At 35.2% G+C, this 57671-nt stretch carries 56 protein-coding genes (2 of these 56 running past the window's edge); 24 read left to right on the top strand and 32 right to left on the bottom strand.

What is annotated here, in order from left to right; translation table 11 throughout:
• A protein-coding gene (locus AAA926_RS05120) for a hypothetical protein (RefSeq protein ID WP_045928807.1) crosses the window boundary here: on the top strand, positions 1–259 show its 3' portion. 227 nt of this gene lie to the left of the window's left edge; only the last 259 of its 486 coding nucleotides appear in the window; its start codon lies off the left edge, out of view; it ends in the stop codon at positions 257–259.
• A 405-nt stretch (positions 260–664) separates the two neighbouring features.
• On the opposite strand, the gene AAA926_RS05115 is transcribed toward AAA926_RS05120, so the two are convergent.
• Entirely contained in the window at positions 665–1831 is a 1167-nt protein-coding gene (locus tag AAA926_RS05115) for a MalY/PatB family protein (protein WP_198180638.1), read from the bottom strand.
• 5 nt (positions 1832–1836) lie between these two features.
• Positions 1837–2727, bottom strand: coding sequence for a DUF3737 family protein (locus tag AAA926_RS05110; RefSeq protein ID WP_198180639.1), 891 nt, complete (start codon positions 2725–2727; stop codon positions 1837–1839).
• A 298-nt stretch (positions 2728–3025) separates the two neighbouring features.
• On the opposite strand from AAA926_RS05110, the gene AAA926_RS05105 reads away from it, so the two are divergent.
• On the top strand, positions 3026–4489 hold the full coding sequence (locus AAA926_RS05105) for a glycoside hydrolase family 1 protein (RefSeq protein ID WP_338212006.1): 1464 nt from the start codon (positions 3026–3028) through the stop codon (positions 4487–4489).
• A 30-nt stretch (positions 4490–4519) separates the two neighbouring features.
• Entirely contained in the window at positions 4520–6370 is a 1851-nt protein-coding gene (locus AAA926_RS05100; protein ID WP_198180641.1) for a glucose PTS transporter subunit IIA, read from the top strand.
• Positions 6371–6463: 93 nt separating this feature from the next.
• Here the strand turns inward: AAA926_RS05100 and AAA926_RS05095 are convergent, their stop codons facing one another.
• From AAA926_RS05095 to AAA926_RS05060, 8 genes are all read right to left on the bottom strand, one after another.
• Positions 6464–7369: a Nif3-like dinuclear metal center hexameric protein gene (locus AAA926_RS05095; RefSeq protein WP_198180642.1), complete on the bottom strand. Its 906-nt coding sequence runs from the start codon at positions 7367–7369 to the stop codon at positions 6464–6466.
• An 18-nt stretch (positions 7370–7387) separates the two neighbouring features.
• Positions 7388–8245, bottom strand: a complete 858-nt coding sequence (locus tag AAA926_RS05090; RefSeq protein WP_198180643.1) for a PRD domain-containing protein — start codon at positions 8243–8245, stop codon at positions 7388–7390.
• Between the two features lie 11 nt (positions 8246–8256).
• A complete protein-coding gene (locus AAA926_RS05085) occupies positions 8257–8673 on the bottom strand; it encodes a PTS sugar transporter subunit IIA (protein ID WP_198180644.1) in 417 nt (138 codons plus the stop codon).
• 1 nt (position 8674) lies between these two features.
• Positions 8675–9496: a PTS system mannose/fructose/sorbose family transporter subunit IID gene (locus tag AAA926_RS05080; protein WP_198180645.1), complete on the bottom strand. Its 822-nt coding sequence runs from the start codon at positions 9494–9496 to the stop codon at positions 8675–8677.
• Positions 9489–10286, bottom strand: coding sequence for a PTS mannose/fructose/sorbose/N-acetylgalactosamine transporter subunit IIC (locus tag AAA926_RS05075; protein WP_198180646.1), 798 nt, complete (start codon positions 10284–10286; stop codon positions 9489–9491). Before AAA926_RS05075 ends, AAA926_RS05080 begins: the two co-directional genes overlap by 8 nt.
• Before the next feature lie 2 nt (positions 10287–10288).
• Positions 10289–10783 (bottom strand): PTS sugar transporter subunit IIB, encoded by a 495-nt coding sequence (locus AAA926_RS05070; protein ID WP_198180647.1) that lies wholly within the window; start codon positions 10781–10783, stop codon positions 10289–10291.
• 145 nt (positions 10784–10928) lie between these two features.
• The gene (locus AAA926_RS05065) at positions 10929–12011 is read right to left on the bottom strand and encodes an alpha/beta hydrolase (protein ID WP_198180648.1); all 1083 of its coding nucleotides are present in this window, start codon (positions 12009–12011) and stop codon (positions 10929–10931) included.
• Positions 12012–12168: 157 nt separating this feature from the next.
• A complete protein-coding gene (locus AAA926_RS05060) occupies positions 12169–12918 on the bottom strand; it encodes a sulfite exporter TauE/SafE family protein (RefSeq protein WP_198180649.1) in 750 nt (249 codons plus the stop codon).
• A 100-nt stretch (positions 12919–13018) separates the two neighbouring features.
• Between AAA926_RS05060 and AAA926_RS05055 the strand changes: the two genes are divergently transcribed.
• On the top strand, positions 13019–13576 hold the full coding sequence (locus AAA926_RS05055; RefSeq protein ID WP_198180650.1) for a TetR/AcrR family transcriptional regulator: 558 nt from the start codon (positions 13019–13021) through the stop codon (positions 13574–13576).
• A gap of 102 nt (positions 13577–13678) precedes the next feature.
• On the opposite strand, the gene AAA926_RS05050 is transcribed toward AAA926_RS05055, so the two are convergent.
• From AAA926_RS05050 to AAA926_RS05030, 5 genes are all read right to left on the bottom strand, one after another.
• Positions 13679–14701, bottom strand: coding sequence for a branched-chain amino acid aminotransferase (locus AAA926_RS05050; RefSeq protein ID WP_198180651.1), 1023 nt, complete (start codon positions 14699–14701; stop codon positions 13679–13681).
• Positions 14702–14953: 252 nt separating this feature from the next.
• Positions 14954–17050, bottom strand: coding sequence for an ATP-dependent Clp protease ATP-binding subunit (locus tag AAA926_RS05045; protein ID WP_198180652.1), 2097 nt, complete (start codon positions 17048–17050; stop codon positions 14954–14956).
• 206 nt (positions 17051–17256) lie between these two features.
• On the bottom strand, positions 17257–19788 hold the full coding sequence (locus AAA926_RS05040) for an AAA family ATPase (protein ID WP_198180653.1): 2532 nt from the start codon (positions 19786–19788) through the stop codon (positions 17257–17259).
• Positions 19788–20654: an alpha/beta hydrolase gene (locus AAA926_RS05035; RefSeq protein ID WP_198180654.1), complete on the bottom strand. Its 867-nt coding sequence runs from the start codon at positions 20652–20654 to the stop codon at positions 19788–19790. The genes AAA926_RS05040 and AAA926_RS05035 overlap by 1 nt, the downstream gene beginning before the upstream one ends.
• A gap of 4 nt (positions 20655–20658) precedes the next feature.
• The gene (locus tag AAA926_RS05030; RefSeq protein WP_198180655.1) at positions 20659–21954 is read right to left on the bottom strand and encodes a PTS sugar transporter subunit IIC; all 1296 of its coding nucleotides are present in this window, start codon (positions 21952–21954) and stop codon (positions 20659–20661) included.
• A gap of 149 nt (positions 21955–22103) precedes the next feature.
• On the opposite strand from AAA926_RS05030, the gene AAA926_RS05025 reads away from it, so the two are divergent.
• Positions 22104–22337 (top strand): hypothetical protein, encoded by a 234-nt coding sequence (locus tag AAA926_RS05025; protein WP_046332832.1) that lies wholly within the window; start codon positions 22104–22106, stop codon positions 22335–22337.
• Positions 22338–22402: 65 nt separating this feature from the next.
• On the opposite strand, the gene AAA926_RS05020 is transcribed toward AAA926_RS05025, so the two are convergent.
• From AAA926_RS05020 to AAA926_RS04985, 8 genes are all read right to left on the bottom strand, one after another.
• A complete protein-coding gene (locus AAA926_RS05020) occupies positions 22403–23110 on the bottom strand; it encodes a DUF975 family protein (protein WP_198180656.1) in 708 nt (235 codons plus the stop codon).
• 238 nt (positions 23111–23348) lie between these two features.
• On the bottom strand, positions 23349–24323 hold the full coding sequence (locus AAA926_RS05015; protein ID WP_198180657.1) for a serine hydrolase: 975 nt from the start codon (positions 24321–24323) through the stop codon (positions 23349–23351).
• Positions 24323–25630 carry a D-alanyl-lipoteichoic acid biosynthesis protein DltD gene (gene dltD, locus AAA926_RS05010; RefSeq protein ID WP_198180658.1) on the bottom strand — a complete coding sequence of 436 codons (1308 nt, stop codon included), beginning with the start codon at positions 25628–25630 and terminating at the stop codon, positions 24323–24325. Before dltD ends, AAA926_RS05015 begins: the two co-directional genes overlap by 1 nt.
• The gene (gene dltC, locus AAA926_RS05005) at positions 25623–25862 is read right to left on the bottom strand and encodes a D-alanine--poly(phosphoribitol) ligase subunit DltC (RefSeq protein ID WP_198180659.1); all 240 of its coding nucleotides are present in this window, start codon (positions 25860–25862) and stop codon (positions 25623–25625) included. The genes dltD and dltC overlap by 8 nt, the downstream gene beginning before the upstream one ends.
• A 28-nt stretch (positions 25863–25890) precedes the next feature.
• A complete protein-coding gene (gene dltB / locus AAA926_RS05000; protein WP_198180660.1) occupies positions 25891–27135 on the bottom strand; it encodes a D-alanyl-lipoteichoic acid biosynthesis protein DltB in 1245 nt (414 codons plus the stop codon).
• The gene (dltA, locus tag AAA926_RS04995; RefSeq protein ID WP_198180661.1) at positions 27135–28649 is read right to left on the bottom strand and encodes a D-alanine--poly(phosphoribitol) ligase subunit DltA; all 1515 of its coding nucleotides are present in this window, start codon (positions 28647–28649) and stop codon (positions 27135–27137) included. Before dltA ends, dltB begins: the two co-directional genes overlap by 1 nt.
• 15 nt (positions 28650–28664) lie before the next feature.
• Complete coding sequence (locus tag AAA926_RS04990) at positions 28665–28817, bottom strand: teichoic acid D-Ala incorporation-associated protein DltX (RefSeq protein ID WP_198180662.1); 153 nt, start codon at positions 28815–28817, stop codon at positions 28665–28667.
• A 114-nt stretch (positions 28818–28931) separates the two neighbouring features.
• Positions 28932–29249, bottom strand: a complete 318-nt coding sequence (locus AAA926_RS04985) for a hypothetical protein (RefSeq protein ID WP_198180663.1) — start codon at positions 29247–29249, stop codon at positions 28932–28934.
• Between the two features lie 559 nt (positions 29250–29808).
• Here AAA926_RS04985 and cbpB point away from each other — a divergent pair.
• From cbpB to AAA926_RS04970, 3 genes are all read left to right on the top strand, one after another.
• A complete protein-coding gene (gene cbpB / locus AAA926_RS04980) occupies positions 29809–30294 on the top strand; it encodes a cyclic-di-AMP-binding protein CbpB (protein WP_198180664.1) in 486 nt (161 codons plus the stop codon).
• A 284-nt stretch (positions 30295–30578) separates the two neighbouring features.
• Positions 30579–31151, top strand: coding sequence for a hypothetical protein (locus AAA926_RS04975; RefSeq protein ID WP_198180665.1), 573 nt, complete (start codon positions 30579–30581; stop codon positions 31149–31151).
• Positions 31152–31337: 186 nt separating this feature from the next.
• A complete protein-coding gene (locus AAA926_RS04970) occupies positions 31338–33206 on the top strand; it encodes a heavy metal translocating P-type ATPase (RefSeq protein WP_198180666.1) in 1869 nt (622 codons plus the stop codon).
• Between the two features lie 70 nt (positions 33207–33276).
• On the opposite strand, the gene AAA926_RS04965 is transcribed toward AAA926_RS04970, so the two are convergent.
• The gene (locus tag AAA926_RS04965) at positions 33277–33954 is read right to left on the bottom strand and encodes a CPBP family intramembrane glutamic endopeptidase (RefSeq protein ID WP_198180667.1); all 678 of its coding nucleotides are present in this window, start codon (positions 33952–33954) and stop codon (positions 33277–33279) included.
• Between the two features lie 209 nt (positions 33955–34163).
• Between AAA926_RS04965 and AAA926_RS04960 the strand changes: the two genes are divergently transcribed.
• The 6 genes from AAA926_RS04960 to AAA926_RS04935 all read left to right on the top strand — a co-directional run bounded on the left by AAA926_RS04960 (position 34164) and on the right by AAA926_RS04935 (position 40034).
• Positions 34164–35255, top strand: coding sequence for a YdcF family protein (locus AAA926_RS04960; RefSeq protein WP_370466811.1), 1092 nt, complete (start codon positions 34164–34166; stop codon positions 35253–35255).
• A gap of 98 nt (positions 35256–35353) precedes the next feature.
• Entirely contained in the window at positions 35354–37699 is a 2346-nt protein-coding gene (locus AAA926_RS04955) for an ABC transporter ATP-binding protein/permease (RefSeq protein ID WP_338207254.1), read from the top strand.
• 159 nt (positions 37700–37858) lie between these two features.
• On the top strand, positions 37859–38584 hold the full coding sequence (locus AAA926_RS04950) for a glucosamine-6-phosphate deaminase (protein ID WP_198180670.1): 726 nt from the start codon (positions 37859–37861) through the stop codon (positions 38582–38584).
• A 156-nt stretch (positions 38585–38740) separates the two neighbouring features.
• On the top strand, positions 38741–39295 hold the full coding sequence (gene amaP / locus AAA926_RS04945; protein ID WP_198180671.1) for an alkaline shock response membrane anchor protein AmaP: 555 nt from the start codon (positions 38741–38743) through the stop codon (positions 39293–39295).
• An 11-nt stretch (positions 39296–39306) separates the two neighbouring features.
• The gene (locus tag AAA926_RS04940) at positions 39307–39489 is read left to right on the top strand and encodes a DUF2273 domain-containing protein (RefSeq protein WP_045928847.1); all 183 of its coding nucleotides are present in this window, start codon (positions 39307–39309) and stop codon (positions 39487–39489) included.
• A 14-nt stretch (positions 39490–39503) separates the two neighbouring features.
• Positions 39504–40034 carry an Asp23/Gls24 family envelope stress response protein gene (locus AAA926_RS04935; RefSeq protein ID WP_370466810.1) on the top strand — a complete coding sequence of 177 codons (531 nt, stop codon included), beginning with the start codon at positions 39504–39506 and terminating at the stop codon, positions 40032–40034.
• Positions 40035–40421: 387 nt separating this feature from the next.
• Here AAA926_RS04935 and AAA926_RS09790 read toward each other — a convergent pair whose 3' ends face one another.
• The 3 genes from AAA926_RS09790 to AAA926_RS04925 all read right to left on the bottom strand — a co-directional run bounded on the left by AAA926_RS09790 (position 40422) and on the right by AAA926_RS04925 (position 43123).
• Positions 40422–40508: a putative holin-like toxin gene (locus AAA926_RS09790; protein ID WP_366938454.1), complete on the bottom strand. Its 87-nt coding sequence runs from the start codon at positions 40506–40508 to the stop codon at positions 40422–40424.
• Between the two features lie 366 nt (positions 40509–40874).
• On the bottom strand, positions 40875–41291 hold the full coding sequence (locus tag AAA926_RS04930; RefSeq protein ID WP_338212005.1) for a hypothetical protein: 417 nt from the start codon (positions 41289–41291) through the stop codon (positions 40875–40877).
• A 203-nt stretch (positions 41292–41494) separates the two neighbouring features.
• Positions 41495–43123, bottom strand: coding sequence for an ABC transporter ATP-binding protein (locus tag AAA926_RS04925; RefSeq protein WP_265893415.1), 1629 nt, complete (start codon positions 43121–43123; stop codon positions 41495–41497).
• Between the two features lie 678 nt (positions 43124–43801).
• On the opposite strand from AAA926_RS04925, the gene AAA926_RS04920 reads away from it, so the two are divergent.
• The 5 genes from AAA926_RS04920 (at position 43802) to AAA926_RS04900 (ending at position 47594) form a co-directional block, all read left to right on the top strand.
• Complete coding sequence (locus tag AAA926_RS04920) at positions 43802–44452, top strand: deoxynucleoside kinase (RefSeq protein ID WP_198180675.1); 651 nt, start codon at positions 43802–43804, stop codon at positions 44450–44452.
• 12 nt (positions 44453–44464) lie between these two features.
• Positions 44465–45154, top strand: coding sequence for a deoxynucleoside kinase (locus AAA926_RS04915; protein WP_265893414.1), 690 nt, complete (start codon positions 44465–44467; stop codon positions 45152–45154).
• A gap of 271 nt (positions 45155–45425) precedes the next feature.
• Positions 45426–46067 (top strand): amino acid ABC transporter permease, encoded by a 642-nt coding sequence (locus tag AAA926_RS04910; protein ID WP_045928853.1) that lies wholly within the window; start codon positions 45426–45428, stop codon positions 46065–46067.
• A gap of 18 nt (positions 46068–46085) precedes the next feature.
• Positions 46086–46739 (top strand): amino acid ABC transporter ATP-binding protein, encoded by a 654-nt coding sequence (locus AAA926_RS04905; RefSeq protein ID WP_338212004.1) that lies wholly within the window; start codon positions 46086–46088, stop codon positions 46737–46739.
• Positions 46740–47594: an amino acid ABC transporter substrate-binding protein gene (locus AAA926_RS04900; protein WP_265893412.1), complete on the top strand. Its 855-nt coding sequence runs from the start codon at positions 46740–46742 to the stop codon at positions 47592–47594.
• Here AAA926_RS04900 and AAA926_RS04895 read toward each other — a convergent pair.
• Positions 47591–48382 (bottom strand): Cof-type HAD-IIB family hydrolase, encoded by a 792-nt coding sequence (locus AAA926_RS04895; RefSeq protein ID WP_265893411.1) that lies wholly within the window; start codon positions 48380–48382, stop codon positions 47591–47593. The genes AAA926_RS04900 and AAA926_RS04895 overlap by 4 nt on opposite strands.
• A gap of 225 nt (positions 48383–48607) precedes the next feature.
• On the opposite strand from AAA926_RS04895, the gene AAA926_RS04890 reads away from it, so the two are divergent.
• The 5 genes from AAA926_RS04890 (at position 48608) to AAA926_RS04870 (ending at position 54825) form a co-directional block, all read left to right on the top strand.
• Entirely contained in the window at positions 48608–49915 is a 1308-nt protein-coding gene (locus AAA926_RS04890; RefSeq protein WP_265893410.1) for an NCS2 family permease, read from the top strand.
• A gap of 101 nt (positions 49916–50016) precedes the next feature.
• Positions 50017–51462 (top strand): DASS family sodium-coupled anion symporter, encoded by a 1446-nt coding sequence (locus AAA926_RS04885; protein WP_265893409.1) that lies wholly within the window; start codon positions 50017–50019, stop codon positions 51460–51462.
• 146 nt (positions 51463–51608) lie between these two features.
• On the top strand, positions 51609–52919 hold the full coding sequence (locus AAA926_RS04880) for an NCS2 family permease (RefSeq protein WP_187154178.1): 1311 nt from the start codon (positions 51609–51611) through the stop codon (positions 52917–52919).
• A 143-nt stretch (positions 52920–53062) separates the two neighbouring features.
• The gene (locus AAA926_RS04875) at positions 53063–53353 is read left to right on the top strand and encodes a hypothetical protein (protein ID WP_198180683.1); all 291 of its coding nucleotides are present in this window, start codon (positions 53063–53065) and stop codon (positions 53351–53353) included.
• 146 nt (positions 53354–53499) lie between these two features.
• Positions 53500–54825: an MFS transporter gene (locus AAA926_RS04870; protein WP_265893408.1), complete on the top strand. Its 1326-nt coding sequence runs from the start codon at positions 53500–53502 to the stop codon at positions 54823–54825.
• A 54-nt stretch (positions 54826–54879) separates the two neighbouring features.
• Here the strand turns inward: AAA926_RS04870 and AAA926_RS04865 are convergent, their stop codons facing one another.
• The 4 genes in view from AAA926_RS04865 to AAA926_RS04850 are tightly spaced (at most 17 nt apart) and all read right to left on the bottom strand, a layout consistent with a single transcriptional unit that may run on beyond the window.
• Positions 54880–55194, bottom strand: coding sequence for a PTS fructose transporter subunit IIB (locus AAA926_RS04865; protein WP_198180685.1), 315 nt, complete (start codon positions 55192–55194; stop codon positions 54880–54882).
• A 17-nt stretch (positions 55195–55211) separates the two neighbouring features.
• A complete protein-coding gene (locus tag AAA926_RS04860) occupies positions 55212–56246 on the bottom strand; it encodes a PTS fructose transporter subunit IIC (protein WP_198180686.1) in 1035 nt (344 codons plus the stop codon).
• Between the two features lie 4 nt (positions 56247–56250).
• Positions 56251–56691 carry a PTS sugar transporter subunit IIA gene (locus AAA926_RS04855; protein ID WP_198180687.1) on the bottom strand — a complete coding sequence of 147 codons (441 nt, stop codon included), beginning with the start codon at positions 56689–56691 and terminating at the stop codon, positions 56251–56253.
• A gap of 2 nt (positions 56692–56693) precedes the next feature.
• On the bottom strand, positions 56694–57671 hold the 3' portion of the coding sequence (locus AAA926_RS04850; RefSeq protein ID WP_338212003.1) for a BglG family transcription antiterminator. The gene runs 426 nt beyond the window's last position; 978 of the gene's 1404 nt are visible here — the last part of the coding sequence; its start codon lies beyond the right edge, outside the window; the stop codon is at positions 56694–56696.

Genomic DNA, 57671 nt, shown 5'->3' with positions numbered 1-57671 from the left:
CTTCCCTATTCTAGGCTGGGTTTCAATTGTTTCTCTAATTTTTTGTTTGCTTAGTCCCTACTGTGTTCGTGTTATTAATGCTGTAGACTTCCTTTCACTAACAACCTCTGTTCTAGCATTTGCTGGAATATCAGTTACCCACCGTTTGAAAGAATTGACTAAAATAAGCTGGAAGATTTTAATCGTCGCAATTTTTGTTTTCTTTGGTATGTACTTTATGGACACCTTAATCTCACAAATTGCCCTTAATCTTAGTTAAAAGTAGTTTTTAAAAAGCCAAAAGTCGCGATAACTTTAATTAGTTTAAACGGCTTTTTATTTTTGCTTATATATCATTTAATAAAAATTGGAAGAAAAGCCATTTACATATTCCATTTTACAAAGATAACTGCAATCCTTAATTTTTAACTACAGATTTAAATCAAATTTTTAATGTTATTTCCTAGTTTGGCAATATTTCCCGGGAAATACAACACAATCGCCTACTTTAACTATTTTGTTCATTGCTTTCCCAGTTCCACATGAAACAATATAATTTTTAGAAACATATATTTTCAACATCTGTAAGGAATTAAAAATACTATAAATATTTTTGATCCGCTTAAAATTTTTAGACAATAAAAAGACAACTATGATAATTACCATAATTGCCTTTTTAAAGCTCTCAAGCTAAATAATCTGTCAGTCCCACCTTTAACCGTTCTAAGCCATTTTTAACCATTGTTAAAGGACAAGCAAGATTCATACGCAAAAAGTTATGACCATTTCCACGATAAATGCTTCCAGGTGATAAAACCAGACCGGTTGTTTTTTCTAAGAATTCCGCTAATTTTTGCGAATCGCTACTAATTTGACTTATATCAAGCCAAATTAAGTATGTTGCTGCGCCTGCAACTACCTTAACTTGTGGAAGGTTCTTATTAATGAACTCTTCAGCATAAGTGAAATTAACATTTAACTGCTTAATCAATGCCTCTAGCCAGTTGTGACCATGTTCATAGGCAGCAATTGTTCCAGGAATAGCCAGCAAATTTGGTTCAGCTACCTCATCGCTATTAAGACCGCGATTAACCATAGCGCGCAAATTACTATTTGGCACAATCGCTGTTGCTGCGTGTAGTGCAGCAACGTTAAAAGTTTTACTAGGTGAAACTAATGAAACAACGTTTTCGCATGCAGGATTATTCACTGAAAAAGCTGGGGTATAGTCTGGGCCCTTGCGCACCAAGTCGCCATGAATTTCATCAGATAAAAGAACTACATGATGCTGATAGCATAAATCTGCAATTCTTTGCACTTCTTTTTGAGTCCATACCTTACCAATGGGATTATGAGGATTACAAAAAATCATTAGTGTTGTCAAAGGTAAGGCTAATTTCTGTTCGAGATCATTCCAGTTGATTGCATAATTTTCACCATCAAATTGCAAGTCATTGGATAAAACATGTCGGCCATTATTTTCAATTGAATTGTAGAAAACATTATATACAGGAGCTTGAACTAAAACGTTATCGCCAATGTGGGAAACTCGCCGTACAATTGCAGAAATAGTTGGTACCACCCCTGTAGTAAAAATCATCCATTCCTGCTGAGGCCGATGACCATGTTCTTTTTCATACCAGTCAGCCACTGTTTTAAAATAATCATCTGCAGGCCACTCGTAGCCAAAAACACCGCGATCAACTTTCCTTTTCATTGCGGCAATTATTTCGGGTGCTGTTTTAAAATCCATATCAGCAATTGACATTGGCAAATCGCCCTTTTTGACATGCCATTTGACTGAATCTGTATTTCTTCTATCTGGCGCATTAACAAAATCATACTTATCCATTATTTCTAATCCTTCGGTTTCTGATTTTCATCTGAATGATTAACTTTCGCATCAATTTTAGCACAATCAATTTCAGTTTCACTAGGAGTGATTTTTTGAGGATCTAAAATTAATTTACCAATTGCAGGAGCAGAAATTTTACCAGAAATTGGATTTTTCACACTGTCAATTTTGCTTGAAATTGCAGCATTAATATTAGAAACATATTCAAATGCTAAATCAGTATGAATTAAACTGGTATTTTTCAATTCCAGATGGTCGATGTAATTAAGCCCCTGGTCGCTTTCAATTTTACAATTGATAAACTTGATATTTTGTCCGTTCCATGCCAAATATTCACCATCTATTATCGAATCATACACAGTAACATTTTGACAATTCCAAAAAGCATCTTTAGAAATAAAAGTGGAGTGATGTACTTCAATATTTTTAGCTCCGTCAAAAGCATAATTACCAATAACACTAACGTGGTCAAGATAGATGTTTTGACTGTCTTTACCAAAATAGTCACCGTTAACTTGACTATTGGTAATTCTGATATCTTTGCAGGTCCACATCGTTTCTGCAGCATTAGCAAAATGAACATTGTCTAAGACTATTTTTTCTGCTCTCCTAAATAATTTTGGAGCCTGCAAAGCCGAATTTTTAATAGAAATATTTTTGGTATACCATATACCACTGCGAGCCATAGTTTCAAATACAGTATTATCCACATTAATGTCCCTGTCATACCATAATGGATATTTCCATTTAAAGATAGAATCCTTGATATCAATTTTACTGGCTTCCTTAAGTGGCGACTCACCTTCACCAAAAGTAATTCCTGCCAGTTGTGAATTTTTTAGCCCAAAAAGAATTCTTTCACCTTCAAAAAAATGATTTTTGATAATATTCATTCCGATCTCTTTTCTCTTTTGTATTTTTGAAATTTTTAATTTTTGTATTATTACCAAGAAAAACCCTAATTCTTTATTATCCTCTGAAAAGCTTCCAACTTAAAATGCTATTTGATTAGGTTCCTTTATTACAAATAGTTATAACAAGCATATCGTTGTCTACATAGGTATTTTATCATTTAGTTAAAAACTCATTGTATATTTATAAGCTATATGATAAGGTTATTAAATAATTATTACGTTTATTATCAAATTCAAATCAAATATTATTGCTATCTATGTAGAAAGGCCATCTAATATGGAAGACATTAACTATAGTAAAAATTACCTACTTGGAGGAGCAATTGCGTGTTCTCAAGCAGATGGAGGCTTTCAAGAAGGAGGCAAAGGGATTTCTACACAAGATTTACGCTATCTAGATCCTAGCTGGACACCTGAGCAAATTGAAGATAAGCACCAAAATAATCCTTTTTCAAAAGAAGAATTTGATCAAGCTTTAAAAGATCAGGGAACAAAATATTATCCCCTCAGAAGAGGTATTGATTTCTATCATCACTATAAAGAAGATATAAAAATGCTGGCGGAAATGGGATTGCAAATTTTTCGTACTTCTATTAGTTGGTCAAGAATTTTCCCTAATGGTGACGATCAAGAACCTAATGAGGAAGGAATTAAATATTACCGTAATATGTTTACTGAGTGTAAAAAATACGGCATAAAAGTTTTCGCCACAATGATTCACTATGACATCCCCGTTAATTTGGTCATAAAATATGGCGGCTGGAAAAACAGAAAAATTATTTCATTTTTCGAAAAATATGTAACTGTTTTATATAAAAGATTAGATGATTTAGTAGATTACTGGTTGCCATTCAATGAAATAAACGCTGCTAAGTTTTCCCCTTGGGATGGAGTTTGCTTAATACCTGGTACAGAAAAGAACATGGATCAAGAGATTTTCCAATGCCTACATCACCAGTTTTTATGCAGTGCAAGAGCAGTGCAACTAGGACGCGAGCTTGTGCCCGGAAAACTAATTGGCGGTATGATTGCCCGTTTCACTACTTACCCAGCTACTTCAAAGCCGGAAGACAATTTGCAAGCCATCCAAGATGACCAGTATTCAAATTGGTTTTACTTAGATGTTTTAGCAAGGGGCTACTATCCAGAATACATGAAGCGTTATTTTGATAAAATAAACGTTCATATTCACTTCGAACCTGGTGACAAAGAATTGTTAAAAGACGGAACTGTTGGCTTTGTTTCCTTTTCATACTATTTTTCACAAGTTTCAACTAATGACGCTAATTGGGAGCAAACTGCAGGCAATCTGATTATGACTAAGAAAAACCCTTATTTAAAGGAATCCGAGTGGGGTTGGCAAATCGATCCTATTGGCTTAAGGTTCACTCTTAACCAAATATATGATCGCTATCACCTACCAATTATTGTTGCAGAAAATGGTATTGGTGCCCATGACGAATTGACTTCAGATCACAAAGTACACGATGATTACCGCATCGCATATCTTAGTGCCCATATAGATCAATTAGATGAAGCTGTAAAAGATGGTGTAAATTTAATTGCTTACACTATGTGGGGCATAATCGATATCGTTTCTTGCGGTCCGTTAACCATGGATAAACGATATGGCATAATCTATGTCGATTTAGATAATGGTGGCAAAGGTACAGGAAAAAGATACAAAAAGGACTCACTTTACTGGTATAAGAACAAGATTGAAGAACATATCAAAAATTAGTCTCGTTAGTACCAGAAAGGAAAAATTATTATGGAAAAGAAGGAGTTAGCAAAGAGTATAATTAATTATCTTGGCGGAAAAAATAACATCAATAACTATTGGCATTGTGTTACCAGGCTTAGGTTTACAATCAAAGATGCTAGTAAAGCAAAATTAGAAAAAATTGATAACTTACAAGGTGTCCTTGGAACTACTATCAAGAGCAATCAATATCAAATAGTAATTGGTCCAAACGTGGATTCAGTTTTTGCAGAAATTGAAAAAATTATGGGTCCCCAGCAAAATGATAATAGTCAAGATCAAGGCAAACACAAGTTTAAAATTAGTGGAAAAGTAATTCTAGATGTCATTTCAGGTGTTTTCCAACCAATTTTACCGGCATTAGTTGCAGGAGGTATGCTAAAGGGAATTTTGGCAATAGTTCTAGCAATTTCACCAGGACTCGAAAAAAACACCACGATGGCCCTATTTAATTTAATCGCTGATGTTCCTTTTTACTTTTTACCATTCTTACTGGCAATTTCATCAGCACGCAAATTTAAATTAAATGAATTTCTTGGCATCTGTATGGCTGGTGCATTGCTTTATCCTACATTTGTTGCCAAAGTAGCAAGTGGACATTCGGGGTTAACGCTATTTGGCTTAAATATTCCAGTCTTTAACTACGCCACTTCTGTTTTTCCAGTTATTTTAGGCGTGGGATTAATGGCCATTATTTATCACTTTGTTGATCGCTTTATACCTGACGTATTAAAACTGGTGGTTGTTCCCGCCATAACTTTAATTACTGCCGTCCCAATTGCAATGTGGATTTTGGCACCACTAGGAGCATACGGTGGGCAATATCTAGCTGACGGTATAGTATGGTTATTCCATAAAGCTGGATTGTTAGCAGGATTTTTATTAGGATTTTTCATGCCATTAATCGTTTTAACGGGTATGCATCAATCAACGTCTCCAATTCAAATTCAGAACATCGCTACACTAGGTTATGACTATTTATTACCAGTCTCTTTTGTACACAATATGGCTGAATCTGGAGCAGCCTTTGGCACTTCTTTAAGAATGAAAAATAAAGAATTGCGTGCCGCAGGATTATCTACCAGTTTCTCTGCTTTTATAGGCATTTCTGAGCCTGCTCTTTATACAGTTAATGTGGTTCATAAAAGTTCCATGCTGGCAGCAATGTGTGGTTCCGGAGTTGGGGGCATGTTAACCGTTTTACTTGGTATTAAGTGCTATGCATTTGTAATGCCCGGCATCACTTCTCTGCCTGTTTATGTCAAGGCGGGTCAAGGCTTTTCCAATGTTTTGTTAATGATTATATGCTTAATAGCAGCTTTCTTAACTAGTGCTCTAGTTGCAGTTATTTTAGGTGGAAAAGTTGCTCAAAAAGGTGAAACAAAATCCAGCTCACCACAAAGCATGACTTTTTCTACTCCTGCTGCCGGAATTGTAATTCCATTGGAAGATGTAGCTGATTCGGTTTTTGCCAACAAAAGTATGGGTGAAGGTTTTGCAGTTAAGCCTTCTAAAGGCAGCATTTATGCTCCAGTTTCAGGTAAAGTCACTATGTTGGCAGAAACAAAGCATGGTATCGGTATCACTACAAATAATGGACTAGAAGTTTTAATACATTTAGGAATTGATACAGTTGAACTAAATGGTAATCCTTTTAAGCTTTTTATTAAAAAAGGTGATGAAGTCGCTTCCGGTCAAAAAATTGCATTCATGGATATTAAGCAAGTTAAAGACAGTGGCAAAGATCCAACTGTCATTGTGGTAATCACAAATTCAAAAGACAAGGTTAAGAATGTTAAATACACACTGCCAAATAAATCTGCCGCAGATTTCGACGAGATAATGTCTGTGCAATTATAGAATTAAGAATTTAATATACACCAAAAACGTGATTCTGTTTTTATAGCAGGATCACGCTTTTTAATTTGCTATTTATAATTGATAGAGAATTAATCAATTTTCTGCAATAAAATGATACATATCGCCAGATTGGACAAATTTAACTGGTATTTCTGAACTTTTAATAGCTTGTGGCAACCATTTCTCCATGTAGCGCATCCCTGCCTCTTCTGTGTTGAAGTGTCCAATTTGAACAATTGTCTTATTTAATCCCAACATGTTACTGTCCCTAATGTACTCTGCCAACGTAAAATCAATCATTTCCATCGTTAATATACAATCAATTTTTTCTTTATTAATTAAGTTAATAGTTTCATTGGCATTACCTAGATTGTGAAATGGAATAATAGCTTTTCTTACGGGAGTGTCAGGTGACCCTTCAATTCGGCAACCATTTAAGTTCAACTTAGTTACCAAATGATGTGAAATACTTCTTGCTGTGGTGCCTACAGGAAAATCAAAGTAGAATGGAATGCCATTAAAGTTTTTCATAAACTTTGTCCAACCAAGTTCTTGAGCATAGCCATAGAAAATACCATCTGCCCAACCATCAGGACTTTCACTAGTCGGAATACCTGAATGAAGATGGTCATGATCTCTTCTCACCACGATTTTATATTGATCTAGTAGCCCTTTCTTTTTTGCGAAAGTTTCATTGTGATTTTTTTTGAGCCAGTCTGTATGATCGCCATGATTCCAAAACATTGCCTCATGACAAATAATTAGATTAGCTCCGATTTGATGAGCTTTCTTAATTACTGCTACACTAGGCCAACAAGTTGTTACAATGCCAGTACATTCGTCATCTAGGTGGGTTTGACCATAAAGAATTTTATCCCTATTACTATCATGTCCCAGTTTAGTTAGCTTTCCGGTCGTTTCTAAGCCTTCAAATTCTTTGACATCTATTTCACCCCTCTCATATTGAATTAAATTATCTATTATATTTGCAATTTTCATTAGTTTATACCATCCCATTTATTCATCTTGTGAGCTATTTTCTACTTGCTTTAAATGAATAACTAAATAAAGACGCTCACTGCTATTTAATTTATAATCCATTTCCTGGAAAAAGTAATCTTGTATTTTTTTTAGAGTTCCTTTTAATTCTGGAGACTGTTTTAAAAAAGAATCTAAAATCTGTTTATTATCTTGAGACTTATCATTTAAATATGTATTATTGGTTTGAATTTGTGAAATCAAAAATCTTAGGTGAACCGTAAGCCTCTCAAGTGCTGTAGGCTTAGCAGGATAGCCTAAATCCCTGATAATAATTTGCAATATTTTACTCAAATGCAGTGTAACGTAATTTTTATTTGTCTGCTGTTCCTCATTGATAGGGCTAATTTCATTTTCAACAAAGTGAATTGCAATTAAACTAGTTTCACCAGATGCTAATTTAACATTAAAAGTGGCATTGATTCTTTTAACACTTTCTTTAGCCTCCTCATACTCAAGGGGATAAACATTTTTGACACTAGTCAAAGATGAAATATTGTTATTACTATTCCTTTTAACAGCAAAATAGATATGATCGGCTAAACTAATAATCAAAAATTGATTAAACTTTGTTCCCAGTTTTTTCTCTGCATGATCAACAATATTCTTTGCTACTGCTAAATATTCAAGTGGTACATTTTCCAGTAAATTTGATAATGAATTAAGCCATCCTGGATCCTTGATATTTTTTATAAAAGTCTGAACACCTTTGCCCTTAGTAATTTGATCACCAGGTTGTTTTTTGAAGCCAATACCTTTACCAAAAAGAATAGCTTGTTGATGATTTTTGACATTAACCAGAACAACATTATTATTAAAGGCTTTTACTACTTCCATAACTTTATTTCCTATTCATCATCTGATTCATTTTCACTGTTATATTCATTCATATATACAATCTGATTTTTAGCTTGAGCTATTAGCTCTTGAATTTTTTGCTTTTTTAACTGCTTACTCGAATCAAGAGTAATGGATAATACTAAAGCCAAATTAACACCTGTAATCACATTAATATTTTCATTTTTGATCAATTGTGAACAATTTTGATTGACGCTGCCACCCAATAAATCGGTTAACAAAAATACTTGATCTTGCTCACTAAAACTACTTATTAATTTTGTGAGTTCCTGGACTGGAAATTCATTTTTTCCATCTTCATAAGCACAAAGATAATGGATATTTTTAATATCACCCGCAAAAAATTTAACCGTTTCAGCCATACCTTTTGCTAAAGTTTTATGTGAAATAATTACTATTTGTTTCATATTAAGCCTTTAAAATTCCTAATGCAGCACCAACCATGGCAATAACAATTACCATTAAAATTAATGTGGTCATTTTACGTCCTTTTTTCAGCATCCAATATAGTAAAGCCGTCAATAATACTGGTAATAATCCTGGCATTAATTGGTCTAAAACATGTTGTCCAGTGAGTGTCACACCAGCCTGACTAAACTTCAATGCTAATTGAAAATTTATTGTGGAAGGAACAATTGCACCGATTACGGCAATTCCTAATACTGAAACAGCATCTGTTAATGCAGAAAGTTTATCACTCATATTGGTCATTAAAGCAGTTCCAGAGTCATAGCCAACATTATATAAGAATGAACGTAAGAAAAAGAATAAAATATAAACGGCTAAGTATATCCACATGCCAACACTGTTACCATGCTTACCCATTGAAGCGGCAATGGCACCCAACACAGTTGGAAACAGTACCCAAATTAAAGTATCACCGATACCTGAAAAGGGTCCCATTAAAGCAGTCTTTAAATCCTGAACTGCTTGCAAAGATTTGGTTTTGCCTTTTTCTTCAATTGCTAAAGTTGCTCCTGTGATAATCGGAGACATCCATGGATTGCAATTATAAAATTTAAATTGATTATCAATAGAAGCCTGTAAACCATCCGGATCATCTTGATAAATTTTACTAAGTGCTGGGAACAGTTCCCAAACCAAAGTCGCTGCAAAGCCGCTATCGTAGTTATAAGTACTAATCGCTAGATAATGTCTTCTCATAGCTCTCCAAATATCTTTTTTGGTTAAAATTCTACCTTCCTTTTTGGTTTCAATTTCTTTATTCATCTTCCATATCCTCCTGTGTCAACCCATTTGCGTTAGTAACTGAATTATTATTGTTATTAGTTTTTGCATAATTCATAAAAGTTGGAATCGCACCTGCAGCACCAATTAATGCTACCCCCAAAATTGGCATCTTCAGATATGCAGTTAGTGCAAAACCAACTAAAAGCCAGTAGCCATATTTTTTAAGTGGCATATAAGTTAAAAGCATAGCCATACCAACTGCTGGTAACATACCTCCGGCAACATTCAGTCCAACCGTAAACCAGGCTGGCATGAAGTTTAAAATACTCGTAACAACGGTTTTACCAAATAGTACTGCTATAAATACAGGTACTGCTGATTCTAAAGGCATTAATGTAGTCATAACTGGGATGAGGAGACGCATTTTACGGTATTGTCTTTTATCAGCAAGTTCATGAGCTTTATTGGTAATAAACGAATTCAAAATTTTGAATAAAACATCCAATTGAATACAAATCATCCCTACAGGGACTCCCAGTGCTAGCCCAGCAGCCATTCCTTTTCCTGTACCAATTGCAACTGCTGTTGAGATTATTGCAGCTACTGCATAATCAGGTGTAGAACTGCCTCCCAAAGCTGCTACACCCAATGACATTAACTGAATAGTTGCACCAACAACCAGTCCCATTTGAAAATCTCCTAGTATTGCGCCAACAACACAAGACCAAAACATATAATTATATCCTGTTATTTGAGTAGTCTGATGATCCAGCCTTTGAATATAAGCTATTACAGTAATTAAAATTATCTGCCAAATTGTAAAACCCATAATTATGCCCCTGCTTTCTTACTTTTTAAAACTTTTGCTACATCAACACTGTCATCCTGGGGAACATATTGAGAGACAATTTTGCAGCCTCTATCAAGAATTGCTTGATAAGTATCAATCTGTTCAGGCTTAATGTATGCTCTCTTGGTCACTTTAATTGCATTATCAAAAGTTAATGTTCCACCCAAAACTAACTTGTTAATTTTTTCCCCCTGCTTTAACAAATCGAGAAAAACTTCAGGTGTTTGCGAAATGATAAAAACCTTTTGACGATCATACTTGTGATTACTAAAATTTTCTAGAGCAGTCTTCTTTGTGATAATTGACACTGCCATACTAGATGGTCTTCCCAGTCTCATTGCCTGCTTTTTTTGTGGGTCATTAGCCACGTCATCATCTATTACCATCACTCTTGTAGCACCAGAGTCTGGTGCCCAACTAGTTGCAACAATACCATGAAGTAACCTGTTATCAATTCTTGCTCCTATAATTGCCATATTTTTTCCTCCTAAAAACAAAAAACCAAAATAAAGATTCATGATATACTTTGCAAATATATCATCATCAGTATTTTGGTTTCGCCAGTTTCTAAACTGTTACGATCCTTTATTCACTTATACTTATTATATTATCAGCTTGCCTTTAATCATGCAAGCGCTTTTTTATTATTTTAGCTATTTCAATACACATATCTTCAGCCTGTGGTTCTGTACCAAAAAAGTTTAAACTACCATGATCACATCCCATATATTTGATAACATTTATGTCGACATTGTGTTGTAAAGCCTGTTTGATAAACTCTTCCGCTACTAACGTAATCAAGTCGTATTGGTTCAAAATAAAAGTAAGCGGTGGAATCTTACTCCAATCCCTAATATTGAAAAGATCAACTATTTCATCTCTGGGATCTATTTGATAATGTAAATAATTACTTTCAAAGCTAGTTAAAGAATTTAACATTCGGCAAACCCGGTTTTTGGCAAACTTTTCATCTTCGGGACAAACATCAAATTTATCCCAATCGTAGTATGGTTTCATATCATTGTCTATAGCTGGATATAATTCTATAGCCCGTGAAATAATTGAAGTGTCTTTCATTATAACAATACAAGAATTGATTAATCCACTTCCGGCACTGTCACCAGCTAGAACCAGCTTTTCATTATGCGATCCAAGTCTTTCATGGCTACATGTTGCCCATTTAATGATACCTAATGCATCATTAATTGCTGCAGGATAAGGATTTTCTGGAGCTAAACGATAATGTGGAAAGACAACAGTTGTTTGCGCCTGCTCAGCAATATACTTCATCTGCTTGCCAAATTCTTCAATTTTACCAGTCATATAAGCTCCGCCATGAAAATAAACTAAAATTGGATTATCATGGTTTGCATTTTTGGCTTTGAAAATAAAAGTGTCAATGTAATGGTCATTATTAATTTCAACTAATTGCTCTTCTTCCACTACTTTACTAGTTGTTAGATCATAAGTAACATTTTCTGGACGATTACGGTCAAAATTAAGTGAAAAAGGTTTAGATCCTATGCCTTCATCCATCTTTTTTTGAATAACCTTTTTAACATGAGGATCTACTATATTGAATCTCGTTTCTCCTTTTTGACCAGGCACTGGTTTCACGATTTCTCTAATTCCGTTAATAGTTTTTTCAAAGGTTTTCGTTTGTAATTCAGTTATTAAAGATTGCGAGTATTGCCTTTTTTCCATCTTAGTCTCCCTTTTTGCATAAAAAAACCGAAAAAGCATACACTTATTGTATACTTCTTCGGTTTCGCCAGTTTTTAAGCTGTTACGATCCTAACTAATTTTCAAAATTATATTAACATACTTTTTTTGGTTTGGAAAGCGCTTGCTAAAAAATTATTCAGAGCAATGACTTAACTCCTAATAATACCAGCAAGACACCAATTGTTGGTTTCATGTAGCGTGTGATTTTTGTTTTAGCTAGAATTTGGGCAAGTCTAGGTGCAATAACAGCGCCAATGATAGCACCGATCATCAAGGGCAAACCAGCAGTCCAATCTACTCGCCCATCAGCAATGTGAAAAATCGCACCCGTGATAGTCATAAAAACCAGAACATAAGTTGAAGTTGCAGTAGCTTGAAAATCTTGTAATCCCAGCAAAAATAAACCGCCAATAATAACAGCGCCACCACTCATGCCGGCAACGCCAACCATTAAGCCACCTAAAATACCATACATCCCCGCTTCTAGCCTGGCATATTGCGTTTTTTTAACAGTTGCGGCGGTTTGCGTTTTCTTCTTGAGTAGCATATTAATGCCAAGAACTACCAAAACGATTCCTATCAGCCATTTATAAATTTGGGCAGGAATATATTTTGAGAGTAATGCGCCTATTATCACAGCAGGAATTGCCGTCATTAACATTTGATTGCCTATTTTAGTATTTATTTGTTTTTGATGATAATAGCTAATTGCACCAATAATTAATGAAGGCAAAGCTGTCACTAAGGAAGTTGAAGATGCTGTTGCCGCATTCAGGCCAAATAAACCGGTCAAAATTGCCAGGTAAATGGCTGCTCCACCACCGCCAAAAAGAATAACGAAGGTTCCTATTATCAACCCTATTAGTCCCAACAAAAAAATTTTCATGATATTTGACCTTCTTAATTTTTATAATATTATATGGTATAGTTACAATATGTAATTATAATTTACATATTGTAAAAGTCAAATAAGTAAGGAGCTTAAAATGCCACGTCAAATTTTGTCTAAGGAAATAATTATTAAAAAAAGCATTGAGTTAATTGAAGATAGCAAAGAAAATAATTTTGCGGCTATTGCCAGAAAGCTTGGCACTCAATCGCAAGCTCTATACAATTATTTTCCCAATCAAATAGCACTAAACTACGCTATAGTTGCTTGGACGGTTGAATTGCTAGCAAATCAATTACGCCAAGATTTGTTTGGCAAAGCTGGCCTGACAGCGATTATTGATTTTGCAATGGCATTTCGCGAAACAGCACTGAAACATTTTCCCTTAACTCAATTTGTTTTAAAAATGCCACGCACTAATAAGTACCCAGAAGTTAATAGCGCTTTTGCTGAGTTAAAAACCATTTTTAATCAGATAATAGGAACGAAATTTACAGATCCTCAAAAGCGGTTATTGGCAAGCAGGTGCATTAGAGATTTGGCAATAGGAGATATTGTCAATGTGGGAACAGGTTGGTTTGCGGATAAATCGTTATCAGCTGATAAAAGCTTTCGTAAACTGCTGAAACAAAGTCTGCATCAGCTTGCAGAATAACTTATCGTAAAACAGCACTTTACTGATAAAGAATAGTGGCAATTTATTTTGAACAAAAAAAACGAGTCCTAAGACTCGCCTTTTATGTTCCCAATTTATAACTTAATCCAATGTTTGGACCCAGCCTTCTGGGCCTTTCTTGTTACCATACTGAATATCAACCAGTTCGTTATAAAGTTTCTTAGTAACTGGACCAGTTTCTGTTTCACTATAGATGACATGCTTTTTACCCTCGTAGGTAATGGAACCTACAGGAGAAATTACAGCAGCTGTACCCATCGCACCAGCTTCTTTCATGTTGAACGCTTCTTCCAAGGTAATCTGGCGTTCAACTGGGTTTAGACCTTGCCACTTAGCGACTTCCAAAAGTGAACGCTTAGTAATAGAAACCAAAATCGATTGTGATTTTGGCGTGACAAACTGTCCTTCTTGGGTAATGCCGTAGAAGTTAGCACCACCAAATTCGTCAATATATTTATGTTCGCGTGGATCCAAGTAAAGACTATCGGCAAAACCGTTTTTATGTGCTTCAACTGTCGGAAGCAAACTGCTGGCATAGTTACCGGCTGTCTTTGCTTGACCGGTACCAGCATATGCGGCACGGTCGTATTCACTAACAACGTAATCTGCAGGGTTCAATCCTTTAATGTATGCGCCAACTGGAACCGCAAAAATGCGGAATGTATATTCGCTGGCTGCTTCAACGCCTAAAACTTTAGTTGTTCCCACCATAAGTGGTCTTAAATAAAGAGTTGCGCCACTATCATATGGTGGTACAAATTCCTCGTTAGCTTTAACAACCTGCTTTACGGCATCAACAAATCTATCTTCAGGAAATGGTGGCATGGCTAACCGCTTTGCTGAAAGAGTAAAGCGGTGAGCGTTTTGATCAGGTCTAAAGAGATTGATCTTACCATCTTTTCTACGGTAAGCCTTCAGTCCTTCAAAAACTTCCTGACCATAATGCAGTACTTCTGCACCTTCGGAAAAGGTCATTGATGAATCTTCGGTCAGTTTCCCTTCCTGCCATTCTCCATCTTTATATTTCGCCTCATATCGATAAGGCAGATCACGATACTTAAATCCCAGATTTTTCCAATCTAGGTCTTCTACTCTTTGTTTCATTTGATTGTCCCCTATAACAAAACTACAAAAGCTAAAAAACAATTTTTAGCTTTTTAATAATAATTTAATTGCTACCTAATTTAAACCATATTTTTGTTGATGTCAATAGTAAAATTGCAATAATCTTAATAAAATAATATAAATTTCCACTAATAAAACAGAAATGCAAATTTATTATGATATATAAGGTTTCACATGAAACAATTACAAGCAAAAAAAAGGAATCATCTGTGATATGATCCCTTTTTGAAATTAGTCTTGTTTGGTTTTATCGTTATTTTCAGTTTTTTCTTTTGGTTTAATGTCTAAAATTGCAGCATCATTTAAGTAAACATGCTTGTCATCTGCCGTAAATTTGACTTCTTTGGTGTCAGGCTCTTTCATCAATAATTTAGCAATCGGTGTTTCCAAGTCTTGCTCAACTACTCTACGTAAAGGTCTTGCACCAAATTTCTTATCATAACCTTTTTCAGCCAGATAAGCTTTAGCCTCATCAGATACTTCAACTTTCACATTCTTTTTAGCTAAAACATGTGCCATTTTACTTAAGTAAATGTCAATAATTTTATTCATATCACCTTTAGTTAAGGAGTTAAACGGCACGATCGCATCAAGTCTATTTAAAAATTCCGGTCTGAAGTAGGTTTCCAAAGCTTTGATTAATTTATCATGATCTACTTTACCGTCTTTTAGCAATTGGTCAGAATAACCCGCATTAGAAGTCATGATTAAAATTGTATCCTTGAAGGAAACAGTCCTGCCTTGAGCATCAGTTAAACGACCATCATCCATGATCTGAAGCAAGGCATTAAATACTTGCGGATTTGCTTTTTCAATTTCATCGAACAAAATTAAACTGTATGGTTGGTGACGAACTTTTTCAGTCAATTGGCCGCCCTCACCATAGCCAACGTAACCTGGAGCAGAACCAATTAGTTTGTTCACTGCCATCTGATCTTGATATTCTGACATATCAAGTCTAATAAGATGATTTTCACCACCAAACAATTGAATGGCCAATTGTTTAGCTAATTCTGTCTTACCTACACCAGTAGGTCCGGTTAATAAGAACGTACCTGTAGGACGATCATTGTCTTTAAAAACTTGTTTACGGGCAATTGCGTCAGTAATGACGTCAACCGCATTATCCTGATCAATAACTACTTTCTTTAATTTTTCAGCCAAGTCAAGATTCTTTTGTCCTGCACTTGCGTGCAGTTCACTCATTGGAATTTTGGTCTTAGCTTCAATTAAAGCATAGATATCTTTATCAGTAACATGAGGAGTAGCAGCAGCATCTACGTGATCAGCTTGATTACGTAAATCTTCAATCTGCTTTTTCAACTCGCTTGCTTTACTGTAATCTTCTTTTTTCGCAGCTGCTTCTTTCTCATCTTCCAGTTTCTTAATCTTTTTCTTTAAAGTTGCCTCATCACTAGGAAGCGTGTCAAGGCCTTTTTTAGCACCAGCTTCATCCATTAAATCAATAGCTTTGTCAGGTAAATAACGTCCCTGAATGTAGCGCTGTGATAATTCAACAGCCAGCTTTAAAGCACTGTCATTGTATTTTACATGATGGAAAGCTTCGTACTTATCTTTGAGACCCTCCAAAATTTTGACAGTCACTGCCGCAGATGGTTCTGGAACTTGCACTGGTTGAAATCTACGTGCCAGTGCCGCATCATTCTCAATTCTGCGGTATTCACTTGTAGTCGTTGCACCTATTAAGTTCAAGTCACCACTAGCTAAAGCCGGCTTCAAAATATTAGCGGCATCACCGTTGTTATTTTCAGAGTCAGTTGACCCTGCTCCGACAATATTATGTAATTCATCAATAAATAAGATAATATTAGGATTTTTCTTAGCTTCGTCAATCACTTTTTTCAGGCGCTCTTCAAAGCTACCACGCAAGCTTGACCCGGCAACCATATCATTAATGTTGATTGCAATAATATGTTTATCCTTCATTTTATCTGGCACATCGCCTGCAGCAATTTTTTGTGCTAATCCTTCTACAATGGCAGTTTTACCTACACCTGCTGGTCCAACTAAAACTGGATTGTTCTTTTTGCGCCGACTTAGAATCTCTATAACTTCCTGAATTTGTTCATCACGCCCAATTACAGGATCGTATTTATTCTTCTTAGCCTGCTCAACCAGATCAACGCCAATTGGCTTTTGTCCTTGCTTTTGCCCCATTTGTCCGTTTTGATTTAAGTCTTGCGGTGAAATATTCATGCTGCTTGAGTAATGAATAGGAATAGCACCACCATTATCATTAGTATTATTAAAGAAAGAATTGTTTAATTCGTTAAATAAATCGTCAAAATCATTATCAAAATATGCCATATGTAAACACCCCTTTGATAGGTTATAAATTTGTAATTAGCACTCGATGCATTCGACTGCTAATTGCTTACATATAATATTATAGCAGGTTATCCACAGAAAGCAATAGTTTTGTCTAACTTTTTCCACAGATTTTGATATTTTTCCACAAGAAGTCAAAAAGCCCTAAAAGTGACATTAATCGCTACTTTTAAGGCTTTTATTTTCTATTTTTGATATAATTTAAATTGTTTTGCCAAATATTTACCAGTTAAACTACCAGAATTTTGAGAAATATCCACAGGGGTTCCGCTTGCAATGATTTTTCCTCCTTGTTGTCCTCCTCTAGGTCCCATATCAATCATATAATCACTGTTAGCCATAATATCCAAGTCATGCGTAATAGTAATAATAGTTCCTTCTTGCTCGAGTAATCTTTGAAACACTTGTAAGAGTGTTCTCACATCTTGTGGATGTAGTCCCACTGTCGGTTCATCAAAAACAAATAAAGTGCCTTTTTGCCTTTGATGAATGTGACTAGTTAACTTTAACCGCTGTGCTTCTCCTCCTGATAATGCTGGAGTAGACTCCCCTAGATGAAGATAACCTAACCCCATGTCATGTAATGTTGTAATTGTTTTATTAATTTTTGGCTCTTTTTGAAAAATTTCTTCTTTTAAGGCATCATCTACCGAGTAATCCAAAACGTCAGCAATACTTAAATTGTGCCATTTTACCTGTAAGACATTTTGATTGAAACGATGACCTCCACAGACAGAGCATGTTTCAACCATGTCCGGCAAATATTGGATATCAAGTGCAATCACACCAGTGCCACCGCATGCTGGGCATGCACCTTCTTTATTATTATATGAAAAATGTGACGCACGATATTTCAACTTTTTAGCTAAAGGCTGTTTGGCAAAAAGTTTACGCAAATTGTCCATAATATCTGTATAAGTTGCAACAGTTGAGCGCTGATTTTTACCAACCGGTGTAGAGTCAACGCTAACCACGTTTTTAATATAGTCATTATCTAAGTTTTTTACCCACTTAGGTCTTTCACTGTTATTTTTTTGTGCCTTCAATGCCGGAATCAAAGAATCTAGAATGAGAGTAGTTTTACCAGCACCTGAAAAACCGGTAACAGAAGTTAAGCGATTGACAGGTATTTGCACATGTAAGTTTTTTAAGTTAAAGCGCTCAGTAACATCAAACTCTACTTTGCCGTGTTTAAAAATCTGGTCTTTATTGGCCCTGGGTCTGACAAATAATGGTGCTTTACCTGTTAAATATGGTCCAATTAAGGACTTTTCATTATGTTCTATCTCTTTGGGTATTCCCTGGGAAATAATTCTGCCACCTTGGCTGCCTGAACCTGGACCAATTTCAATTACCCAATCAGCTGCGTTAATAATGGCAGTTTCATGATCAACAACAACTAAAGAATTGCCTTGATTGACCAATTCATGGAATACATCAATCAACCCAGCTACATTGTCAGGATGCAAGCCCACTGATGGTTCATCTAATACATAGAGTACCCCCGTAGTTTCGGTGCGCAGCGTTCTGCCAAGCTGGATACGTTGAAGTTCACCTGTAGACAGACTACTTGCCTGTCTGTCTATGCTCAAATAATCTAGTCCTAGTTTTAATAGAGGTTTGACTTGATGCAACAACTCACTCGTTAAATTTTCTGCTAAGTCTTGCATGTCTTGTGGCAAACTTGCTAAAATCTCATCCATATATTGAGTTAATTCACCTAAAGTCAGTTTCTCAGCTTCAACAATATTTTTGCCAGCAACTAGCTGCTGCCAGCGACTAGGATCAATCCGATAGCCATGGCAACGAGAACAGGTACTAAATTTATAAAAAGAATTAATTCTTTGCAATCCTCGCTCCGACTTTGTAGTTTTACGGGAGTTAGCCACCGCATTATAGGCATTCTCATATAGCGCATCAAGATGATAAACTCGACCAGTTGAAGTTGGCAAGTCAATAGGGACTTTTCGCTCTTTACCATGAAGGACAATGTCTTTCTCTTTAGCATTCAACTTTTTATATGGGATATCAGTACGTACACCTAATTCACGGGCAATGCGCCACATCCAATTTCGACCAGGAATTTGCCAAGTGGCTACCGCACCTTTTTCAAGAGATAAATTTTCATCAGCAATAATCTTACTATCATCAATCTGCTCGACAGTTCCTAGACCTTGGCATTTTTGACACGCACCATCTGAATTAAACGCAAAGTCTTCAGCACTGAAAGCATAAAATTGTACTCCACATGTAGGACACGTCAATCGTCCCATTGCTTCCCCAGTTAAATCCATTGCTTCCGCAATTTTAATAGTTGGTGGAACCCTATGACCATTGGGACATACAGGTGAACCTAACCGGGAAAAAATTAATCGTATGATATTAAAAATTTCCGTTACTGTGCCAACAGTCGAGCGCACTCCCGGAACAGCAGGTCGCTGTCTTAATGCCAAAGCTGAAGGAATATGTTTGACCTCATCAACTTGTGCACGACCAACTTGACTAATGCGCCGCCTAGTATAGGCTGCTAGAGAATCAAGATAACGTCTAGCACCTTCTGAATACAGAATACCCATTGCTAAGCTGGATTTTCCAGAACCGCTTAAGCCAGAGATGGCTACGAATTTATGTAGTGGAATATCAACATCAATGTTTTTGAGATTATTAACTCTACCACCAATAACTTCAATTTTATTAGGTTGTTTTTGGTACTTCATTAATGATTATCCTTTCCTTTAATTGGCTTTAATGGCTTATTGGGTTTCTTCAACAAGTATTGCCTAATTGCTTGAATTACCTGCTTATTTTGCGGCAAGTCTGAATGATCAGCTTTTTCACCCGTGACTGTTATTGCAGTATAGTTTTTGACCTGATTTTGAAAAATAAATTTGCCAGCTGCGACACTTGTTTCAGGTACTATCCCGTCTGATTCATAATTTTTGCCACCAGAAAGAGAATAAACTTTTAAAAATGGTGGTAGTTTTGCACGATTTTTAATAAAATCAGCCAGCATTTGCGTCCGGTTATTAATATTACTTTCCGTAAAATTATAAGGAGTGCCTAAAGTCATTAATTTCTTTATCTTAATATTATCAGAATATTCAGAATAATAATGCTCCAGCCAGTAGGTCCAAATTAAACCACCGTTAGAATGACCAAAGGCTTTAAAATTATTAAACTTATAATTTTGAATTAGTGATTCAAACGCAACATTTAACCATTTTGCTTGCTTTTTGATATTAGTGTAACCGTCTTTATTGTTATCAAAGCCAATAATAATAAAGGGCTCGAGGTCATTCTTACCAATAGAACCACTGTAAGTTAATTTTGCTTCACGTGAAACTTTGATTTTTATTACGCTGTGTCTGTTGAGAGTAGTTTTATTCAGTTCATCGATTAAATCGTTAAAGCGCTCTGTTGTAGCACTAGATCCAGGTACCATTATTACAGGCGAAAGAAGCGATTTACTAAGTTCAGCTCTTGATTTATTATCCTTTTTCATCCAAAAGAAACTGGGAACAGCCAGCATAATTAAAATAATTATGACTAAAACTAACCATTTATAATTAGGATTTTTACGCATCTGATCATTCCTTCTTCTGGTAAGCAATTTTTATTCCGATTTTTTCATTGATTTTAATTACTGGTAAAAGCAAAGCTATATCTAACAGAAACAGCAGTAGCGTAAAAATCAGCGTTGGCCAGTTACCATTTGTACCGAAAAATGAGACTAAAATTCCCGGGGTTCCTTTTAATATTTGATAAACACTCACAGGAATAATATGTAGGTTGACAGCAAATACTGCTAATGTCATGTTAATGAGCGGAATTAAGACACTCGGTAAAACAAATACTGGATTTAGGATTAAAGGTAAACCAACTGTAAACCCTAAGGTAGAACCAAAAGCAGCCGGCAATAAATTAAGTCTAGCATTTATTTCATTTTCCCTATTGTCTCGTCTTATTAAAAGCAATACAATCACAGCTAAAACAAGGCTAGCACCACCCATTATGCCATAACTGTTAATGAGTGAACTGCCCAAGTATTTGTATGGCACATTCCAGGAATTACCGTGTTTTAATGTATAAGTTAAATTTTCAGCGGTAAAAGCATTGTTAACCGCCCCCGATAAAGACCGCAGCGGATAACCAATTCCAAGCCAATCTAAAAAAGTAATTACGGCAGAGAGTATTAATACTTCACCGAAATTATTAGTAGTCTGAACCCGGCTGACAATTTCATTAAAACTGGCAGAGTTAAGCAACTTAAGTTGTAGTTCATATATCAAAATACCCAAAAGGATGCCCAGCATTAATGAAATACCACTAGGTAAAACAGCATCCCCTGCCCTTTTTTGAATTACTTTTGTGCCTTCATCTTTTACATAAGAAAAATCTTTCCCTAACCAATGAAAAATTTGACCTACACAGTAGCCAACATTCAAAGCAATAAAAACCGCATTAATTTGTAACAAGCTGGCAGTAAAAGGCATGCGCGCATTACGACCACTACTAGATGCATACGAACAAAAAAGCATAATTAGAACAGCAGTTAAACCTGCCATAGTTGAATCTTTATGGTAAAGCCGTGCAGTATAACGGGCCATAAAATAACTGGCATAGACGCCAAATACGCCAAAAGTAATTTCTACCATTCCACGGCAAACAAAAGATCCACCATACCAAATATGATCAGATAAAACTGTATCTAAATTAAAAATATTATAAATCAGTCCATTGGGCGTAAAAATCAGATCATTAAACAACTTAAAATATGAGCCGACGACAGCAACTGGCATTAATACTGCCATGGTGCGCCTTGTCGCACGAAAAAAAGAAAAGTTCTGCAAACGAGCTAGCAAATTGATAGTAAATTCTTGCATTAATTCAGACCCTAACATTGAATATTGTATTTAAAATAAAATAATACTCTATTTTTTTATTGCTAGCTATTTTTTATACCCTTAATTATTTTTTCTTATTAGTTATGAATAAAATGGTATAATGAATGTATATTTTAAGGGGTTTAAAAATGAGCAGAAAGAAAATCGAATTAACTGAAAAAGTAGCAAAGCTAACAGAAAAGTATTTGGAAGTTAACGATACTGATTTTAATGACTTAATTAACAAGGCACTAAAGCTATACCTGATGGATCATTTGAATTCCAGTCAAATCAAAGAAGCCCTTAAAAAGACCGATGATTTCAACTCTAAATATGCTGGCAAATGGTTTCAAGAGAGTATTGAAGACTTAAACAAATACTAATTTTTAAATAGACACTTAAAAAGAGCAGGATAATGAACATCTTGCTCTTTTAGTTTATTATCAATTTAATTTCTTAAATAGCGATCGCCAGCTAATCTGCGGTAAAAATTGGCTTTGGTGGTCTGTTCGTATGGAACTAGCCAAATATAACCAATGCCAAAAGTTAGTACACTCAAAAGATACCAACCAATAAAACTTAAATTTAATACAAATAATTCCCATTTATGCCCATTCATTAACTGACGGCTTAGCGTAATTGCTGTTGTTGCATGTACCTCTTGCCCACTTGCTACCAAGTCATTAACAATATAGGGCGTCATGGCATAAGAATAAGACTTAATTAAGCCAGGGATAACTAATAATAAAGACCACAGAAATTGAAAAATATACTCACAAAGATAATTCAGAAATTCCGGTACAAACCGACCATCAGTAAAAACAGAAAAAATACCTTTAAAAAAGCCTAACCTTTCTCCACGAGCAAAATGTAAGAAAGTAACCACCATACTCAACATAAAAAAGCTGCCAATAAAAGTTAAACCAGTATCAGGACCTAATTGACCTGCCCAAAATGCAGGTTTAAACAGTGAATCAATTGAGCCGGTTCCCATGACATCATTTACATTATTTGCAATCTTAAGTGAATTGTTTATTGCTGGCCTAGCAAAAAAGAAACCGACAAACAAGGTCATTACTATACCAATAATAACTGCCCAGCCCCAGTTATGACGCAGTTGATTTTTGGCTTCTAGTTTTAGTTCCGCTCTGTTCATAACTTATCTCCTTATCTAGTATATATTAAATATATTTTACCCCCTAGCAATGGCAGATAGCAATGAAAACACTAAAAAAGCCTAGTTCCACCAACATCGGAACTAAGCTCACACAGTGTTTGTGCCACCATTACTGACCACATTATAGAAATTTTACATTTTCGCTACCGGAGAAAATGACTACTTCCCTATGGTGACACAACAGAATTTTAGCATGCAATTAACCAAAAAACAAGTTTCAACCAACTATATTTGCACTGTCAGCCTTACGGCCAAGCAGTTCGAGCATGATTTGATTAATTTGACTTTTCAACTGGTTAAATTCACCTTCACGTGTTTTATTAGATTGTATTATCACTATCGTTTTGGCATCATTAGTGCTGCGCATGAAAGTATAATAACCCTCTCCTGCACCATTAGCCGTTTTAGTTTTTAATTTTATATTATTATAAAAACCGCCATTATAATAAGCCGGAGGCCCAGACTGGTATAGTAATTTACGACTCTTTTGGGTTAACAAACTGCCAGAAAGCAGGTATCGCATTACTTTTGCTAGGTCATGATTGGACATCACTATTGAGCCAGCTCCTAATTCATTACGAGCCCCCCTTAACGCAACCTTATGCTTAACCACGTCATAGCGACCTTTGCGGTAAATCATTCCAGGTACTAAATGACTGGAAATAATTTTACCTGGCTTTGACCATAAAAATTCTGTTTGTTTCAGCTTTAAAGGCTTGATATAGGTATCACGGAATAACTGCTCGTAGCTTTGTCCAGTTACTTTACTCATAATGCCGCATAAGTACACATAATTTAGTGAACTATAGTGCCACTTATTTAATAAACTAGGTTCAAAAATAGTTTTAGCAGCATCATGTTGAATATTATCAGAGTCAGAGACAAAATGCTTTCTGCCCAATTTTGCTCCTGGTTTAAGATCAAGGCCTGCTGTCATAGCTAACAGATTTTTAATTTTGACTTTTTGTGCCCCAGAAATTTGCGGATAAAATTTACTCAATTTATCCTGCAGGCTTAACTTGCCTTCCTGCACGAGCCGCATAATGATTGCAGCCGTCATAGATTTCTGTACAGAATTGATTAAATAACTAGTGTCAGTATTATTGCCTAAAGCATAGTTAAGCATTATTTTGCCATTTTTAATGACTAGGATTGAGCCCTTAATTCCCAGGGCATCAACTTGCTGGCGCACTATTTTTCTTTTAAAGATTCTTTTGAACTGCCATTTACTGGATTTTCATCTGTTAAACTAACCTGGTATGGCTTCTTCTGCCACTTTTTACTATAAAAATAGTTATGTATATTATAATTGCGTGGCAGATCACTTTGCGCCATGAATGGCTTTACTGCCTTGTCAACAGCTACCCAGCCGCGCCAGCCCAGGTGAATAGTATCTTCCATGAAATACTGTTCACCACCACGCTTGGATAAATCAGTAACGTTATCAAAACCTTGACTAGCCAGTTGGTACTTAATCTTAGAAACAGCCTTCTGGTACATTGTTTGTGATAAGCCCGTGTAATTAGACCATTTTTCATTAATCGGCGGGATAATGAACAGTACATTGGTATGCTGCTTGGCAAACTGGTGCAACATTAATTCAAAATCGCTGTATTCTACCGATTTAGTGTAATTAAAATGACGTTGACTATCTTTTAATTTGGCTAATAAACGTTTATTCAATCGTTTTTTGAAGAAACGATTGTTAATACCAAAATTATTAGAATTGGTGTTTATAGCTGCCTGCTCACTTGCTACTTTATCTAAAGCCTTTATTGAATAGGTATTGGGCAATAACTTTGCTTGCTTATTGATCTTTTTAATGCGATCGCGCAATTGGAAAGTGCTGAAGAATTTATCTTCATTGTTAAGCATGCGCCGCTGATTTTCTAAGTAAAAGCGCTGAAACCCAGTTAATTTTTGCCCTCGGGCAATTCTTTTCATACCCAGTTTGATAACGCCCTTCACTTCCGGCATCTGCAAGAAACGTTTAGCCGCATAGCGGTTAGTCACCGTGTCTTTTTTTATTCCTAAGAGAAAATTACAGGCCTGCAGCGGTGAATAGTACAGCGCGAAGGCATCCGGATTTTGACCCTTTTTAGTAAACCACTGTGGTGAAACAATGACTACGGCTTTTTTACCCTTAAGCTGTTTAGCAGTCCCCTGCATTTCCAAAAAATGTGCTAAGGATTGGCTGCCCGCTCCGCCTAATAAAAATGGCCGGTAATTGCGGTGATATTTTTGCGCAATTACACTGGGATGCAATGGATCAAGCCTTGACAATTCACTTGACCCATAAAAAGGCACATAACCATCCTTAAACGCATCCTGTTTCATTAAAGAGCCCTTAAAAATAGTATTAGTTTGCGAATTAGCCGCTTGATAAATGGCATCCTTAGAAAAAGTCCGCTCCCACGGCATTAAAAAGATAGCCAGTAGCAAGACAAATGCGCAAAGAACCGGGCCAAAAATATGCCACAGTCGGCGTTTGTTACTCATTTTCTAAATTTTCCACCTTTGCCACAATTTTATTGGGCGTATCCCATTCATTTCTGTCAAATTCAGAAACGGGTACATCTATCTGGAACTTTTCTTGCAAATTTAACAGCATTTGGACACTGGCCATTGAATCCATTAGACCATTAGCAAAAATATTCTCATCCATTTTGTCTGTTAAATCCTCACCAGTTAAATCTTGTAAAATTGCTAAAACTTCTTTTTTGGTATCCATGTTAAAACTCCTTAAATAAAATCATTGACTATTGCCAGCCAAACCATAACTGACTGAGAAAACCTGAAAAAATCAGGAAACTAAAACACACTACATTAAAAGTTACAAAAATTGCCAGCCATTTCGTATATTTGTTCGATGGCAATTTATCTTTGTGCTTCTTTTTAAACCGCAGCCAGCAATCATTGATAATGATGGCAAAAGCATGGAACAAGCCATAAACAATATAATACCAGGTTAGTCCATGCCAGAAGCCCATCACTAAAAATAAGAGCAGGTAAGCAGCCTGTGACAGCCTGACTGGGTTCTTGAACAGCTTTTTCTTCATTGCAAAGAAGGTAAAACGCATGTAGATGTAGTCCCGGAACCAGAAAGACAGGGTCATGTGCCAGCGGTTCCAGAATTCTTTGATGTTTTGCGAAATAAACGGCTTGTTAAAGTTCATTGGGGTGTGAATACCCATAAAGTAGGAAATTGACACGGCAAATAAAGAATAGCCCGCAAAGTCAAAGAATAAATACATGCTGTAGCAGTACATATAAGCTACTACCCACCAGGAAAGTTTCAACCCGCCCACAGCTGTACCTGTAATTAAAGCAGCTCGGGTAATTCGGGGCAGCCAATAGGTGCCAAAGAACCAGCCAAGAACAAATTTATATAAGAAGCCTTGAAACAGATAACGTGTTGCCAGCTCTAAATCGTTTAGATACTGTTCACGCTTTGGCACCGTGTCGCATTCTTTAGCAAATCTGCGGTAACGATCGATCGGTCCCGAAGAAATAGTTGGAAAGAATAAAAGAAAACGAAGATAGGTCCCCAAGTTAAGTTCTTTAATAGCGCCATCGCGGACTTCCATCACGACCTGAACTGTCTTAAAGGTCAGATAAGATATCCCCAAAAAAGCCAGCACTCCTGGAATTTTTGCTTGCGGAAAAGCAGTCTGTACTTTAACCAAAACCAAAGGCACAATTGCCAAAATTACAGCAAAGTAGAAAACCCAGGTTCTATTTGGACTGTTCTTGCGGCGGCGATAATAAAGATAGCCATAAGTGACCAGCAACTGAAACAAAATATAGATGATTAAATTAACGCCCTGCTGCCACTTTTCACCATCAAAAATGAGAAACAAGAAAACTAGTGAGAACACAACCTCATAGATTTTCAAGCGGTGGCCCCAATACAGTCCAATGATGATGGGTATTAAGCCAATCATCAAATAGACGAAATAATGCGGATTGGAATAAGGCTGCAAGTTAATGAAATTAGCGTTCACTACTCGTTGACCTCCTTAATGACGGCCTTAATATCAACTTTACCATTTTGCGAGACCGGCAATGTTTCACGGTAAACATAACGCTGCGGAATCATGTACGGCATCAGTTCTTTAGCTAAATCTGCTCTGATCATCTTAGTAATTTCTGCTTCAGAATACTTTTCTTTCACGCCATCTTTGAGTTTAATTTCGGCAACTATTTGCTTAACCGTATGATCTTGATTATATTTTGGTGCAGCTACGCCGTGATCAACCAACTTGTTCATACCTATATAATGGTTAATTTCTTCTAATTCTATGCGATAGCCGTTAAACTTGATTTGGAAATCGATTCTGCCGCGGTAAAAGAGCATATCCTGGTCAAAGAAGCCTTCATCCCCTGAGCGGTGGCTCATATATTGGTCACCCGGATTTTTAAAGAAAGCTTTGACCGTTTTTTCCGGATTATTCATATAACCTTTAGAAGTACTTGGTCCAGAAATAATAATTTCACCTTCATCTGGCTGGTCACCTTTAGATTTATCAATGATAATTTTGGTATCTGCTTTAACCTTGCCAATTGGGAGACGATCATATTTCTTTAAGACAGCATCAGTAATTTCTACCTGAGTAACTGCAACTGTAGTTTCAGTCGGGCCATAAGTATTAAAAACTCGTGCCTGCGGGAATTTCTTTTTTAACATTACCACCTCAGTATGCGGCAGCTCTTCGCCACAAAACATAAAGTGGGTCAGATTTGGATGATGCTTTTCGTCAAAAGTCTTATCTAAAAAACACATTTGGGCAAATGACGGCGTTGAGACCCAGACATTAAATTGTAGTTTAGGCAAAGTCTGGAACAATTGCGCAAAATTTTGCGTAACTTCATGCGGCAGAGCCACCAATTTCCCTGCACCGACTAAAGCAGGATAAAGACTCATGACTGAGAGGTCAAATGAATACGGTGCTTGAGACAAAAAAGAAGGGTGCTTCGGCAAGTCAAAGTCCGTCATTTCCCAGTTGACGAAACTGAGCAGGTTATTATGACTGATTTGCACGCCTTTAGGTTTACCACTTGTGCCTGAAGTAAAAATGACGTAAAAATTGTCATCACCTTGAACAAAGTTGGCAGGATCAGGTTCAAAATCCCCCTTTTCTACATCAGCAGGATGCACTACTTTAATAGGTGGCAAATCAATTTTCGGCAGTTCATCAATTGCTAAAATTGCTTCAGCATGAGAAACTTCCTGAATCATAACAATTCTTTCAGCATTTGAATAGCTGGCAATAGGAATATAAGCATGTCCCGACTTAACACAACCAAGAAAACTGGCGATCATTTCAAAATCCTGCCCGCCCCAGATCATCACTGGGCTTTGAGGTGAAAGATTTAAACTTACAATTTTATGAGCCCATTCATCTGAGCGCTTTTTTAAATCACCATAAGTATTGGTTTTGCCCAAATAATCATAGGCTATGCGTTCTGGCTCTACTTGAGCAACTTCATCAATTTTTTTAATTACATTTTCAATCATATTATCGTACCAGCTTTAAAATTCATTGTAGATAAAGTGAACAGATGTTAAACCACTATATTGGTACAAATAAATCAGTACCATTAAAATGACGCAATAGATAATTGTCGTCAAAACAAACTTACCAATACGTTTAGCGCGTGAATCCGTTTTTTCTTTTTTAGCCATAATTTCATATCTTTCTCAATATTAATAAAATGTACTATCGAATATAGTACTACTAAAGATTTGCAACTAAAAAAATCCTCTTAAACTTTTACCAAATTTAAACATTTCTCCTTATTATCCGTTATTCAACTTTCGGCAATCATTATAAGCAAAACAAAGCGGAACTAAAATGATAAATGAACCAAAAAGCACGGTAAGCAGTAGTAAAATAAAAATGTTTGTTGGCTTTAGCCAGCGTTCACTTTGAGCAGTTGTCAAAATATAAACAGCAAATAAGACTGTAAAAATGAGTTCCCCTAAAAGCGTGTATCCTAAAGCACCTTGACTAAACATCTGATACAGCCAAAGCCAGCCAGATGCTGGCAGCAGGCAAAGCCACCCTGAAAAACGAAGCCAAAAAACGATCTTTTTACGATAATCTTGTTTTCCCATTTTTCTCCTTAAAATTTCAATTTTTCAAATAAAGTAAAACTAATTATAACAAGGAGTTTTGCAACAAACAATTTTGTAGTTACTCAAAATTTGCATTTTGAGATTTTCGTCATACTTTTTTCACATTTTCTAGTTATACTATAATTGTGATATAGGAAAGATATACATTTTTCTTATATCACACTCAACTTTTTGTTTTTCATTCATACTCCTCCAAGTATAATAATGAAAAAACCGAAATGACTTTACAGGTCATTTTCATATCTATCCCTTTCGACTCACGTGCGTTACGTGAGTTTTTCTATGCTCTTAAACAGTTCTAAAGAAATTCTTTACTCTTTTATAAGAGTTTTTCTACTTTAACTTCATATTTTAGAGATATCATTTTAAATGTAGTAAGCAAATAGCAAGCTTACTACATACTCCCACTTTTTTATTTCATTCATTCTTACTCCTTCAAAGTAGATGAAAACTAACAGGCTCGCACAACTTGCGGGCCTTTTTTCTTTGTTATAGTATAAATTTAGCTACTTATTACTCTATGAAAGGTTTATATCTAATGTTCTCACCCACAATAAAACACTTACTGGAAGAAAAGTCAGGTTCATTCATTATTCCTGCTTCCCGGATCGCCTTTGTTGAAGACGACAATCCTTTATACCATGCTTTTATGATTTTAACTCGGGTTAAATATTCAAAAATTCCAGTTCTTGACCGGCAAAATCGCGTTGTCGGCCTATTAAGTTTAGCAATGATTACAGATAAAATGATGGAAACAGATAGAATTTCACTTGAGCCCTTAAACAAATTATTAGTGCGGGATGTGATGCAAACCAAATTCGACAAAATAAACTTCGTGCAGACTACACTGGAAACCCAACTTCATTTGTTAGTTGACAATGCCTTTTTACCTGTGGTCGATGATTATGGTGTTTTCCAAGGACTGTTAACCAGACGTGAATGGATTAAAGCTTTTAATTACATTTGTCATAATTTTGAGAAAGAATATAAAGTTATTCCGATTACCAAAGATAAGCTATTATAAAATATACTGAAATTTTATTTTTGTTTATTCCTTTTTAGTGTACTTTATTACAAATTAAGCTATAATAATCATTAGTAGGGAAACACCAGTGCTTTTATTTGGTAATCCAGCTATTTGGTTAATACAATGTTAAAAATCGATTTTAATTTGATATTTATTTTTTGATATATACATATTTATTAATTATAATCATTTTACTTTATAAAAATAAATAACGCTTTACTGAATTAGTTAACAAGAATTGATGGATATTCCTTAAATAATCAGAAAAGAAGAGCACTATTATGGCAAGTAAAACAATTTCTGCGCAATTGACATTTTTGATAAGCGCAATTATAAAAAATTGGACTTACCCAGACGATCAAGAGCTTTCACTTAAAGAAAAGTCTGAGCTGGTGTCCCAACTAAAGGAACTGGCACAAAACTCAGATGATATGGAAGAAGCCGCTAAAATTACTGAAGCGTTTTATAAAGACAAAGTTGCTAAACGTTTTAAATCAATGGATTCTAATTTTTCGTGGATTTTTATAATACTGCAACATGAACTAGTATCCGCTACCCGTTTGCATGCCCTGCTTCTCGATCTGGCTCATGAAGAAAATTTTTCGGAAAAAGGAATTGCAAAAATTAACCATTATTTTGTTGAAACTGATGATCATGGCGACAATGACAACTTTATTACCATGTCATCTACGGACATAATAGATTCTTTAGGAAGGACTAAAATTTTTCACATTCAACCCTCTAAGGAAGAAAATGAGACTCCCGATATTAAAAATTCTAAATTCGTGCCTAAACCTAAGCCGGTAAAAACTGAACCTCAGTTCAACAAGATTATTAAACTAAAAGATCACTAAGTAAAAGAAGGCAAAAAATGATCTGATCCCCAAATTTGTTCTAATTTTAGGGTTCACATCAGAATTGCTTTCTTTTTTTATTATATTAATTTGCATCTAATTTAGACCTATTCTAAATAAAATTAAGTATTTAGTGTTAAAATAGGAAACATAATAATTAGTTTAATTTACGGGAGGAAGCTATTAATGAGTTTTAAACGCCAATGGAAATTTATTCTTGTATTAGCAATTGGGATAGTGGGGCTTTTTTGCCAATTAGGCTTGAAGACTAAAAGTCTTTTTCAAATAGGAAACTTACAATTTCCTATTCAAGCAGTGTTAATCGACATTGTGGGCATCATGATGGCTATTTCCTTACTTGCCGAAATTGCCAGTGATTTTAAATCCGGACGCTATGGCGTCGATATTTTAGCTGTTATTGCAGTCGTTTCTACTATACTGATTGGTGACATTTGGGCCGAATGGATGATTTTGGTCATGATGACTGGCGGTCAGACACTAGAGGACTATGCCACTGGACAAGCAGATAAAGAGTTACGCTCTCTTTTAAGCAATTCACCTACTATTGCCAACAAAATTGTGAACAATGAACTCGTTTCTGTTGACGTTGAACAACTAAAAATTGGTGATCATGTGTTAATTAAACCTGGTGAACAAGTTCCAGTTGACGGAAAAGTAGTTAATGGTGAATCAAGTTTTGACCAGTCATCATTAACTGGAGAATCCGTTCCGGTTGCTAAAAAAGCTGGAGATGAATTAATGTCCGGCTCAATTAATGGCAGCGTAGCAGTAGAAATGGCTGTTACTAAAAAAGCGAGTGACTCTGAATACCAGACAATTGTTTCACTAGTTGAATCATCGCAAGCAAAACCGGCTAAGTTTGTCAAAATGGCTGACCGTTACGCTGTACCTTTTACCATTATTTCCCTGGTAATAGGTATTGCTGCCTGGATTCATTCCGGTAACCCAGTCAACTTTGCAGAAGTTATGGTTGTGGCTTCACCTTGCCCATTGCTAATTGCAGCGCCTGTTGCACTGGTATCCGGCATGAGTTCCATGTCTAAACATCATATTATAGTTAAGTCTGGTCCCACTTTAGAAAAACTGGCTACTGCAAAAACTTTTGCTTTTGATAAAACTGGTACTTTAACAGAAAATCAGCTGGTAATTGATGAAATCGTACCTGCCAGAGACAGTAGTTATAGTCCAGCCATCCTGCAAAGTTATGCTACCAGCGTTGAGCAACAGTCAAGCCATATTATTGCCAATTCACTAGTCAATGTAGCTGATAAAAATCTTTTAAAACCAGCAACAAATATCAAAGAATCAACTGGCCAAGGAATTAGTGGTACTGTTGAAGGACACCTAGTTAAAGTTGGTAAGTTAGATTATGTTAAGCCCCAAGAAAAAGCTGCTACAGTTAATGCTACAGCAGTTTATATTTCAATTGACGATAAGTATGCCGGTTATATTACATTTAAAGACCAAGTTCGTCCCGAAAGTGCTGAGACAATTGCACGTTTGAAACGTCAAAGTGGCGCACACATTATGATGTTAACTGGTGACCACAAAGATGTAGCTGATAAAATTGGACAATCTGTCGGTGTCAACGATATTCGCTACGGTTTGCTACCTGCTGAGAAGATAGCCGCTATTAAAAATGTACCTCAAGAAAAGCGACCCGTAGTCATGACTGGTGACGGCATTAATGACGCTCCTAGTTTATCAGCTGCTGATGTTGGTATTGCTATGGGAGCCAAAGGTGCTTCTGCTGCCAGTGAAAGTGCAGATGCAATTATCATGGTAAATGATTTATCTAAAATTAATGATGCTGTGGCAATTTCTAAACATACCATGAAAGTTGCTAATATTGATGTGCTAACCGCTATTACAATTGTAGTTATTATTGAACTGATTGCATTTACCGGCATTATCCCTGCTTTTTGGGGTGCCATTTTGCAGGAAGTGGTTGATATGATTTCCATTAGCTTGGCTCTTTTAGCAAAAACTACTCCTAAAAATCCGGAGCAAACAGGAATTAGTCCTGCAAAATAAACCAAATTAGTAAAATCTGAAAAAGCCTGATAAATTAACGTTTACTAAACAACGTAGTTTATCAGGCTTTTTATACGAATCCTAATGCATTAAAAAGCATATGGGATATAATTGAATAACGCAAGTCCTTGGTAGTTGTGTAAACCCAGGCTAATACGCAACCTAATGCCCAATAGACCAGTATATATTTCGTAAATCCAGGATCATGTACATATCCGAAGATAAGTCCACTGAAAAGAATGCCTAACCATTTATTTAAATTATTATTTTTATAAAAGAAAGTGTTAAAGAAATAGCCACGAAAAATAAATTCTTCAAATACTGGACCTATAAATATCACCATTACTGGAAAAAAGTTTCCTGCTTGGTGAGAAAATTGATCTAAAAGATTCTGATTAGTCGAAGTTTGCTCCGAATTAAAGCCCAGTGCCCATTGTATGGTTGCACTGACTATAATCAACATTATTACGCCTAAAAGGGAAAGTAATATTTTCTTAAATTGCCAATGTGGTCTACTATTATAATTGCGCTCGTTATTATGGCGCAACTGCAGATTATATAAATAAAGCACTATTAATAAGGCTATTAGCGTAATTATCGCAGTTAGAACTATAAAGGGAACATTTCCTAAGTGTAGTTCTTTACTTAACCTGTGGGGATAAAAATAAAATTGTTGCACAACGCTATAAATTATAAAAGAGACTACTATTGTAATTACATTCCCCAAAAAATAGAAAAATTTCTTCATTCATTCCACCCTTTTCAAACTATAAGTGAAAGCAACATTAATTAGTCCTTTGCACAAAATATTGTCTTAACCTTGAACCGATCTGATTTCGCTATTAAAGCTCAAATATTTCCCGGGAAATAACTTTATTATTCTATCATATTTTAATTTACTATGACTTTTTATTCATCTTTATTATAATAGACTTAGCTTTGAACTTAAGGTAGGATATTATGATTAGATTTTTTGAAGTATTAAACCAAAACCGTTCGTTTATAATTCTTTCACTTATTATGCTTGCAACCTTTGCAGTTTTTTTAATTTCTTGGCTAAAAGAACCCAGAAGATTGCTTAACGGCATTCTTTTTACCATTTTTTTGCTGGCATTTGGTGTTTGGCTGACTGTGATGATTCTTTCTACCAGTTTAAGACCACTCATACTGACATATGAAATTCTAATAGTGCTATTCGTTGCAACAATTACTTTGCTGGCAGCTTTTTCGTGGCTATTTTTTCTATGGAATGCCTACATCGTCTGGAAACGTGAAAGTCATACACTATCAAATTTATTAACTCTATTTATTGGTATTGGCATAATTGTTGTTTGGCTAGTTGCTCTAGTTGGACCCTTTAGAAATTTACCCTCTTGGGTTAGAATTTTATTATATGCACCAACAGCTATTTTGGATTACCTTCTCTTCGTAGCCTATAACTTTTTAGTAAACTTAACCTTTTATCAAATTGTTCCTAGACAATATAACCAGGACTATTTAATTGTTTTAGGAGCGGGATTGGCCCACGGTGAACAAGTCACCCCATTATTAGCCAGTCGTATTAATCGTGCTATCCAATATGCTCAAAAACAAGTTACCAAGGGACGGAAGATGCCCAAATTAATTATGTCTGGCGGTAAAGGTGGGGATGAAAAAGTTTCTGAGGCTCAAGCAATGACTGAATATGCAATAGCCCGTGGAATAGAACCAAAAGACATTTTATTAGAAGATAATTCCAAAAATACATACCAAAATATGAAATTTTCAGCCGAAGTAGCTGCAAAAGATTTCGGCAGTAAAAATTACAAGGCAAAATTCTTTAGTAACAATTATCATATTTTTAGAGCTTCTCTTTACGCAAAAGCAGCTGGTCTAAATGCAAATGGTGTAGGATGCTATACTCGTCTTTACTTTCTGCCTAATGCAATTGTGCGTGAATTTGCTGCAGTTTTACTACTTAAAAAGAAACGGCATCTAGTCGCCATATTTTTAATCATTCTTTTCTTTGTTATTTATGCTCTATTTGATTTTACTGGTATCATCCACTAAATAATTCAAAGATAATAACCATCATATTTTGGCGTTACTCTTTCATAAATGTTAAACTATCTCTTATTAATTAATTATTAAAAGAAAGAGAAAAAGACATGTTACAATTAAAAGATTTACGCAAATCATACCATGTCGGTGATACGGTTACTCATGCACTTGACGATGTTTCTATATCATTTCGTAACCAAGAATTTGTTGCAATTTTAGGCCCCAGTGGTTCCGGTAAAACTACGTTATTAAATGTTGTCGGTGGACTTGATCGCTATGATAGCGGTGATCTCATTATTAATGGCAAATCTACTAAGAATTTCAAGGAAACTGACTGGGATGCATATCGAAATAATTCTGTCGGCTTTGTTTTTCAAAATTATAACTTAATCTCACACTTGTCAATTATTGCCAATGTTGAATTAGGAATGAATTTATCCGGAGTTTCTGCCTCAGAACGACGCAAAAGAGCAATGGATGCTTTAACTCAAGTCGGTTTGAAAGAACATATTTCTAAAAATCCTAACCAATTGTCCGGTGGTCAAATGCAACGTGTAGCTATTGCTCGCGCTTTAGCTAATGACCCCGATATTTTGCTTTGTGACGAACCCACTGGCGCCCTTGATACTGAAACTTCTGAGCAGATTATGAAGTTAATTAAAGAGCTGTCAAAAGACCGCTTGGTAGTTATGGTTACGCACAACCCCAAGTTAGCTCAGGAATATGCGACCAGAATAGTTAACTTTCAGGATGGAAAAATTTTAAATGATTCCAACCCTTTTATTCCCGAAGAAGAAAAAGATACTTTTAAATTAAAGCGCACAAAAATGTCATATTGGAATGCTATCAAATTAAGCTTTACCAATATTATGACTAAAAAGGGCAGAACAACTTTAACTGCTTTTGCTTCAAGTATCGGTATTATTTCTATTGCCGTCGTTTTAGCTTTATCCAATGGCTTTCAAAAACAAATTGATACGACTATGAGTAAAGCACTGGCTAAATATCCCGTGACCATCAATCAAACTGCTACTGATGCCAGCAGCGTTGCAGACCGGAACGAATCTGAAAAGAATGTTAAAAATCGGGGTTATTTAACCGTTGAAAAAGATAAGATGCAGGAATCCACTCATCAAAATAAGATTAACCAAAAATATGTTAATTATGTCAAAAAAATAAATCCCAATTATGCTAACAATATTTCCTATCAGCGTGGAATTAACCTGAATTTGCTCACTCGCAGCAAAAATAAAATTAAACGTGTCCAATTTTCTCCTATTTCAGCTAATTCAGATAGCTCTCAAGCAGCTGCACAAATGCGAATGCAAGCAATTAGTGCCACTGGCTTAGGCTCATCAGTGTTTCCTACTACACTTAATTCCAGTAAAAGCAATTTTCTTAAAGAAAATTATCAACTTTTGTCTGGTGCATGGCCGCATAAGGCTACAGATTTGGTTTTAGTAACAGATAACGAAAACAAATTAAACATTAATATTATTAAAAACTTAGGTTTGAAGGCTAAGGCCGGTGAGAAGTTAAATTATCAAAAATTTGTTGGGAAGAAATTTAAAGTTGTCGACAACGATGACTATTACCAAAAATTGCCAACAGGGATGTTTATTCCTCAAAAAATAAGTAATTCTATGTATGACAACAGCAAAACCCAAATGCAAATTGTAGGTGTCATTAGACCAAAAGATGAGAATTCTATGGCACTCCTGTCTTCAGGAATTGCTTATAGCGATCAGCTAACTCAAAACATTATCAAGAAGAATAAAAAATCAGAAATAGTACTAGCCCAAAAGAAGGCAAAACAAAATGTAATGACCGGACAAGATATGAATGCCCGAGAAAAGAAACAGATGCTGCAGTCAATTGGTGGTTCAACCATTCCAACGAGTATTATGATTTATCCCAACGATTTTGATGCTAAAGATAAAGTGCTTGATTATTTAGATAAATGGAATCGTGGTAAAAAAAGGAAGAATAAAATCATTTATACTGATATGTCGAGTGCCGTTACTTCAATGACTGGTGGCTTACTTAACGGCATTACCACCGTATTGGTTGCATTTGCTGCTATTTCGTTAGTAACTTCAATGATCATGATCGGCATTTTAACTTATACTTCTGTTCTTGAAAGAACGAAAGAAATTGGTATTTTAAAGGCTTTGGGAGCTCGTAAGAAAGATATTACTCGGGTTTTTGATGCTGAAACATTCATTCTGGGCGTCTTTTCTGGAATTTTGGGAGTAGTTGTTGCCTGGCTGCTAGTCTTCCCTATTAACAGTCTTTTATACTCCATCACAGATTTAGCTAACGTTGCCCAGCTTAATCCAGTACATGCTTTGATATTAGTCATTATTTCAACTGTTTTGACAATGGTTGGTGGACACCTGCCGGCACGTATGGCTGCTAAAAAAGATGCGGCAATAGCATTAAGAAGCGAATAAAACAAATTTAAAAAGTCCAATTAATGTTACATGTGAAACAAACATTAGTTGAACTTTTTTATTTACCAAAAAGAGTGCCTGCTATTATTGCCAAGTTTATTGACAAATTGGCATATACCAATTTATAATTGAGGTAACAACTATGGAGGGGCAAATAAGATGAAAGTTATTATCTCAAGTGACAAGACTAACGGCAGTAAAAAAGGTTTTGAAATATTTAAGAACAGTATTGAAAGTGGCAGTAAAGTTATTGGTTTAGCAACTGGTTCCACTCCTGTAAATCTTTATCAAGAGTGGGCTGAGAGTAATCTAGATAACAGCAATTTAATTAGTATTAACCTTGATGAATATGTAGGTTTGACTCCTGATAATGATCAAAGCTATCACTATTTTATGCAAAAGAATCTGTTTGCTAAAAAGCCTTTCAAGCATTCATATATTCCTGATGGTATTAGAGCTATCAAAGATCCAGAAGGAACTTCTGCTGGCTATAATAAAATTATCGCTGAAAATCCGATTGACATTCAATTACTAGGATTAGGTCAAAATGGCCACATCGCTTTTAACGAACCAGGTACATCATTTGATTCTGTTACACACGAAGTGCAATTAACAGAGAATACTATCAAAGCCAATTCTCGTTTCTTCAATAATATTGACGAAGTACCTAAATCAGCAATTTGCATGGGAATTGCAAATATAATGTCCGCTAAAGAAATTGTGATTATGGCCTTTGGTGATAATAAAGCTGAAGCTGTTCAAAAGATGGTTGAAGGTCCAGTAACTGAGGAAGTCCCAGCTTCAATTTTGCAAAAGCATGAAAATGTAACTTTGATTGTTGATCAAGCTGCAGCAAATAAATTAAGTGCAAAATATTCTAACTAATTAATTTAAATGATATACAAAAAGGCGATGCGTAAATGCATCGCCTTTTTGTGTGCTATTTTACAAACTATTATTGTATACATACGGTGCATATTATTAGTCTGTTAAAATAATCAGTATTATTATTAAGATGAACCATGAGAGGATGGTGATAAGTTGAAAAGGAGTAAAAAATGGCTATTGGTATTATGTATGTCGTTACTACTACCTGTGCCTTGTTACTTAATATGGGAAACCAGTAGTTTCTGGCAAAAATATTTAAAGATTAAATTACCGCATTTAGGTTCTCTTAATCCTATATTTGCCTGGTATTTAATTGGTATCAGTATAATTGTTTTTATAATACTAATTGTTAGTTTAATTGTCATCCTATTCTGGCCAGTCCAGAGAAACTTTAATTTAATTCATAAACGTGATGGTCAAGTTAAGGTTACTACAAAAGCCATTAATAGCTATGTAATGAATTCACTTGCTGACTTGCCTTATTTAAATAATGCAAAAGTTAGTTCCAAACTTACGAAACACCGGATTAAAATTAAAATTGGCGGTGACTTGGGTCCAGGTGAAAACATTGCCGCCCTACTTGACGATTATCTTGAAGAATTAAAAAAGAGCCTGAAGCAATTGCTAGGAATTGAGCAAAAACCAAAAATTAAAATCAAGTTTATCAATTATCACAAGGGTGATAAACCTGAAAAGCGCGTTCAATAAAGGAGGTTAAGATGAAAGAAGAATACAAAAAATACCTCCCAGAAATAAGCGGTGCTGTAATTGGTGTTTTACTAGCATTATGCTTTTTGGTACTGGGATTTTTCAAAACTATTTTTGTCATCGTGATGTTAGTCTGCGGCTTTTTGGTTGGACATTACTGGCCAGTGTTCAAAAAAATGCTGCAAAATAAATAATTTATATAAGGAGTATATGCAATATGGTACAATCAAGTTCAAATCAAGGTAGTTCAAAACCAGAAGTTAAAGGTGACTTAAAATACGATTCAAAAGTAATTCAAAAAATCGTGGGTATTGCTTTATCAGATATTAAAGGTTTACTAACTGTTAACGGTGGCTTTTTCTCAAATATTGCCGATAAAATTGTTAACAGTGATGATGTTACTTCAGGCGTAAATGTTGAAGTTGGTAAAAAACAAGTAGCTGTTGACATTGAAATTGTTGCAGAATATGGCGTTGATATTACCAAGTTATACGATCAAATTAAGCAAAAGATCCAAGAAAAAGTCAAAGAAATGACCGGTCTTGATACAGTTGAAGTCAACGTTACTGTAGTTGACATTAAAACTAAAGAGCAACACGAAAAAGATTCTGTCAGCTTGCAAGACCGTATTACCGGGGCTGCTCAAGATACTAAGGATAAAATTACCGATCAAAAAGATAAGGTTCAAGATAAAGCCGAAGAAAAGAAAAAGGAAACTAAAGAATCTAGAGTTAAATAATAAACATAATTTCAATCTGCAAACACAAAATTTATAAAGTACGTGTCTGAGAACAAATAAACTATGAATTTACGAAAAAAAGAAGGTAAAGCATAATTTTGGTGTTAACCCTAAAATTAGGACACTTTATTAGTTGTTAACTTCGGATAGCATTCAAACCGTATAGAGAAAAATTAGGGATAACTCAGATAACTTAATCAAATTCTTGTGCAAGATTAGTTTAATCATGCTAAAATATATCTATAGAGCAAAAGAAGCCTTGTAAAAACAAGACTTCTTCTCTGAATTTCAAGCAGCCGCTTTAAAGGCGGTTGACTCAATTACGTTTTTAATCAAAAAGACCAATCCCATAACTGGCCAAAGTTATTGTTGGGACGGTCTTTTTGTTTACCTGTGCTTGTCGATATAGGTCAACAAGACAATAATAAACGAGGCAAAGGCCAGCGCTAATTCTAGCGCATGGAATACGCTCACTTGCTGAACACCTTTCTAAAAGATTTCGTGCCATAAGCACCCTCTCCTTTCAAGTGAAACAGCCAACCGCCCTCAAAACAATTTGCTATCAATTCAAATTTAATTATAGCAAAGATTGCCTTATTCCTAAGCAACAGTAATCGTTTAATTTAAAAGACTAGACCACTTTTGATGTTAACCCTAAATTAGGACACTTTATTAGTTGTTAGCGAAGGACTAATCTCCGATATTCAATCGGAGTTAGTACTTTTAGTTTGATTTCAATTTTATCTTGTTTAGATAATTTAGTCATAAAAATAACCTCCAAATTTGTCCTAAATTTGGGGATCATTTCATAACTTTACTGCCTTTTATAAATTAATGAAATTAACCGTAATATTGATCATGGTCTAAAGCAGTTTCATCGAAATTAACTATCACAAATTCATAGTTTGAAAAACACTCCATCCAGTTGTTATAATAGTCGTTCTCTTTTTTTAGCGACTTACTGTTTTCTTCTCCTTCTATTATAAAAGGCTTTGAACGTATATTAAAATTTGCATGTATTGCACCTAGCAAGTTCAATAAACACAAGAAATCTTTTGCTGAAGCCACACTTACATGAAAAGATTTAAACGAACTATTGTTTTTGCCAAGATAACTTTTTGCTCTATTATACTCAGCAGCAGATTCTGCCCTATAATTTTCAACGCTATTTACATTCTCTTCAATAATAGCTGTCGGAGCTTGTTTTTTAAAAAGATCTAGTATCTTTCTTAATTTCGCAAATTGTTCATCATTCATTTTTATTATTCCCATTTAAAAGGCAGTGCTTGGAAATATTATATCTCCTAAGAAACAATCAATTTTACAGCTTATTTCTGCAGAATCTTAGGTAATAGCTACATTTGCATTTAAGAGTATCTGCATAAAACACTATGCTCATAATCTAAAAGACTAGAGTTTCACAGCTTATTTAATTGGTTGATAAAAGAAGTATTATTCTATCATCCCAATTCGATTACTTGATCAAACTGCTTTTTAATTTCAGGTCGCAAGTGATGGGAAATATAGATTAACGTTATGTTGTCCAAATCAAGCAGACTCTGTTCAATTTTCTGGCCATCTTTTTCATCAATTGCGGAAGTAATTTCATCGGCCAATATAACCTGCGGGTTACCCAGCAATTGCCGTGCCAGTGCAATTCGTTGCTTTTGTCCACCCGAAATGTTGTTACCGGCGTGTTTTAAAACAGTGTCAAGCCCGCTAGCGCTGTTAGCGACAAATTTTCCCAAACCTGCACGTTTAATCGCAGTCTTCAGCTCTTCTTCAGTTGTCTCCCGATCTAAAGTGATGTTATAGCGTAGGCTGCCGTCAAAAATATAGGCAGACTGGTCAATGTAAGCAATCTGCTTGTGCAGTGAACTTAAATTAAGTTCGCTATATTCATCATTATCCCAAGTAAGTGAACCTTGGTAACCTGTTAACAAGCCACCGATTAATTTTACCAGAGTTGACTTACCGCAGCCTGACGGACCAACAATGGCCACGCGTTCGCCTCGTTTAATGCTGCCGACAACATTCGTTAAAATAGGTCTGTCATTATTGGGATAGCAGAACGAAAGGTCACTAAATGCAATTTGCTGGGTCAAAGGAGCAACATTCTTATCCCCTGTTTTTTCCTGCGTATTAGCTAGTTTATTGTACTTGTCAAAAATAGGTTGAACTGCCCGAATTGAAGTTAGATCAATACTGATTTCTGTCAAGCTGCCAAAAACATTCCCGGACATTGAACCAACAATTAAAATAGCTCCAATTGGAATCTGATTGTGAAAGGCCAGGTATCCGGATTCAACAGTTAAAATAGTTTGAGCAGATACACTAATCAGGTTAATCAGTGCATTAGAAAAGGACATTTCCGTAATGTAATTAACTCGAGCCTGTCCAGTCTTATCTGATGCCGCAAGAACTATTTTATTGAGCAATTTTTGCTGACCAAGCGTGAGCAGGTTGACAAAGCCCTCAAGAACGTCGGTTATTTTTGACGTTAATACCTCATTTTGCCTGCTTTGTTTTTGCGATAACTCCTCCAACTTTTTCTTAAAAAGACGGGGAAATAAAATCATAATAACAGCAAAAACCAAAGTAGTTACAAATAAGAGTGGATGGTAAGAAAACAGGATGACACTGGCAATAATGCCTAAGAGTGCATTGCTAAATGTTTGCTCTAAACTGAAAAAGCCATCCTGATTAATTTGGTTAATATCGTTAGTAAACCAGGAAACATAGTCAGCTTCCGTGTGCTTATTAAAGCCTTCATATTCTTGACGACCAATTACATGGGCTAATGCGCTCCTAATAGAATTATCGACAGTCCTGATAATTACAGCGGAATATCGTGAACTACAAAAAAAGAAAATTAGGAAAAAGCCCCAGCTAAGCAAGTTTAAACCTGTATCAATCATAAAGCCGTTTAAGTTATGCTGAGTCAAAGCAGTAAGTGCATTACCTTTAAAAATGCTGGCAGCAGTTTGTGCCAAATTTCGGCCAAAATAGAAAATAGCCAGAATCACATACATGTCTGAATTACGTTTAATGTAGGTCCAAAGCGAAAATTTTGTTATAGTATCGTCCATGATTTACTTCCTGTCAAAACATCTATTTTTAGAGCTAATACTAAAATGACATATCTTCCTGAGAGAAACAGTTTGCAAAGAACATTAATCTTTGACCTATTTCAATGCTGCAGGTCCTTAAATAATTTAATTATTGTGGGCTTTAGTATTCCTTCTAAAATCCCCTAGGTACCAATTACGGCATGAAACATACTAATTTGCCCTTTTTATTTGAAGTATTTTCTACTACCTTTATAATTTATTTATCATTTTATGGCTTTTATAATATAAAAGCAATCTATTTTTAATTTTTATATTTAGAATTATTTCTTCACAACAGTATATAAATAGTGCAACTGCTTTCAGCTTCGCTTGTTTTAACGATAAAAACTAAATGCAAGCTGTACAGCTTGATATCAAGTAAATATTTCCATTATGCTTCAACACTATTGTAAGTTAATAACTATTAGTTTAATTTTGAGGATTTATTTGTTGCTTTTTATTTTAGTTTCACGTGTAACACAGTTTAAAATCATAAGTTCAAATTTTCAATTTTGACAATAACTACAACTTTTTACTTCTGTATTATACAAAATCACTTGACTTTTTGATTAAAATTTTAATTTACTTTTTGCTTGTATACCACTATATCTCGTATTAAACTAAATAAGAATCTATATATTGTATTTATGAAAGAACGTGATCCAAGTTATTGTTTTAAGTGGGCCAATTGGAGCCGGTAAATCCAGTTTAACTAGTATTTTAGCTGAGCACTTAGGTACACAAGCCTTTTACGAGGGAGTTGATAATAATCCTGTTCTTCCTTTATATTACCAAGACATGAAACGCTATACTTTTTTGCTCAACATCTACTTGCTTAACCATCGTTTAGCACAAATCAACCAGGCAATCCGAGAGAAAAACAGTGTTTCAGACCGTTCGATTTATGAAGACGCACTCTTTTTCAAAATGAACGCGGATAGTAAAGTGGCTGATCCAACTGAGTTTAAGATATATGATAGTCTACTCGAAAATATGATGGAAGACACACCGGGCAATCCTAGCAAAAAACCCGATTTGCTAATCTACATTCATGTTTCCCTTGATACAATGCTTAAACGCATTAAAAAGCGGGGTCGTTCATTTGAGCAAATTAGTACAGATCCCAGTTTAAAAGATTACTATGCCAGGCTAATTAAGTATTACGAGCCTTGGTACGAAAAATATGATGCATCTCCCAAGATTAAAATTGATGGCGATAAATACGATTTTATCTGCGATGAAGATGCCAAAAAAGAAGTTTTACGTCAGATTGATGACAAATTGCATGCAATAGGCAATTTAGAATAGAGAAGGAACGTGATGACAGTTATTGTTTTAAGCGGGCCAATTGGAGCCGGTAAATCCAGTTTAACCAGTATTTTAGCTAAGTATTTAGGAACTAAACCTTTTTATGAGAGTGTCGATAACAATCCTGTATTGCCACTTTTTTATGCTGATCCTAAAAAATATGCATTTTTACTCCAAGTGTTTTTCCTAAACACTCGTTTTCGTAGTATCAAGGATGCATTAACCGATGATAATAACGTTCTTGATCGTTCAATTTATGAAGATGCCCTTTTCTTCCAAATGAATGCAGACATTGGTCGGGCTACCAAAGAAGAAGTGGATACATATTATGAACTGCTCAATAATATGATGGGTGAGCTTAAGCACATGCCCAAGAAAAATCCTGATCTTCTGGTTCATATTAAAGTTTCATATGACACTATGATTAAAAGGATTCAAAAACGAGGACGTCCTTATGAGCAGCTGAGCTACGACGCAACGCTGGAAGATTACTATAAGAGACTTTTGCGTTACTACAAGCCGTGGTACGAAAAATACGATTATTCTCCTAAAATGGAAATAGATGGTGACAAATTAGACTTCATGACTGATGACCATGCCAGAGAAGTTGTACTAGATCAAATCGTCGCCAAATTAAAAGAAATGGGTAAATTACCTAAATCTTGGGACAAGTCTACAGCTATTCAAATTGAGCAACAATAAATCCATTATTTTAAAGAGCCATTAGCTAGAGCTAGTGGCCCTTTTCATATCTTGTTTAAATATCATATAGTTTTTAACATGTTCATTAACCTAACTATCAGCAAGTTACAAATTTCCATATTAATTAGATAAAATTTCGTAAACTATGTTATGATTAAAACATATATTTTTTCACATATTTTTTTAATCAATTTATATAATTTAGCTGGTATTAAAAGAGTTGCCCTATTAGCCTCTCTAATCAAATTAATTTCAGTAAAAAGGAGAAAAAATGAACTATATCCTTTCAATTATGCCCTCTTTAATTTCAGGTGCAAAGATGACATTAATTTTATTCTTTTGGACTTTAATTGTTTCTATTCCCTTGGGAATTATAGTCAGCCTAGGCTTACTTTCACATTTTAAGCCCTTAAGATTAATCTTAAAATTTTACATTTGGATTATGCGAGGTACTCCTCTTCTGCTGCAATTAATTTTTATTTTCTATGGTTTGCCTATAGTCGGCATCATTTTTGAACGCTATGATGCAGCACTTTTCGCTTTTATTTTAAACTACACAGCTTATTTTGCCGAGATATTCCGCGGTGGCTTTCAATCAATCCCTGTAGGGCAATATGAAAGTGCTCGCGTTTTAAGACTAAATTACTGGCAAACATTGAGCCATATTATTATTCCTCAGGTCAGCAAAATAGTTATACCTTCAATTGGCAATGAAGTGATCAACTTAGTTAAAGATACTTCTTTAGTGTATGTCATTGGTTTGGGTGAGCTCTTACGTGCTGGCAATGTTGCTACAGCAAGAGACGTAACACTAATTCCTTTAGTGATAGTCGGTATAATTTATCTATTAATGACAGGTATCGCATCATTTTTGCTGAAAAAAATTGAACACAATTTTGCAAAGTGGAAGTAAATTAGGGGAAATAATACTATGCTAGAACTTAAAAACATTACCAAAAAATTTGGCTCTCATACGATTTTAAACAAGTTAAATTTAACTATTCCTGACAGACAAATTTTAGCCATTGTAGGACCATCTGGAGCAGGCAAAACTACTTTGCTGCGCTGCTTAAGTGGTTTAGAAAAAATTGATTCCGGTGATTTTTTGTGGGATGGGCAAAAGTTTGACCCAGCCGCTCCTGATAGCAAAAGTCATATTATCGGAGTAGTTTTTCAAAGCTATGAGCTTTTCCCCAATTTAACTGTAATCGAAAACATTACCTTGGCACCAACACTAGTTTTAAAAGAAAGTACAGATCAAGCACAAGCCCGTGCGCAAAAATTGCTTGAACAACTAGATTTAACTGGTAAAGAACAGCTCTATCCCTATCAGCTTTCTGGAGGACAGCAACAAAGAGTAGCTATTGTACGTGCGCTAGCAATGGAACCCCATATTCTATGTTATGACGAACCCACTTCTGCTTTAGATCCTGCTTTAAGAACAAAAGTCGGAGAAATAATTTTACAACTTAAAAATAATAACAACATGACGCAAATTATCGTCACTCATGACATGGAATTTGCCAGCCAAGTGGCCGATCAGGTATTCAAAGTAAAAGCATTAGATGATAAGAAGGTAATATAAGTGAAAACCAAGCGCCTCTTAACCCTCATAATAACGCTCATCTGTACTTTATTTATTTCTGCCTGTAGTGGCGTATCAGTTAATAGAAAAGCTAATGCAGTTGACAACTGGTCTCATATCAAGCAACGTGGCTATGTTACAGTTGGCGTTGATGATACTTTTGTGCCCATGGACTTTAGACAAAAAAATGGTCAGTTAATTGGTTACGACGTTGACCTTGCAAATGCTGTATTTAAACAATATGGTATCAATGTTAGTTTTCAAACAATTGATTGGTCCATGAATACTACTGAATTAAAAAACGGCACAATTGATCTTATATGGAATGGTTTTAGCAAAAATCCCGAACGTGAAGCTAAAGTCAGTTTTAGTAAAACTTACTTATATACTTCTCAGGTACTAGTAAGTCTTAAAAAGAATAAAATTAATACTATTGCCGCAATGAAAAATAAGACTTTGGGTGTTCAAACTGGCTCTTCCGGCTATAATGACGTAATGAAATATCCGAAAGTTTTTAAAAATCATATTAAAAATCAGGATCCTATCCTTTATGATTCCTTCACTAATGCATTTATAGATCTAAATGCAGGTCGCATCCAAGGCTTGCTGATAGACAGCACCTATGCAAATTATTACATTTCGCGGCAAAAACACCCAGAAAACTTTACTGAAATCGAAAGTCCTTTTCCAAAAGAAGAATTTGGCGTAGGTATGAGAAAAAGCGACTTAACAATGCATAAGAAGATTAATTATGCACTAGAAAAATTAGCACAAAACGGTACTTTAACAAAGATTAATCACAAATGGTTTGGCAACAAAGCTGAATCTCCTTTACTTGAAACGAAAAAAGATTAGTTTAAATTATCAAGTATTGCAGCTATTCCATCATGGTTGTTATCTAAAGTAGTTCTAAATTTCTTTTTCAAGTCTTGTGGTGCATTTCCCATTATTACAGGATGACCTACTGATTGAAGCATTTTCTCATCATTATAATTATCTCCAAAAGCCCAGCACCTTTTTAGTTCTATACCAAAAGCCTGGGCTATTACTTTTGCTCCTTGACCTTTAGAAACTCGTTTAACAACTATCTCCAATAGATTCGCGGCAGATTTCACTATATAGAGTTCTGGATAGAGCCGCCTTAATTCTTTTTGAGTAGCATCTAACAGGTCTGGTGTCCCCATGAGTAAAATTTTATGTACATTTTTGAGTTGCTCTATTTCAGTAATTGAACTAGGTTGCGCTTTAAATTTAACAATTTTCTCTTCATTTTCAACCAAACCATTATTATTACCTGGGAAATAATACCAGTTGTCGTCACTATAGACATTCCACACTACCCCATTATTCTGACGTTCAATATAAGAACATATTTTGGCAGCTTTTGAAGCAGACATAAAATGCGAATCAAGTATATGACCCATTTCATCTAAAACCAAAGCACCATTATAGGCTACCATTGGACATGATTTGGTAATTTCTCCCACAACAGACATAATTGCTTTAGGCATACGTGCAGAAACTGGTACAAACACATTGCCTTTAATAATTTGTTTACGAATGGCAAGTTTAGTCTTCGGTGTAACTTCTTGCTTTGAGTTAATTAATGTGCCATCTATATCCGAAAAAATTAGTATTCCCATTTTTTCTCCTAACAGTATGTGTAATCTACTACTGACCTATGTTTATTTTACCGATCAAACTATTAGTTGGTCAATTCTTAGCCAAATGTACTTAGTTAAAAACTATAGCTGTTTTATTGGTTTTTGCTAATATAATTCGTGTTTACATTATTTTAAATGAATGATAAACTATTATAAGCGTTAATTTTGATATAAAACGCGAACAATAATTTTAGGAGAGGTTAGATGAACTTTATAAAGAGTTATTTTCAACTCGATAAATATAAAACCAGTGTTAAAATCGAATTTCTAGCTGGATTAACCACTTTTATCAGTATGTCATACATTTTATTCGTTAATCCTAGCGTTTTGGGAGCCAGTGGCATGAATAAAGGTGCGGTTTTTACAGCAACTGCTTTAGCTAGTGCTCTGGGTACTGCAATTATGGGTATTGTTGCCAATTACCCTATTGGGGAAGCACCAGCCTTAGGAATCAATGCGTTTTTTGCTTATACAGTTTGCGTAGGCATGCATGTTTCATGGGAAACAGCCCTAGCTGCTGTTTTCGTCGCGTCGATCATCTTTATTTTAATTACTATGTTTAAGCTGCGAGAGATGATAATTAACGCCATTCCTTCCGATCTTAAATTTGCAATTTCTTCCGGAATTGGCTTGTTCATCGCTTTCTTAGGAATGCAAGATGGTGGCTTAATTGTAGCAAATAAATCAACTTTAGTTGGTTTAGGATCACTTCATGATCCAGCAGTTTGGATTACCATTTTTGGTTTAATTGTAACTGTTATTTTAATGATCTTAAACGTACCTGGTGCTATCTTTATTGGAATGGTTTTAGCGGCCATCTTTGGTGTAGTCACAGGACAAATTTCTTTGCCAACCAAAATAATATCTGTTGCACCAAGTATTGCTCCATCATTTGGTCAAGCAATTTTTCATGTTAAAGACATCAATACTTTACAAATGTGGGTTGTTGTTCTTACTTTTCTTTTAGTAACATTCTTTGATACTGCAGGTACTTTAATTGGCCTAGCCCAACAAGCTGGCTTTATGAAAAACAACAAAATGCCCCGTGTAGGTAAAGCACTGGCTTCAGATTCCACTGCCATGATGGTAGGCTCCGTTTTAGGAACTTCACCAGTTGGTGCATTTGTTGAATCTAGTGCCGGTATTGCTGTTGGCGGCAGAACAGGTTTAACAGCTGTCTTTGTAGCAATTTTCTTTTTAATATCAATGATTTTTAGTCCTTTGCTAGGCTTATTTACTACACATGTTACAGCACCAGCACTAATTATTGTTGGAGTTTTGATGGCTCAAAATACCGCTCATATTCAGTGGGATAAAATGGAAATTGCAGTTCCCGCTTTCTTAATTTTAATTGGCATGCCTTTAACTTATTCAATTTCAGACGGGTTAGCTCTAGGACTAATAACCTATCCTATATGCATGGTCGCTGCTAAGCGCATAAAAGAAGTTACACCAATGATGTGGATACTTTTCTTCGTATTCATCGTGTTCTTATGGGTGTTGAATTTTTAAACTTACTAATTGTTTTAAAATAATAATATGTTAAACTAAGCAAATATAAAGGTGTTTATTCGCCTAATATATTTGCTTTTTTATTTAGAAGGGAGTCCTTTATGAGAACAATAGATTATAAAAAATTTATATTGCCATTATTATTTGGCCTTATATTCTGGTTTACCACACCAATTCGTCCTGCTGGAGTATCAGTTCAAGCCTGGCATATGCTGGCAATATTCATCGGAACAATCGTTGGTTGTATTACGTTACCAATAGCAATTAGTGGTGTTACTTTAATTGGCTTTACCCTTACAATATGCCTTGGGCTCGCACCCCTTGCCGACAAAGTTGTTAACGGTAAAGTTGTTGCAAAAGGTGCAATTGACGCATTTGCTAATTCATCTGCCTGGCTAATCGTTATGGCTTTTATGATTTCACGTGGTATTGTAAAAACCGGCTTAGGTCAGAGAATTGCTCTATATTTTGTTAAATGGTTTGGTCATAAATCCTTAGGCTTGGGCTATGCTATTGGTGCTATTGACTTAATAGTTTCTCCTGCAACACCTTCAAACGGTGCTAGAGCAGGCGGCGTAGTATATCCATTAATTCAATCATTAGCAAATACATTTGACTCTAAGCCAAATGACCCATCACGTAAAAAGATGGGAGCCTATCTAACTTTTACAGAATTTCAAGTTAACATTATTACTTCATCATTATTTATGACCGCTTGTGCACCCAACTTAATTGCTGTTGCTCTCGCTGGCAAAGCAGGCGTGACTCTCAGCTGGATGCCATGGTTAACGGCCAGCATTGTGCCCGCAGCAATTTGTTTACTTGTTGTACCATATTTTGTTTATAAGCTTTACCCGCCAGAAATCAAGGAAACTCCTAACGCTAAAGAATGGGCTGACGGTGAACTGGCAAAAATGGGTAAACTAACTTTATCCGAAAAATTAATGGCAGTTATTTTTGCAATTACTTTAGTACTCTGGATGCTTTCCAGTACTTTAGGAATAGATGCTACATTGATTGCATTCATTTCTGTTTCACTTTTACTGCTTACAGGTGTATTAGCACCTAAAGACTTATTAAGTGAAACCGGAGCTTGGAACATTCTGATTTGGTTGTCTATTTTAGTATTCATGGCTGAAAAACTAACTCAGTTTGGTTTAATTGGGTGGATATCAACAAGTATTTCTAGTGCAATGAAGGGTCTTAATTGGCTATTAGTTTTAGTAGTATTAGCACTTGTTCTGTTCTATACTCATTATCTATTTGCCAGTGCGACAGCTCATAATTCAGCAATGTATTTGCCACTTTTAACTGTAGCTATTTCAGCAGGAGCACCAAAGTTACTGGCAGCACAGTTTTTAGCGCTATTTTCAGCAATTATGGGTTCTACAACTCACTATTCCAGCCCTGCCGCTTCTGTTTTAGCTTCTTCAGGATATGTAAAGCAAAATGAATGGTGGAAACTTAGTTTTATCTTTGGCATATTTTATATCTTAGTTTATGGCATCATTGGCCTAGCTTGGATGAAACTAATTGGTATGTGGTAAGTTGTTAAAACGTTAAAGCAAATCTATACGGATTTGCTTTTTTTATTACCCGGGAAATAATTTTGAATAAAATGGATTTTTAGACTAAATAAGTTATATACTAGTTATATTAGTTCTTTATAATTTTAATATTTTTTGGAGGAAAAATGACGACATTAGATAAAGTCTTTCATTTAAACGATGCTCATACCACTGTTAAACGCGAATTAATAGCTGCATTAACCACGTTTGTCAGTCTCTCCTACATCCTTTTTGTTAACCCTAACATTTTACACGCAGCAGGTATTAATAAGGGAGCAGCTTTCACAGTAACCGCAGTTTCAATTGCAATCGGCTGTTTTATTATGGGACTGGTTGCTAATTATCCTGTAGCCTTGGCTCCAACACTTGGCAGTGCTGCATTTTTTGCCTACAACGTTTGTGGAGGAATGCACATTAACTGGCAAACTGCCTTAGCTGCTGTTTTAGTTGCATCCGTTTTGTTTATTTTAATAACAGTTTTGAAACTTCGTGAAATAGTAGTCGATGCTATACCGCAGGATTTGAAATATGCTATTTCAGCTGGTATTGGTTTATTTATTGCCTTTATTGGCCTGCAAAACGGCAAATTAATTGTCAACAGTGATTCAAATTTAGTTACTTTGGGTAAATTTAATTCACCAGCTGTATGGATTACGCTTTTTGGTTTAGTTTTAACTGTGATTTTAATGGCAATGAATGTGCCAGGTTCCATTTTTATTGGTATGGTGGTAACAGCTGTCTTTGGGGTTATTATTGGCCAAGTAGCTGTTCCTAAAGGTATTATCGCCAGCGCACCAAGCATTGCTCCTACCTTTGGCCAAGCCGTATTTCATTTAAAAGATATTAATACTCCCCAACTATTCATGGTAGTTTTAACCTTTTTATTGGTTACTTTCTTTGACACTGCAGGAACGCTGATTGGCATGACTGAACAAGCGGGAATGGTTGATCAAAATGGTAAAATACCTCGAATTGGTAGAGCGTTCCTATCGGATTCGTTAGCCATGGTTGAAGGAGCAGTCTTAGGAACTGCACCACTTGGTACATCCGTTGAATCTAGTGCTGGTATCGCTATGGGTGGTCGCACGGGTTTAACTGCAATCTTTGTAGGAATCTTTTTCTTGATTTCAATGATTTTCAGCCCGCTTCTGGCAGTTATCCCCACTACTGTTACTGCTCCAGCATTGATTATCGTTGGGGTGCTCATGGCAGGAAACCTGAAAAAAATCAATTGGGACAAATTTGAGATTGCTTTTCCAGCGTTTTTAACGGTAGTTGGTATGCCTTTAACATATAGCATTTCTGATGGCTTGGCTCTTGGCATGATTGCCTATCCAATTACTATGATTGCATCAAAACAGGCCAAAAAAGTTTCACCAATGATGTATATTTTATTAGTTGTATTTGTTATCTTTTTCTTGATCACAAATATGTAAGAATATCTGTCTAATTACAAAGGTCACTTTTAGAAGTGGCCTTTTTTTATACTTAATTGATAAATTACACTTTATTTTTTATTTATTTGCTATTATAATTCATAAAAATATTTACATTTTATTCCTGAAAGAAGGTAATTATCATGTCTAACACTAAGGAGAAATGGTTCAGCCGCTATATTGGCACTATTACGTTCTTCATTATTGCTTTATTAACCAGTTTTAATTCTGGCTTTTTCCCTTATTCAATTGCTGGAAGACTCTGTGCCATTTTGTGGTTGGTCACATTCAGCTTTTTGCTATTTGCCTGTGAATATTTGATTAATCACACAAGTCTTGATAATAAAAATACTGCAAAAGCAGTGGTAAATTTTAGTATTTGGCTCCTTGCAGCCTTAGTTTTAGTAATATTTAGTTTAATTTTTAAAAAATGAACTTTTGCTTTTAATTCACTTTAGGTTATTTTTGAAAGGTATTTTTGCACGGATCGTAAAAATTTGTTATGTTAAGTAGCAGTTAATTCATTCAATGAAAGGGAAGTTGTAAAGTAGATTAAGTAGCTCGTATTTAATCTATTATTATGAAAGAAAAAAAGACAAAAATAATTAAAAAAGATTATAAAAAGGCACCTCTTTCAAAAGTTCATTTACGCGTAATGACTGCCATTGCTTTAGGGCAATTTACTTGTGGCTTTTCACTAGGAATTACTGGTGTAGCTATGAACAGTGCTGCCAAGTACATTCAAATTAGTAACATGTGGACTGGATTAATTGGAGCCGGTGGTTTGATAGGCTTATCCAGCAGTGCTCTGATTGGTCGCTTATCCGATAAAATTGGTCGCAGTCAACTGCTCATGAGCAACATGTATGTATTGGCCATCCTTTCACTTCTGCATCCCATTACGACCAGTCTTTCCTTAACGTTTTTAATCAGGATCGGCATTGGACTAATGATGGCAATTGATTATACAGCTGGAAATGCGCTATTGACTGAATGGCTGCCTAAAGGAGAAGACAGTAAAAGGCAAAGCCATTTGTTAATCTATTGGGTTTTAGGCTTTATTGCCTCATACTTAACCGGTACATATCTGGTAGGCTATGGCAGTCATACCTGGCAGATCATTTTAGCAACAGGTGCTATTCCAGCATTGATTACTGCACTCTTTCGCAGCTTATTTCCACTGCCACCTTCGCCTGGATGGCTAGCCAGCAAAGGTAAAATTAAAGCCGCTAACAGACTTATTGGTAGGATTTTGGGCCATAAATGGGGTATTTCTCGTCATTTTAAGCGTTCCAAAAAGGCTGGGCAAACTTCTTGGACAGTTCTTTTCAGTAAAAAATACCTACGCAGTACACTAGTGGGAGGAAGTTTTTACGCCTGCCAAACCTTTGCTTTCTTTGGCATCAGCATCTTTTTACCAATTCTTTTGCAAGGCATGAACATTAGTAATCCTAAAGTTTCAGGAGATTTATACAATGTCAGCATGCTAGTTGGAATATTTTTAGGCATTTATCTTTTTAATCACCTCAGCCGTCGCCTCTTTTTAATCAGTAATTTTCTATTATCTGCACTATTAATAGGAATTCTAGCACTAATGCCTCATGTTTCTTCTTTAGTTAAAATAGTTATTTTTTCAATTTTTGCAGTCATTTTATCTTCAGGTTTAGTACTTGATTATCCCTATCCTACTGAACTATTCGATACCAAAGTTCAAGCAAGCGGCGTGGGAACTTGCATCACAATCAGTCGTATTGGTGCAGCTACTGGGACATTTCTGTTACCAATTTTAACGGAAATTGGTGGACCTAACTTAGCAATGCTCATTTGTGCCTGCGTTCTCTTTCTTGCTTTTGTCATTTGTTTAATCTGGGCACCAGAAACTTCGCCTAAATATCGAAAAAATTAAAAAAGCACGTTTATTTATAACGCGCTTTTTTGTCATAAAATTTTTCTTAATAAATTATTTCTTTAAACAATCAATTGCTTTTTTTAATTCTTGATCAGCATTTATAATAAACGGTTCAGAACCCGATTCATATACATTATCAAGTCCTTCAAATCTATCTCTTCCAGAAATAGGCACATCTGAAGCAATAATAATTACATCAGCGTTTTTAATATCGTCTTCAGTTAATTTGTCTTCTGTACCTACACTTCCTTGAGTTTCTACTTTAACTTCACATCCGAGACCCTTTGCGGCTTTTTTCAAAGCCTCAGCAGCCATATACGTGTGAGCAATACCAGTTGAACAAGAAGTTACACCAACAATTTTCATAATTATTACCTCCAAATTTATTTATTTTTACCTTTTAAACCTACTTTAAAAATATTAATACATATAGCTGTTACTATAGACCCGACCAAAATTGCAATGACGAACATTATTTTATGTGTCGCAACAGGAGTTACAATAATACCTCCTTGAGGAGCATATTCTTCACATCCTGCAAGCATCGCAATTATTGCTCCAACTATTCCACCAATACAATTTGCAGGAATTACTTTTAGAGGATCTTCAGCAGCAAAAGGAATGGCTCCTTCTGATATACCAATAATTCCCATTAAAAGAGCTGCTTTTCCAGCACTTTTTTGACTTTCATCCCACAATTTAGGTGCAAACAAAGTTGCTAATCCCATTCCAAGAGGAGGAGTACAAATTGCCACAGCAACTGGAGCAGCCAGTGTATAAATACCTTGATCAAAATACGCCCAAGCAAATAAACATGCTACTACATTAACAGGTCCTCCCATATCAAACGCTGTCATGAAGCCAAGGATTGCTGCTAATAAAATTGCGTTACCATTAGACATAGACTTTAAAAATGCAGTCATTGAACTCATTATTCCGGCAACCGGAGCAACAACAATATATTTCATTATGACAACTACTATTAAACCATCAATCAATGGAACAATAAAAATTGGTACTAATGCCTTTAAACTTGCTGGTATGGGTTTACAAAGACTTTTAGTCCACATAACTACATATCCCGCAAGAATACCAGCTACAATACCACCTAAAAAACCTGCGCCGTTTTTATATGCTATAAGACCCCCTAAAAAACCTGGCATAATTGCTGCTCTATCAGCAAAGCCAAAAGCAATAAAGGCTGCCAATATAGGTACCATTAATTGCATTGAAGTTGTGCCAAAAGAATTTAAAGTTTTTAGGATCGGATTAGTAATAGCGATACCTTTCCCGCTTGTACTTAGAGCTGTGGCAAGAGCAATGTAAATACCCCCGAAAATAACAAATGGAATCATATATCCCACTCCTGTCATCAGAGCCCCTTTAATTCTATTTATTTCTCTTTTAAGTACGCTCATTTCTTTACCCCTTTTCGTCTAAAATTTTTATTACTTCGCTTTCACTTGTTGTTTTTGCTAGAGCATTCAAAATCTCTTTATTTATCAATTTTTTTGCTAAATTCGACAATACTTTTAAGTGTATATCACTCTTTTTATTTGGCACTCCCAGCATAAAAATCATATTCACCAGACTCTTTGTATCCCCGTTCCACTCAAGCGGTTTTTTTAACCTTAAAAAGGTAATGAATGGCTTTTTAACATCACTTGACTTTGCGTGGGGTATAGCAATTGAATTACCCATATAAGTAGTTACTTCGCTTTCTCTTATGAGAATTTTATTTTTAAAATCTTTTGAACTTGAACTTAAATAGTTGTGCTCTTTTAGTTTTTTAATCAGGAAATCAATTATTTCCTTTTTAGTCTGTAAATTTAAATCTAAAAATACTATGTCAGTATTGATCATCTCTATAATCTAAACCTTTCATTTAACATTTCTGGTATTTTTTTTAAAGGGATAGCTTTTAAGCTATTCCAAAACTGGATATCATCTATGCTTTTTCCCATTCTTTGAAAAATAAATTTAAAATCTTTCTCAGAATTTTTAGTTGCAACAAAATTTATTATTAAATCTACTTTTTCATTTTTTGACCAATTAATTGCTTTTTTTAGTTTAAAAATATTCAAAGAAGGGACTAAATGCTTTTCTTTATATATACCATGAACTAAAGCTACATTTTCGCCAATATAAGTAGAGCCTATTCTTTCTCTCTTTTTTATAACATTCACATAATTGGGAAAAACTAATCGATTATCACTCAATATTTTTGAAATTTTCTCTAATACTTGTTGTTTATTATTAACTTCGCTTAAAAACCAACAATGATCAATGGAAAATTTAATAGATACTTTTTGCTGTTTACCATTAATTTGAGAAATAATATTATTAATATTTTTGATGTTATCAAAAGGCTTTATGACTACATACTTTTTATCAGTTATTTTTTTAAGATCTACTGTAGATATTATGAGATCAACTTTTTGGTACTGTTTAATTTCACCTATAGAGGCAGTGCCAATAACATTGTATTGAGGAAAATTATTTATAATTCTTTCTTTAAGTAACGAAGAAATGCCAATGCCGCTTGAACATACAATTAAAACATTCTTTTTCTTGATTGATCTTTCCTTTGAAGCCATAAAGTGCGTAACTATGAAAGCAACTTCTGAATCTGGCACCTTTTTATCAAAAATAATATTTATGTTATCTTGTACAGCTATGAACAGGTACAAATCATGTTCAAGAATATACTTTAAAAAAGGATTATAAATCTCTAATTCAAAATCTATTCTTAATTCTGCGACTTCTAAATGCACACACAATGAATTAAGCAATTCTTTATCGCCATTGAAGTTATAGTCTGTCTCTTCACTAACTTTTTGTAC

The organism is Lactobacillus juensis (genome assembly GCF_036246285.1).
In the GTDB taxonomy this organism is placed as follows: Bacteria; Bacillota; Bacilli; order Lactobacillales; family Lactobacillaceae; genus Lactobacillus; species Lactobacillus juensis.
Note: the sequence above shows the minus strand (reverse complement) of the source record. Positions and strands in the feature narration are given on the sequence as shown.

What these genes read in the sequence shown, in the direction of transcription:
- AAA926_RS05115 (WP_198180638.1), bottom strand. Translation starts at nt 1,831, where the DNA reads ATGGATAAGTATGATTTTGTTAATGCGCCAGATAGAAGAAATACAGAT.
- AAA926_RS05110 (WP_198180639.1), bottom strand. Translation starts at nt 2,727, where the DNA reads ATGAATATTATCAAAAATCATTTTTTTGAAGGTGAAAGAATTCTTTTT.
- AAA926_RS05105 (WP_338212006.1), top strand. Translation starts at nt 3,026, where the DNA reads ATGGAAGACATTAACTATAGTAAAAATTACCTACTTGGAGGAGCAATT.
- AAA926_RS05100 (WP_198180641.1), top strand. Translation starts at nt 4,520, where the DNA reads ATGGAAAAGAAGGAGTTAGCAAAGAGTATAATTAATTATCTTGGCGGA.
- AAA926_RS05095 (WP_198180642.1), bottom strand. Translation starts at nt 7,369, where the DNA reads ATGAAAATTGCAAATATAATAGATAATTTAATTCAATATGAGAGGGGT.
- AAA926_RS05090 (WP_198180643.1), bottom strand. Translation starts at nt 8,245, where the DNA reads ATGGAAGTAGTAAAAGCCTTTAATAATAATGTTGTTCTGGTTAATGTC.
- AAA926_RS05085 (WP_198180644.1), bottom strand. Translation starts at nt 8,673, where the DNA reads ATGAAACAAATAGTAATTATTTCACATAAAACTTTAGCAAAAGGTATG.
- AAA926_RS05080 (WP_198180645.1), bottom strand. Translation starts at nt 9,496, where the DNA reads ATGAATAAAGAAATTGAAACCAAAAAGGAAGGTAGAATTTTAACCAAA.
- AAA926_RS05075 (WP_198180646.1), bottom strand. Translation starts at nt 10,286, where the DNA reads ATGGGTTTTACAATTTGGCAGATAATTTTAATTACTGTAATAGCTTAT.
- AAA926_RS05070 (WP_198180647.1), bottom strand. Translation starts at nt 10,783, where the DNA reads ATGGCAATTATAGGAGCAAGAATTGATAACAGGTTACTTCATGGTATT.
- AAA926_RS05065 (WP_198180648.1), bottom strand. Translation starts at nt 12,011, where the DNA reads ATGGAAAAAAGGCAATACTCGCAATCTTTAATAACTGAATTACAAACG.
- AAA926_RS05060 (WP_198180649.1), bottom strand. Translation starts at nt 12,918, where the DNA reads ATGAAAATTTTTTTGTTGGGACTAATAGGGTTGATAATAGGAACCTTC.
- AAA926_RS05055 (WP_198180650.1), top strand. Translation starts at nt 13,019, where the DNA reads ATGCCACGTCAAATTTTGTCTAAGGAAATAATTATTAAAAAAAGCATT.
- AAA926_RS05050 (WP_198180651.1), bottom strand. Translation starts at nt 14,701, where the DNA reads ATGAAACAAAGAGTAGAAGACCTAGATTGGAAAAATCTGGGATTTAAG.
- AAA926_RS05045 (WP_198180652.1), bottom strand. Translation starts at nt 17,050, where the DNA reads ATGGCATATTTTGATAATGATTTTGACGATTTATTTAACGAATTAAAC.
- AAA926_RS05040 (WP_198180653.1), bottom strand. Translation starts at nt 19,788, where the DNA reads ATGAAGTACCAAAAACAACCTAATAAAATTGAAGTTATTGGTGGTAGA.
- AAA926_RS05035 (WP_198180654.1), bottom strand. Translation starts at nt 20,654, where the DNA reads ATGCGTAAAAATCCTAATTATAAATGGTTAGTTTTAGTCATAATTATT.
- AAA926_RS05030 (WP_198180655.1), bottom strand. Translation starts at nt 21,954, where the DNA reads ATGCAAGAATTTACTATCAATTTGCTAGCTCGTTTGCAGAACTTTTCT.
- AAA926_RS05025 (WP_046332832.1), top strand. Translation starts at nt 22,104, where the DNA reads ATGAGCAGAAAGAAAATCGAATTAACTGAAAAAGTAGCAAAGCTAACA.
- AAA926_RS05020 (WP_198180656.1), bottom strand. Translation starts at nt 23,110, where the DNA reads ATGAACAGAGCGGAACTAAAACTAGAAGCCAAAAATCAACTGCGTCAT.
- dltD (WP_198180658.1), bottom strand. Translation starts at nt 25,630, where the DNA reads ATGAGTAACAAACGCCGACTGTGGCATATTTTTGGCCCGGTTCTTTGC.
- dltC (WP_198180659.1), bottom strand. Translation starts at nt 25,862, where the DNA reads ATGGATACCAAAAAAGAAGTTTTAGCAATTTTACAAGATTTAACTGGT.
- dltA (WP_198180661.1), bottom strand. Translation starts at nt 28,649, where the DNA reads ATGATTGAAAATGTAATTAAAAAAATTGATGAAGTTGCTCAAGTAGAG.
- AAA926_RS04990 (WP_198180662.1), bottom strand. Translation starts at nt 28,817, where the DNA reads ATGGCTAAAAAAGAAAAAACGGATTCACGCGCTAAACGTATTGGTAAG.
- AAA926_RS04985 (WP_198180663.1), bottom strand. Translation starts at nt 29,249, where the DNA reads ATGGGAAAACAAGATTATCGTAAAAAGATCGTTTTTTGGCTTCGTTTT.
- cbpB (WP_198180664.1), top strand. Translation starts at nt 29,809, where the DNA reads ATGTTCTCACCCACAATAAAACACTTACTGGAAGAAAAGTCAGGTTCA.
- AAA926_RS04975 (WP_198180665.1), top strand. Translation starts at nt 30,579, where the DNA reads ATGGCAAGTAAAACAATTTCTGCGCAATTGACATTTTTGATAAGCGCA.
- AAA926_RS04970 (WP_198180666.1), top strand. Translation starts at nt 31,338, where the DNA reads ATGAGTTTTAAACGCCAATGGAAATTTATTCTTGTATTAGCAATTGGG.
- AAA926_RS04965 (WP_198180667.1), bottom strand. Translation starts at nt 33,954, where the DNA reads ATGAAGAAATTTTTCTATTTTTTGGGGAATGTAATTACAATAGTAGTC.
- AAA926_RS04955 (WP_338207254.1), top strand. Translation starts at nt 35,354, where the DNA reads ATGTTACAATTAAAAGATTTACGCAAATCATACCATGTCGGTGATACG.
- AAA926_RS04950 (WP_198180670.1), top strand. Translation starts at nt 37,859, where the DNA reads ATGAAAGTTATTATCTCAAGTGACAAGACTAACGGCAGTAAAAAAGGT.
- AAA926_RS04940 (WP_045928847.1), top strand. Translation starts at nt 39,307, where the DNA reads ATGAAAGAAGAATACAAAAAATACCTCCCAGAAATAAGCGGTGCTGTA.
- AAA926_RS04930 (WP_338212005.1), bottom strand. Translation starts at nt 41,291, where the DNA reads ATGAATGATGAACAATTTGCGAAATTAAGAAAGATACTAGATCTTTTT.
- AAA926_RS04925 (WP_265893415.1), bottom strand. Translation starts at nt 43,123, where the DNA reads ATGGACGATACTATAACAAAATTTTCGCTTTGGACCTACATTAAACGT.
- AAA926_RS04915 (WP_265893414.1), top strand. Translation starts at nt 44,465, where the DNA reads ATGACAGTTATTGTTTTAAGCGGGCCAATTGGAGCCGGTAAATCCAGT.
- AAA926_RS04910 (WP_045928853.1), top strand. Translation starts at nt 45,426, where the DNA reads ATGAACTATATCCTTTCAATTATGCCCTCTTTAATTTCAGGTGCAAAG.
- AAA926_RS04905 (WP_338212004.1), top strand. Translation starts at nt 46,086, where the DNA reads ATGCTAGAACTTAAAAACATTACCAAAAAATTTGGCTCTCATACGATT.
- AAA926_RS04895 (WP_265893411.1), bottom strand. Translation starts at nt 48,382, where the DNA reads ATGGGAATACTAATTTTTTCGGATATAGATGGCACATTAATTAACTCA.
- AAA926_RS04890 (WP_265893410.1), top strand. Translation starts at nt 48,608, where the DNA reads ATGAACTTTATAAAGAGTTATTTTCAACTCGATAAATATAAAACCAGT.
- AAA926_RS04885 (WP_265893409.1), top strand. Translation starts at nt 50,017, where the DNA reads ATGAGAACAATAGATTATAAAAAATTTATATTGCCATTATTATTTGGC.
- AAA926_RS04880 (WP_187154178.1), top strand. Translation starts at nt 51,609, where the DNA reads ATGACGACATTAGATAAAGTCTTTCATTTAAACGATGCTCATACCACT.
- AAA926_RS04875 (WP_198180683.1), top strand. Translation starts at nt 53,063, where the DNA reads ATGTCTAACACTAAGGAGAAATGGTTCAGCCGCTATATTGGCACTATT.
- AAA926_RS04870 (WP_265893408.1), top strand. Translation starts at nt 53,500, where the DNA reads ATGAAAGAAAAAAAGACAAAAATAATTAAAAAAGATTATAAAAAGGCA.
- AAA926_RS04865 (WP_198180685.1), bottom strand. Translation starts at nt 55,194, where the DNA reads ATGAAAATTGTTGGTGTAACTTCTTGTTCAACTGGTATTGCTCACACG.
- AAA926_RS04860 (WP_198180686.1), bottom strand. Translation starts at nt 56,246, where the DNA reads ATGAGCGTACTTAAAAGAGAAATAAATAGAATTAAAGGGGCTCTGATG.
- AAA926_RS04855 (WP_198180687.1), bottom strand. Translation starts at nt 56,691, where the DNA reads ATGATCAATACTGACATAGTATTTTTAGATTTAAATTTACAGACTAAA.